Source organism: Rhizobium hidalgonense (assembly GCF_005862185.2).
In the GTDB taxonomy this organism is placed as follows: Bacteria; Pseudomonadota; Alphaproteobacteria; order Rhizobiales; family Rhizobiaceae; genus Rhizobium; species Rhizobium hidalgonense.
The window spans coordinates 793,683-835,000 of sequence record NZ_CP054027.1 but is presented as its reverse complement, the minus strand read 5'-3'; the positions used below and the strand labels follow the sequence as shown (position 1 = coordinate 835,000).

General features: G+C 62.4%; 36 protein-coding genes and 1 pseudogene (2 of these 37 cut by a window edge). 26 read left to right on the top strand and 11 right to left on the bottom strand.

Annotated features, from left to right (window positions below):
* From FFM81_RS03900 to FFM81_RS03830, 15 genes and pseudogenes are all read left to right on the top strand, one after another.
* Nucleotides 1-620 carry the 3' portion of a pseudouridine synthase gene (locus FFM81_RS03900; protein ID WP_003566198.1) on the top strand. The gene continues 187 nt to the left of window position 1, outside the view, so 620 of the gene's 807 nt are visible here — the last part of the coding sequence; its start codon lies off the left edge, out of view; it ends in the stop codon at nt 618-620.
* Between the two features lie 14 nt (nt 621-634).
* On the top strand, nt 635-1,321 hold the full coding sequence (locus tag FFM81_RS03895) for a phosphoribosyltransferase (protein ID WP_097533217.1): 687 nt from the start codon (nt 635-637) through the stop codon (nt 1,319-1,321).
* Between the two features lie 102 nt (nt 1,322-1,423).
* Nucleotides 1,424-3,166: an SLC13 family permease gene (locus FFM81_RS03890; RefSeq protein ID WP_097533208.1), complete on the top strand. Its 1,743-nt coding sequence runs from the start codon at nt 1,424-1,426 to the stop codon at nt 3,164-3,166.
* Between the two features lie 98 nt (nt 3,167-3,264).
* Nucleotides 3,265-4,209: a phosphoribosylaminoimidazolesuccinocarboxamide synthase gene (locus tag FFM81_RS03885; protein WP_138385369.1), complete on the top strand. Its 945-nt coding sequence runs from the start codon at nt 3,265-3,267 to the stop codon at nt 4,207-4,209.
* A 103-nt stretch (nt 4,210-4,312) separates the two neighbouring features.
* Complete coding sequence (locus FFM81_RS03880) at nt 4,313-4,915, top strand: TetR family transcriptional regulator (protein ID WP_097533206.1); 603 nt, start codon at nt 4,313-4,315, stop codon at nt 4,913-4,915.
* A gap of 153 nt (nt 4,916-5,068) precedes the next feature.
* Nucleotides 5,069-6,280 carry an efflux RND transporter periplasmic adaptor subunit gene (locus FFM81_RS03875; protein WP_138385366.1) on the top strand — a complete coding sequence of 404 codons (1,212 nt, stop codon included), beginning with the start codon at nt 5,069-5,071 and terminating at the stop codon, nt 6,278-6,280.
* Nucleotides 6,281-6,328: 48 nt separating this feature from the next.
* Nucleotides 6,329-9,439 (top strand): efflux RND transporter permease subunit, encoded by a 3,111-nt coding sequence (locus FFM81_RS03870; protein WP_003566211.1) that lies wholly within the window; start codon nt 6,329-6,331, stop codon nt 9,437-9,439.
* Nucleotides 9,440-9,589: 150 nt separating this feature from the next.
* Nucleotides 9,590-11,032 carry an efflux transporter outer membrane subunit gene (locus tag FFM81_RS03865; protein WP_003566213.1) on the top strand — a complete coding sequence of 481 codons (1,443 nt, stop codon included), beginning with the start codon at nt 9,590-9,592 and terminating at the stop codon, nt 11,030-11,032.
* Nucleotides 11,033-11,203: 171 nt separating this feature from the next.
* Nucleotides 11,204-12,248 (top strand): annotated as a pseudogene (locus FFM81_RS03860) (LacI family DNA-binding transcriptional regulator).
* A gap of 1 nt (nt 12,249) precedes the next feature.
* Entirely contained in the window at nt 12,250-13,272 is a 1,023-nt protein-coding gene (locus tag FFM81_RS03855; RefSeq protein ID WP_138385364.1) for an ABC transporter substrate-binding protein, read from the top strand.
* A gap of 66 nt (nt 13,273-13,338) precedes the next feature.
* Nucleotides 13,339-14,166, top strand: a complete 828-nt coding sequence (locus tag FFM81_RS03850) for an ABC transporter permease (protein ID WP_003566221.1) — start codon at nt 13,339-13,341, stop codon at nt 14,164-14,166.
* Nucleotides 14,163-14,942, top strand: a complete 780-nt coding sequence (locus FFM81_RS03845) for an ABC transporter permease (protein ID WP_025416970.1) — start codon at nt 14,163-14,165, stop codon at nt 14,940-14,942. Before FFM81_RS03850 ends, FFM81_RS03845 begins: the two co-directional genes overlap by 4 nt.
* On the top strand, nt 14,935-15,960 hold the full coding sequence (locus tag FFM81_RS03840; RefSeq protein ID WP_097533203.1) for an ABC transporter ATP-binding protein: 1,026 nt from the start codon (nt 14,935-14,937) through the stop codon (nt 15,958-15,960). Before FFM81_RS03845 ends, FFM81_RS03840 begins: the two co-directional genes overlap by 8 nt.
* A 4-nt stretch (nt 15,961-15,964) precedes the next feature.
* Nucleotides 15,965-16,885 carry a nucleoside hydrolase gene (locus FFM81_RS03835; RefSeq protein WP_138385363.1) on the top strand — a complete coding sequence of 307 codons (921 nt, stop codon included), beginning with the start codon at nt 15,965-15,967 and terminating at the stop codon, nt 16,883-16,885.
* Nucleotides 16,882-18,669, top strand: a complete 1,788-nt coding sequence (locus FFM81_RS03830; RefSeq protein ID WP_138385362.1) for an adenine deaminase — start codon at nt 16,882-16,884, stop codon at nt 18,667-18,669. The genes FFM81_RS03835 and FFM81_RS03830 overlap by 4 nt, the downstream gene beginning before the upstream one ends.
* Before the next feature lie 48 nt (nt 18,670-18,717).
* On the opposite strand, the gene FFM81_RS03825 is transcribed toward FFM81_RS03830, so the two are convergent.
* The 6 genes from FFM81_RS03825 to FFM81_RS03800 all read right to left on the bottom strand — a co-directional run bounded on the left by FFM81_RS03825 (nt 18,718) and on the right by FFM81_RS03800 (nt 26,477).
* Nucleotides 18,718-19,887: a M20 aminoacylase family protein gene (locus FFM81_RS03825; protein ID WP_097533200.1), complete on the bottom strand. Its 1,170-nt coding sequence runs from the start codon at nt 19,885-19,887 to the stop codon at nt 18,718-18,720.
* Between the two features lie 92 nt (nt 19,888-19,979).
* The gene (locus FFM81_RS03820; RefSeq protein ID WP_097533199.1) at nt 19,980-21,485 is read right to left on the bottom strand and encodes a tripartite tricarboxylate transporter permease; all 1,506 of its coding nucleotides are present in this window, start codon (nt 21,483-21,485) and stop codon (nt 19,980-19,982) included.
* Nucleotides 21,486-21,494: 9 nt separating this feature from the next.
* Nucleotides 21,495-21,956, bottom strand: a complete 462-nt coding sequence (locus FFM81_RS03815; RefSeq protein WP_097533198.1) for a tripartite tricarboxylate transporter TctB family protein — start codon at nt 21,954-21,956, stop codon at nt 21,495-21,497.
* Nucleotides 21,957-22,154: 198 nt separating this feature from the next.
* Nucleotides 22,155-23,138, bottom strand: a complete 984-nt coding sequence (locus tag FFM81_RS03810; protein ID WP_025416976.1) for a tripartite tricarboxylate transporter substrate-binding protein — start codon at nt 23,136-23,138, stop codon at nt 22,155-22,157.
* 211 nt (nt 23,139-23,349) lie between these two features.
* Nucleotides 23,350-24,684 (bottom strand): sigma-54-dependent transcriptional regulator, encoded by a 1,335-nt coding sequence (locus tag FFM81_RS03805; protein WP_097533196.1) that lies wholly within the window; start codon nt 24,682-24,684, stop codon nt 23,350-23,352.
* Complete coding sequence (locus FFM81_RS03800) at nt 24,681-26,477, bottom strand: sensor histidine kinase (RefSeq protein WP_425375493.1); 1,797 nt, start codon at nt 26,475-26,477, stop codon at nt 24,681-24,683. Before FFM81_RS03800 ends, FFM81_RS03805 begins: the two co-directional genes overlap by 4 nt.
* Nucleotides 26,478-26,664: 187 nt before the next feature.
* Here FFM81_RS03800 and FFM81_RS03795 point away from each other — a divergent pair, with 187 nt between their 5' ends.
* Nucleotides 26,665-27,327 carry a sulfite oxidase-like oxidoreductase gene (locus FFM81_RS03795; RefSeq protein ID WP_003566241.1) on the top strand — a complete coding sequence of 221 codons (663 nt, stop codon included), beginning with the start codon at nt 26,665-26,667 and terminating at the stop codon, nt 27,325-27,327.
* Here FFM81_RS03795 and FFM81_RS03790 read toward each other — a convergent pair.
* From FFM81_RS03790 to FFM81_RS03780, 3 genes are read right to left on the bottom strand one after another with little or no spacing between them, the layout of a single operon-like run.
* Nucleotides 27,312-27,941, bottom strand: a complete 630-nt coding sequence (locus FFM81_RS03790) for a hypothetical protein (RefSeq protein WP_138385361.1) — start codon at nt 27,939-27,941, stop codon at nt 27,312-27,314. The two genes, FFM81_RS03795 and FFM81_RS03790, sit on opposite strands and share 16 nt — an antisense overlap.
* 52 nt (nt 27,942-27,993) lie before the next feature.
* Entirely contained in the window at nt 27,994-28,740 is a 747-nt protein-coding gene (locus FFM81_RS03785; protein ID WP_138385360.1) for a CbtA family protein, read from the bottom strand.
* Between the two features lie 12 nt (nt 28,741-28,752).
* Nucleotides 28,753-28,962 carry a CbtB domain-containing protein gene (locus FFM81_RS03780; protein WP_128399485.1) on the bottom strand — a complete coding sequence of 70 codons (210 nt, stop codon included), beginning with the start codon at nt 28,960-28,962 and terminating at the stop codon, nt 28,753-28,755.
* Nucleotides 28,963-29,194: 232 nt separating this feature from the next.
* On the opposite strand from FFM81_RS03780, the gene FFM81_RS03775 reads away from it, so the two are divergent.
* The gene (locus tag FFM81_RS03775; protein WP_128399486.1) at nt 29,195-29,749 is read left to right on the top strand and encodes a histidine phosphatase family protein; all 555 of its coding nucleotides are present in this window, start codon (nt 29,195-29,197) and stop codon (nt 29,747-29,749) included.
* Between the two features lie 410 nt (nt 29,750-30,159).
* On the top strand, nt 30,160-31,731 hold the full coding sequence (locus FFM81_RS03770) for a putative bifunctional diguanylate cyclase/phosphodiesterase (protein WP_097533190.1): 1,572 nt from the start codon (nt 30,160-30,162) through the stop codon (nt 31,729-31,731).
* Between the two features lie 9 nt (nt 31,732-31,740).
* On the opposite strand, the gene FFM81_RS33120 is transcribed toward FFM81_RS03770, so the two are convergent.
* Nucleotides 31,741-31,869 carry a hypothetical protein gene (locus FFM81_RS33120; protein ID WP_281389035.1) on the bottom strand — a complete coding sequence of 43 codons (129 nt, stop codon included), beginning with the start codon at nt 31,867-31,869 and terminating at the stop codon, nt 31,741-31,743.
* A gap of 427 nt (nt 31,870-32,296) precedes the next feature.
* On the opposite strand from FFM81_RS33120, the gene FFM81_RS03765 reads away from it, so the two are divergent.
* Nucleotides 32,297-33,475, top strand: a complete 1,179-nt coding sequence (locus FFM81_RS03765; RefSeq protein ID WP_025416984.1) for an acetate/propionate family kinase — start codon at nt 32,297-32,299, stop codon at nt 33,473-33,475.
* Nucleotides 33,476-33,545: 70 nt separating this feature from the next.
* Here FFM81_RS03765 and FFM81_RS03760 read toward each other — a convergent pair whose 3' ends face one another.
* Nucleotides 33,546-34,436: a helix-turn-helix domain-containing protein gene (locus FFM81_RS03760; RefSeq protein WP_003566257.1), complete on the bottom strand. Its 891-nt coding sequence runs from the start codon at nt 34,434-34,436 to the stop codon at nt 33,546-33,548.
* Between the two features lie 118 nt (nt 34,437-34,554).
* Here FFM81_RS03760 and pobA point away from each other — a divergent pair, with 118 nt between their 5' ends.
* The 7 genes from pobA to FFM81_RS03725 form a co-directional block, all read left to right on the top strand.
* Nucleotides 34,555-35,727, top strand: a complete 1,173-nt coding sequence (gene pobA, locus FFM81_RS03755; protein ID WP_138385359.1) for a 4-hydroxybenzoate 3-monooxygenase — start codon at nt 34,555-34,557, stop codon at nt 35,725-35,727.
* A 64-nt stretch (nt 35,728-35,791) separates the two neighbouring features.
* Nucleotides 35,792-36,964 (top strand): ABC transporter substrate-binding protein, encoded by a 1,173-nt coding sequence (locus FFM81_RS03750; RefSeq protein WP_003566261.1) that lies wholly within the window; start codon nt 35,792-35,794, stop codon nt 36,962-36,964.
* Nucleotides 36,965-37,030: 66 nt separating this feature from the next.
* A complete protein-coding gene (locus tag FFM81_RS03745) occupies nt 37,031-37,894 on the top strand; it encodes a branched-chain amino acid ABC transporter permease (RefSeq protein ID WP_003566263.1) in 864 nt (287 codons plus the stop codon).
* A 1-nt stretch (nt 37,895) separates the two neighbouring features.
* Nucleotides 37,896-38,903, top strand: a complete 1,008-nt coding sequence (locus FFM81_RS03740; RefSeq protein WP_003566265.1) for a branched-chain amino acid ABC transporter permease — start codon at nt 37,896-37,898, stop codon at nt 38,901-38,903.
* Nucleotides 38,900-39,664, top strand: coding sequence for an ABC transporter ATP-binding protein (locus FFM81_RS03735; RefSeq protein ID WP_003566267.1), 765 nt, complete (start codon nt 38,900-38,902; stop codon nt 39,662-39,664). The genes FFM81_RS03740 and FFM81_RS03735 overlap by 4 nt, the downstream gene beginning before the upstream one ends.
* On the top strand, nt 39,645-40,361 hold the full coding sequence (locus FFM81_RS03730; protein WP_025416987.1) for an ABC transporter ATP-binding protein: 717 nt from the start codon (nt 39,645-39,647) through the stop codon (nt 40,359-40,361). The genes FFM81_RS03735 and FFM81_RS03730 overlap by 20 nt, the downstream gene beginning before the upstream one ends.
* 345 nt (nt 40,362-40,706) lie before the next feature.
* Nucleotides 40,707-41,318: the 5' portion of a VCBS domain-containing protein gene (locus tag FFM81_RS03725; protein WP_003566271.1), read on the top strand. Its footprint extends 222 nt past the window's final position; the window shows 612 of its 834 coding nt (coding positions 1-612); it begins with the start codon at nt 40,707-40,709; the stop codon falls past the right edge of the window.

The following is a 41,318-nucleotide window of genomic DNA, read 5'->3' as shown; positions in this document are numbered from 1 at the left end:
CATGGGTCGATCTTGCAACGGCGAAGATCAGCGTCGACGGCCTGGTTATCGCCGCCGAGGCGAAAATCTATCTGATGCTCAATAAGCCTCGCGGGCTCGTCACCACCCGCCATGATCCCGAAGGCCGGCCGACGGTCTATGATTGCCTCAGGGATTTCGACATTCCGCATCTCTCCCCCGTCGGCCGGCTCGACAAGGCAAGCGAGGGCCTGCTGCTTTTCACCAACGATACCGAATTTGCCCAGATACTGCTCGATCCAGTTACGCATGTAACCAAGACCTATCATGTCCAGATCGATCGCATCATGGATGACGAAGCGATCGACGCCATGACATCCGGAATTCGCCATGACGGCGAGTTGCTGACGGCAACCGCCGCGCGCCGGCTTCGCCAGGGCGACAGGAACTCCTGGATCGAGGTCGAGCTCGACGAGGGCCGCAACCGCCAGATCCGCCGCATGCTGGAGGCGCTCGGGACCGAATGCCTTCGCCTCGTGCGCGTCGCAATCGGCGAGCTCGAGCTCGGCGAATTGCCGAAAGGCGCGGTGCGTGCGCTGACCGAGGCGGAATTGCAGTCGCTGCGGCGGAAAACCGGCATCGAAAAGGCAAGACGCAATTGACTAATGCGATGGAAATGGCGCCGCACGATTTCTGGCAGGAGATTGATCCGCCCGGCACCTTTGCCGTCGGCGGCGAATTCGCCTCCTTCTATGTCGCCGTGCTGGAAGACGGCCGCCAGCTTCGCCTGCCGATCCGCGTTTTGGCGGATGGCAGTCACGCCCTCGCCTCGCTGATCGTCAACCAGACAAGCTTCGCCGTGCTCGACACACTCGCCGAAGGCCTCGCCGAAAAGATCAGGCCCATGCGCATCGATGTCGTCGCTGGTCTGCCGACACTCGGCCTGACGCTTGCCGCCGCCGTGGCGCAGAAGCTCGGCCATAACAGGTATGTTCCGCTCGGTACCTCACGCAAATTTTGGTACCGCGACGAACTCTCCGTTGCGCTGTCCTCGATCACCACACCGACGCAACAGAAACGCCTCTATATCGATCCGCGCATGCTGCCGCTGCTTGAGGGACGGCGCGTCGCCCTCATCGACGACGTCATTTCCAGCGGCGCCTCGATCGTTGCCGGGCTCGATCTGCTGGCGGCCTGCGGCATCGAACCCGTCGTCATCGGTGCCGCTATGCTGCAATCGGACCGATGGCGCGAAAGGCTGGAAGCCGCCGGGCCGCAGTGGATTGCACGCACCGTCGGCGTTTTCTCAACGCCCATTCTGGAGCGAACCGCAGCTGGCCGGTGGAAGGCTCCGCCGGCTTGACGCGAGATATGCGAATTGTCCAATCTTTGCCTGAAGGCGCCTCTGTACAGCGCATGAAGAACGATTACAGTCCGCCCCGTCGATGAAACACCGGATCTGCCTATGTCATTCGAGCAAGCATCCCTGCTGATCCTTCTGCTGGCGATGCTCGTTCTCTTCTCACTCGATCGCTTCCGCATCGAGGTGGTCTCGATCGCCGGCCTGCTTGCCGGCTACGCGCTCGGCCTCTATCCGGCCGACCAGATCTTCGTGGGCTTCGGCAGTCCTGTCGTCGTCACCGTCGTCGAGGTCCTGCTGATCGTCCAGGTGCTGGCGCGCGCCAAGCTCTTCGACAGTCTCGCCGCCCGTTTCGCCGCCGCAGGACCCTCGAATTTCCAGGTCATATCAGGCACATCTTCGCTTGCCGGCTTCATCTCCATCTTTATGAACAATATCGGTGCCTTTGCGATCACTCTGCCGGTGGCGCTGCGGCTCGGCACGGCTCTGGCGATCCCCCGCCGGCAGTTCGTCATGCCGGTCTCGTTCGCAGCCCTGCTCGGCGGTCTCGTTTCGCTGATCGGCACGCCGGCCAACCTGCTCGTCAGCGATGCGCTCGGCAAGGCGACCGGAGCCGGCTTTCACTTCTTCGATTTCGCCTATGTCGGCCTGCCCGTCGCAATCGCCGGCATTCTGCTCATCGCCTTTCGCGTGCAACGGCTGTTTCCGGAGCCCGACGAAGATCCCGCGACAATCTCCCCGACCACGCGCCGCATCGTCGTCGAACGTTGCGTCCCTGAGGTTTCGCCGCTGGTCGGTGTAACGCTGTCCGATTGTCCAATGCGCTTCGGCATCAAGCCGCACGCGCTGATCCGCGGCGACAATTTCGTCTTTGGACCGCTCGATCAGTCGGTGATCGAAGCCGGCGACGTGCTGCTTGCCGAGGGGGCCGATGCGGTCTTTGCCGGTCTTGCCGCTACACAGGCGCTGATCGCCGACATCAGTCCGCACGGCCTGCAACCGGATTTTTCCCGTGTCGAAAGCGTCGTCATGCCGGAAAGCACGCTGGTCGGTTCGCGGATCCGCTCGCTCGAAATCTTTCACAGCCGCGGCGTCGCGGTCACCGCGCTTTCCATGCGCGCGCCGCGCATCGAGGGCCGTTTCATCGACCTGCAACTGTCGATCGGCGATATATTGACACTGGAGGGGCCGCGAACGGCAATCGCCGAAGCGCTCGAAGAAAGCGAGTGCCTGCCGCTCGCCCCGACTGCCTCGAGCGAACCAGCCTCGCACCCCTGGCGGCCCCTGGCGCTGTTTGCCTGTGGCATCGCCGCGTGTGTGGCCGGCTTGCGCCCCGACGTCGCCTTTGCCGGCGTCGTGCTCGTGCTCGCCTTGCTCAATCATCTGAATATCCGCCACGCAATGGCCGATCTCAACTGGCCGATCATTATCATGCTGGCGGCGATGATCCCGATCGGTCAGGCGGTGGCGACCACCGGGGCGGCCGAAACCATCGCCTTCTGGCTGCGCCTCGTCGTGCCGATCGCCCATCCACTCATCGGCGTCGCGCTCATCCTCTTCCTCGCCATGGCGCTGACGCCTTTCGTGAACAACGCGACGGTCGCCATCGTTCTGAGCCCGGTCGCCCTGGAATTTGCGAGAGACGGCCAGCATGCGCCGCACGCCTATCTGATCGCGGTCGCCGCCGGCGCCTCGCTCGATTTCCTGACGCCCTTCGGCCATCACAACAACACGCTGGCCATGGGCATCGGTGGCTACCGCTTTAGTGACTTCCTGCGCGCCGGCTGGCCGCTTGCCGTTACGAGTTACGGCCTCGCCTTGTTTCTCCTGGCTCTGTTCTGGCTCTGATGCGATACTCTGTGATGCCATACTTTGGGGGTCGCCTTGACTTCCCGGTAATGAAAAGACAGGAAGCCTTCACCCAATCACAAGGACAGTCGAGCGCCGTGCGAATCCTCTCCGAAGCCCCTTTTCCGGAACTGCCGAACTATTATCGCGGTAAGGTGCGCGAGAATTACGACCTTCCGGACGGACGCCGGATTATCATCAGCACCGACCGGCTGAGCGCTTTCGACCGCATCCTCACCTGCATTCCCTATAAGGGCCAGGTGCTGACGCAGACGGCGCGCTACTGGTTCGAGGCGACGAAGGACATCTGCCCCAACCACGTTCTCGATTATCCGGATGCCAATGTCGTCATCGGCAAGCGGCTCGATATCCTGCCGGTCGAGATCGTCGTGCGCGGTTATCTTGCCGGCACCACCGGCACCTCGATCCTGACACTCTATAAGAAGGGTGAGCGCGAGATGTACGGCATGCGCCTGCCTGACGGCATGCGCGACAACCAGATCTTGCCCGAACCCGTCATCACCCCGACCAGCAAGGAATTCGACGGCGGCCATGACGAACCGCTGACGCCTGAGGAAATCGTCACCCGCGGCCTTCTGACCAGGCAGCAGTGGGAGACCCTGTCGGGATATGCGCTCGCCCTCTTTGCACGCGGCCAGGAGATGGCGGCCAGACGCGGCCTGATCCTCGTCGACACCAAATATGAATTCGGCACCGACGGCGACGGCAACATCATCCTCGCCGACGAGATTCATACGCCCGACAGCAGCCGCTACTGGCTTGCCGAAAGCTATCCGGCGAGTTTTGCCGCCGGGAAACGCCCGGAAAGTTTCGACAAGGATTTTGTCCGCGCATGGGTGGCCGAGCGCTGCGATCCCTATAAGGATGAGATCCCCGAAATCCCCGTCGAACTGATCGAGCAGACCTCGGCCGTCTATATCAAGGCTTACGAGGCCATCACCGGCGAGCGTTTTGTCCCCGACGACAGCGATGAGACGCCGCTTGCCCGTGTCCGAAACAACCTCGCCCCCTATTTCCCCTGAAGAGATGACGGGCAAGCCGACAGGCCAAGCATCGGCTTGCGGATTTTCGCCCAAACGCGCTAGCATTAGCAAGGGGTATCGGGCTCGGCCCGACGGGGGACGGATGACGAGAAGGCCGCGACGCAAGGCCGAGGAAACGCGGGAGGACATTCTCTCCATGGCTGAGACGCTTTTTCGCGACCGTGGCTACGTCGCGGTGTCGATCGCCGATATATCAGGCGCATTGCATATGTCGCCCGCCAATGTCTTCAAGCATTTCCGTTCCAAGGTCGCGCTGGTCGATGCGATCGCCGGACGCCATCTCGACCATGCCACCGAGCGTTTCGCCGCCTTCGAGCAGGACCTGCCGCCGAAGGAGCAATTGCTCCGCTTTGTCCTGCGCCTGCTGGAGGGCCATCTGCAGGACATCCAGAAGAACCCTTACATCTTCGAAATGGTGCTTTCGACGATCGAGGCCAAACTCGAGGCCGGCAACCGCTATCGCGCCCGGATAGAACAGAAGCTCGGCGAAATCATCCGCCAGGGGATAGTGGAGGGACGGTATCATTGCTGCGATCCCGAGAGCGCGGCACGCACCGTCGCAGACGTGCTGACCTGCGTATTGCATCCGATCCTGATTGCCCGCGACGATAAGGAAACCCTCGTCCACCGTGCCGAGGACATCGTCGGCTTCGTCGATGCCGCATTGCAAAATAACTCTTGCTAAGTGACGGTTGCTGACTTACGTCACTTCGTAAAGCATTTGTTAAATCCGGATGGCATTTGAAGCCAAATCAATCCTGACGCTTATATAAGCCTGCGCTCGGCTGAGACGAGCCCGTGGATCGAACGGCAATTGCCATCGCACAGGGAATTCAGAATGATACGGCGCGCCCTCCTCATCTCCTCGGCTCTGGCGTTCGGCACGTTGCTCGCCGGCTGCAGCGACAATGCCGGCAAACCCGCCGGCAACGCCGGCGCAGGTACCGCACAGCAGGCCTCGCCGGTCGGCGCGGTCACGATGACGAAAGGCACGTTCCCGATCACGACGATCCTTCCCGGCCGCGCCGAGACCTTCCAGACGGCCGATATCCGGCCGCAGGTAAGCGGCCTCATCCGCGAGATCGCCTTCAAGGAAGGCGGCGAGATCAAGAAGGGCGACCTTCTTTACCAGATCGAAGATGCCCCCTATATCGCCGCCGTCGAGCAGGCCAAGGCGGCAATCTCCAAGGCGCAAGCCAGCGTGCCGAGCGCCGAAAGCAATCTCGACCGCTACCAGCGCCTCGTCGGCAGCGGCGCCACCCAGATCGAATTCGAAACGGCCAAGACGACGCTGCTCCAGGCCAAGGCCGAAGTGGAGTCGGCAAAGGCAGCACTTTCCGCCTCGCAGATCGATCTCGACCATACCAGGATCGTCGCCCCCTTCGACGGCGTCATCGACCAGACGGCCTATAATGTCGGCAACGTCGTCTCTGCCAACCAGACAACGGCGCTGACGACGATCCGCCAGCTCGATCCGATCTACATCTCGCTGACGGAATCGAGCACCAACCTCTTGAAGCTGCGCGATGCGATGGCCGCCGGCGACATCAAGGGCGCAGACAACGTCGCCTTCCACCTGATCCTCGAAGACGGCAAGGAATATAACCAGCAAGGCAAGCTCGACATGTCGAAGCAGGTGGTCAGCGAGACCACAGGCACCTTCATCATCCGCGTGCTCTTTCCCAATCCGGACCGTATCGTCCTGCCCGGCATGTATGTCCGGGCAACCGTCGAGCTCGGCGCCGAGGCCGGTTATGCGCTGCCGCAGCTGGCAACGAGCCGCGATGCCAATGGCCGGCTGACGGCGCAGTTTGTTTCCGCCGACGGCAAGGTCGAAACCCGCGCCTTCGAAAACAGCTCGCCTTCCAACAATTCCTGGCTGGTGACCGAAGGCATCAAGGATGGCGATCAGCTGATCGTCAGCGGCCTGCAGTCGATCACCGCAGGCATGCCGGTGAAGCCGGTCCCGATGAAGATCAATGACAATGGCGTGGTCGTGGCTGCCGAGCAGCCCTTGGCCGGTGATACGCAGAAGCCCGCAGCGAATTAGTCGCTGCAGCCCGGCATCGTCACCGTCTCAGTCGCACAGGAACAATCGATGGCCAAGTTTTTCATCCGACGTCCGATTTTCGCCTGGGTCATTGCGATCACCATCATGCTCGCCGGCCTGCTGGCGATCTTCACGCTGTCGATCTCGCAATATCCCGACATCGCCCCGACGACGGTCCGCATCAATGCCACCTATCGGGGCGCCAGCGCCGAGACAGTCGAGAAATCGGTAACGACGATCATCGAGGATGGCATGACCGGCCTCGACGATCTGACCTACATGACCTCGACCTCGTCGACCGGTTCGGCCAGCATCCAGCTGACCTTCGGAACGAGCGCCGACCCCGACATCGCGCAGGTGCAGGTGCAGAACAAGCTGCAACTGGTTCAGTCGCAGCTCCCGGGCGACGTCATCGATGCCGGCATCAGCGTCACCCGCTCGACTTCGAGCATTCTTCTCGTCGGATCGCTTGTTTCGACCGACGGCAAGCGCAACTCGGTCGACCTCGGCAACATCATGTCGACCTCGATCGAGGATCAGATCCAGCGCCTGGAAGGCGTCGGCAGCATCAACGTCTTCGGTTCGGGTTACGCCATGCGCGTCTGGCTCGATCCGTTCAAGCTGTTGAAATACCAGTTGACGCCGAGCGACGTCACGTCGGCCATCCAGGCGCAGAACACCCAGGTCTCCGTCGGTTCGCTCGGCGCCCAACCGGCGACCCCGGGCCAGCAGCTCAACGTCACCATCACCGCCCAAAGCCAGCTGACCACCGTCGCCGATTTCGAGCACATCATCCTGAAGGTCGAAAAGGACGGCGCGACGGTCCGCCTGAGCGACGTCTCGCGCATCGAGATCGGTCAGGAAAGCTACGGCGGCGGTTCGCGGTATAATGGCCAGCCGTCGACCGGTTTTGCCGTCAATCTGGCGATCGGCGCCAATGCCATCGATACCGCTGCCCGCGTCCGATCCGCCCTCGAGGTCATCGGCCGTGGCCTGCCGGCAGGCGTGGAGATCACCTATCCCTATGACACGACGCCCTTCGTGGAACTGTCGATCGAGAAGGTCGTGCACACGCTGATCGAAGCGATCGTGCTCGTCTTTGTCGTATTGCTCGTGTTCCTGCAGAACCTGCGGGCAACGCTGATCCCGACGATTGCCGTTCCCGTCGTGCTGCTCGGCACCTTCGGGGTGCTGGCGGTCACCGGCTACTCGATCAATACCTTGACGATGTTTGCCATGGTGCTGGCGATCGGCCTTCTCGTCGACGACGCGATCGTCGTGGTCGAAAACGTCGAACGCATCATGTCTGAGGAGAAGCTGTCGCCGCTGGAGGCGACGGAAAAATCGATGGGCGAGATCACCGGCGCCATTGTCGGCATCGCGCTCGTTCTCACCGCCGTCTTTATCCCGATGGCCTTCTTCGGCGGCTCCACAGGCATCATCTATCGGCAGTTCTCGATCACCATCGTCTCGGCCATGCTGCTGTCGGCCCTCGTCGCCCTCGTGCTGACGCCCGCCCTTTGCGCCACGATGCTGAAGCCGGTCGGCGAGCACAGAAGACACCGTGTCGGCGACTGGTTCAACCGCATTTTCACGCGCTCGACCAATGGTTATGTCAGGACCATCGGCTATCTCCTGAAGCGGCCGATCCGCGTCATGCTGGTCTTCCTGCTTGTCGGCGCCGGCTGCGCCTATCTCTTCACTCGCCTGCCGAGCTCCTTCCTGCCGCAGGAAGACCAGGGCGTGCTGCTGACCATCGTCACCACGCCGCCGGGTTCGACCACACAGCAGACCCAGGCTGTCGTCGAGAAGGTCGAAAACTACTACCGTGAGAACGAGAAGGATGCGGTCGAGTCCGTCTTCGGTGCGTTGGGCTTCGGCTTCAACGGCTCCGGCCAGAACAGCGCCATCGTCTTCACCAAGCTCAAGGATTTCTCCAAGCGCACCGATCCTAATCTAAGCGCTCAGTCGGTCGTCAACCGCGCGCTGCGCAGCTTCTTTGCCATCCGCGAGGCGCAGGTCTTCGCGCTCCTGCCCCCGGCGATCCAGGGTCTCGGTGTATCGAGCGGCTTCTCCATGTATCTCGTCGATACCGGCGGCCACGGCAACGACGCGCTGACGGCCGCCTCCAAGCGGCTGATCCAGATGGGCAACACCTCGGGCAAGATCGTGGCGCTGCGCAGTAGCAGCAAGGAAGTCGAGCCACAGATGCGCATCGTGCTCGATCAGGAGAAGATCGGCGCCATGGGCGTCGACATCGCCTCGGTCAATTCGATGCTGTCGATCATCTTCACCGGCCGCGACGTCAACGACTTCACGTTGAACGGCGAGATCAAGCCCGTCTATGTCCAGGGCGATGCGCCCTTCCGCATGCAGCCGGATGATCTCGACCATTGGTACGCCCGCAACACTGCCGGTGAAATGGTGCCGTTCTCTGCCTTTACCAAGACGGAATGGGTGAAGGGTGCGCCCTCGCTTGCCCGCTTCAACGCCGTCAGCGCCATTCCGCTCGACGGTGCGTCTGCACCCGGCGTTTCCTCCGGCGACGCGATGAACGAAATGGAAGCCCTGACCGAACAGCTCGGCGGCGGTTATACGGTCGCCTGGCAAGGCATCTCCTATCAGGAGCGCCTTTCCGGTTCGCAGGCGCCGATGCTCTATGCGATCTCGGTTCTTGTGGTCTTCCTCTGCCTGGCGGCACTTTACGAAAGCTGGTCGATCCCCTTCTCGGTGATCATGGCGGTGCCGGTCGGCATTCTCGGAGCGCTGACGGCCGCCACACTTTTCGGCCAGGCGAACGACGTTTATTTCAAGGTCGGCTTGCTCACCACCATCGGGTTGGCGGCAAAAAACGCGATCCTGATCGTCGAATTCGCCAAGGACCGCATGGAAAACGGCATGGGCCTCTACGAAGCGACGCTGGAGGCGGCGAGATTGCGCCTGCGGCCGATCATCATGACCTCGCTTGCCTTCATTCTCGGCGTCGTGCCGCTGGCGATCGCGACAGGCGCGGGCTCGGCGGCACAGAACGCCATCGGCATCGGCGTCCTCGGCGGCATGCTGGCGGCGACAATGCTCGGAATCTTCTTCGTTCCGTCATTCTTCGTCGTCATTCGACGCATCTTTGCCACACGCAGCAAAAATGCGGCAGGACTGTGATAAAAATGCACTGTGATAATGCTGTTCTCGTTGCTACATTGCGCCCGACTGCTTCGGTGTGTGTGTTTTTGGCAGAACGAGGCGCGGCCGCGTTAATGAAGCATGAAGCTTCGGACAAGAATTGACTTGCTCGAGTACAGGATGAAATGAATGGTATCTCTTCGTTTTGCCACCCCGGCATTATTGTTATTACTGTCGGGCTGCGTTGTTGGCCCGGATCATGTTCCTCCTGAAATGCCGCTGCCCGCCAAATTCGGAGAAGGCGGAACGAAGAGTGATGGTGATGTTGCTACCGCAGCCTGGTGGACCGCCTTCAACGATTCGAGACTGAACGGCTACGTCAACGCCGGCCTCGAGCAGAACCTGACAGTCCAGCAGGCGATCGAACGCATCAATGCGGCCTCCGCCGCCGTCACCACCGCCGGAGCCGGCGCCCTGCCGAACCTCACCGTCGGCGGCTCGCACACGGTGAGCGGCCAGAGGGGCGAACTGCGCACGCAGTTCGACACGCGCAATACCAGCGCCGGCGACGTTCAGTTGAGCTGGCTGCTCGATCTCTTCGGCCTCTACAAGCGCAGCACCGAAAGCGCTCTCGCCTCGCTCGATTCCGCTTACTCATCGGCCGATGTTGCCAGGCTGACGCTGATCCAGGATCTCGTCTCGAGCTATATCGACGTTCGCTACTACCAGCAGCGCCTGTCTCTTTCGAAGGCTAACCTGAAGTCCCGCCAGGAAACCTACGAACTGACCAAGTTCCAGCTCGAAGCTGGTGCCGCTTCGCGTCTCGACGTTGTTCAGGCCGAAGGCCTGGTGCAGTCGACGCTCGCCGAAATTCCCGGCCTCGAAACCAACATCCGCATATCAGCTCATCACATCGCTACACTGCTCGGCCTGCCGGCCTCGGCCCTCGTCGATGAACTGCTGAAGGGCTACGGTCAGCCGGTATTCCGCGGCGGCATCACCTCCGGCATCCCGGCGGACCTGATCCGCAATCGTCCCGACATTCGTGTGGCGGAACGTGATCTCGCTGCCGCAACCGCCAATATCGGCGTCGCCCAGGCGCAACTCTATCCGAGCATCTCGCTCAGCGGTTCGATCTCACCGTCCTACATCAACCAGCGTGGTATCCATGGCGGCCTGACGCCTTGGTCCTTCGGCCCCACCCTCAACCTGCCGATCTTCGACGGTGGCCGCCTGCGCGCCAACGTCAAGTCGGCGCAGTCCGATGCCGCCACGGCCTACCTCAACTGGAAGTCGACGGTGCTGACCGCGGTCGAACAGGTCGAAAACGCGCTTGCGGCTGTCCGGCGCGACGCCCGCACGGTCGCCGCACTTCAGGCCCAGGTCAAGACAACCCAGGAAACGCTCGAACTTTCCACCGCATCCTACAAGGATGGCGCCTCTTCGCTGCTCGACGTTCTCGACGCGCAGCGTCAGGTTTCGCTGGCTCAGGCAAGCCTTGCCCAGTCCGTCCAGCAGATGGCCAAGGACTACGTCTCGCTGAATATTGCAGTCGGCGGCGGCTATGCACCCGGCGGCAAGACCACGGCACCGGTGAAGCCGGTGCCGACGGCGAAGCCGGCCAAGAGCTGATTGGCGGTCTGCCTGTCGGAAATTCGGAACCCCGCGATCGCCTCGCGGGGTTTTTTCATATCTGACGAATTCGCTTCGCGGATAATTGGGCATAAGGTGAGTTTGGATTCGACAAGCAAAAAAAGCTGAGGTAAAGCTCTGATTAAACGATTAACCAGAACGCTTTAGATCATGGCTCAATCGCGCCCGGGACCAAACCTCAGCAGGATAGCGACGTCACTCGGCGTCTCTGTCGCCACCGTCTCCAATGCGCTTTCCGGCAAGGGCCGGGTCTCCGGCCAGTTGATCGAAAAAATCCGCGAGCATGCAGCCGAACTTGGCTATATCCCGAGCCAGGCCGGCCGGGCGTTGCGCACCGGACGCAGCGGCGTTCTCGGCCTGGTCCTGCCCGATATCGCCAATCCGCTGTTTCCGAAGATCGCCCAGGCGATCGAATTTGCCGCCTCCACCGCGGGCTACGGTGTGCTGATCGCCGATTCCCGGGGCGTTGTCACCGCACAGACCGAGGCAATCAATCGGCTGGTCGAGCGCGGCGTCGACGGTATGGTCGTCATTCCCCGCCGCGCCACCCGCATCTCTTCCGCTGCCTGCCCCGTCGCCGTCATCGATACCCCATCGACTTCAGGCAACACCGTTGCTGCCGACCATTGGCAAGGCGGCTGCGAAATCGCCGGCCATCTTGCCGGCCTCGGCCATCGCCGCATCCTCATCATCGGCAACAATCAGGAATCCAGCGTCCAGAACGACCGCGCCGATGGCATCCGCTCCGGCATGCGCCCGGACATGCATGCGGACACGTTGTGGATCGACAGACTCGAGCAGGATCGCGGCAGCGGCTGCTCGCTTGGCCTTGCCGAAAAAGTCAGGCAGGGCTTCACCGCCTTCGCAGCCCTGTCCGACCTGCAGGCCCTGCGAGCGCTGACGGAGTTGCAGCAAGCCGGCGTCAACATTCCCGCCGATGTCAGCGTCACCGGCTTCGACGACCTCATCTGGTCGCCTGTCGTGACGCCGTCGCTGACAACCGTGCGGATGGACATGGATAGGATTGCCGAGATTGCCGTGTCGGCACTGACGGATGCCATAAAAACAAGCAGCACCCGGGAGGGCATGCTCGTTACCGCGGATGTCGACCGTGTCGCCATGCAGCTGATCGTCCGCCAATCATCCGGGCCTTGCGGACCCGGCACCAAAAACCTCAGAGATGGAGAAAATGTAGGATGAAAAAAGCTCTCATTGCTTCGGTGGCGCTCTCCGCCCTGTCGCCGCTTGCCGCATCTGCGGCGGAACGGACGCTGACCATTTCCGTCTATGCCTTTGCCCAGGACGATTTCAAGACGCTGGTCTACGATCCATTCGAAGCCAAATGCGGCTGCAAGCTCGTTGTCGAAACCGGCAACAGCGTCGAACGACTGGCCAAGATGGAAGCCAACAAGGCCAATCCCGTCGTCGATCTCGCCGCCGTTTCGATGGCCGATGCGCTCGCCGCCGCCCGCGCCGGGCTGATCGACAAGGTCGATACCGCGAAACTTTCGAATTTCGCCAAGCTGTACGACATCGCCAAGGATCCGAACGACGACGGCATGAGCGTTGGTTATACCTTCTACGCCACCTCGATCGCCTATCGACCCGACAAGATGAAGATCGACTCCTGGGCCGATCTCTTGAAGCCGGAATATGTCGGCCACGTCGCCTTTCCGAACGTGACCACCAATCAGGGGCCACCGGCGCTTTACATGCTCGGCCAAGCGCTCGGCAAGGACACGCCCGATTTGAAGGGACCGATCGAGGCGCTGGGCGTGAAGAAGGACGAGATCGTTACCTTCTACGAAAAGTCCTCCCAGCTCGTCCAGTTGATGCAGCAGGAGGAAATCTGGGCAGCGCCGATCGGCCGCTTCTCCTGGGCAGGCTTTACCAAACTCGACGTCCCGGTCGCCTGGGCGACGCCGAAAGAGGGCCAGACCGGTGGCATGAATGTGCTGGTGCTGACCAAGGGTTCAAAAAACCAGGATCTCGCCTTGCAGTTCATGGATTTCTGGCTCTCGACCGACACCCAAACCAAGCTCGCCGAAAAGCTGGTCGACAGCCCGGCAAACAACGAGGTCAAACTGTCCGAGGCTGCGGCCAACAACCTCACCTATGGCGAGGCGACAGCCAAGAGCCTCAAGTTGATTCCTTCCGCCGTCGCCCTCGACAATCGCGCCGGCTGGCTGAAGACCTGGAACGAGAAGGTCGGCCAGTAAGGTCCGTATCAAAACTGGTCCCGGCGCCACTGTCGGGACCGCCCTCCTGTCCTGGAAAGGCGCCTCATGTTCCAGAACCGCGCAGAAGCCCTGGCGCTTGCCTTGCCGGCGGCCATCTTTGCGACCGTGGTCTTCCTGCTGCCCGTCGCGATCCTGCTGTCGGAGGGCTTCCGTGCCGGCGGCGGCTGGACACTGTCGGCCTATGCCGGTTTCTTCTCCGAGACGCTGAACCGCACAGTTTTCCTGCGCAGCTTCCGTCTCGGCCTCGAAGTCACCGCCGTCTCGGCGGTTATCGGCTATGCCGCAGCCTTTGCCATCGTCAACCTGCCGCCGAAGGGCAAGGGCCGGATGATCGGCCTCATCACCCTACCGCTGATGATCTCGCCGGTGGCGCGCACCTATGCCTGGATCGTCATTCTCGGCCGCACCGGCATCGTCAACCAGGCGATAACCGGTATGGGTCTCAGCGCCGAGCCGCTACGGCTGCTGTTTACCGAGACCGCCGTCTTCATCGGCCTCCTGCAGCTCTTCCTGCCGCTGATGATCCTGTCGCTGATCAGCGCCCTCGAAAACATGCCGAAGGACGCGATCCCGGCTGCCCGTGTGCTCGGCGCCAACTGGTTCCAGGTCTTCTGGAAGGTCATCCTGCCGCTGACCAGGGAAGGCCTCGTCGTCGGCGGCACGCTTGTCTTCACCGGTTCGCTGACCGCCTATATCACCCCTGCCGTGCTTGGCGGCTCCAAGGTGCTGATGCTGGAAACGCTGCTGTATCAGCAGGTTTCCGTCGCCAATAATTTCGTCTCGGCCAGCGTCATCGCCTTCATCCTGATCGTCATGAGCTTTGCCGCCAACATCCTGCTGAAACGTCTTGCAACGGCGAGGAACCGCCGATGACCCTGCGCCTGTTTTCGCCCATTGTGCTCTTGCTGCTGCTGGTCTTCCTGATCGGCCCGTTCCTGATCATCATCGCCGCTTCGTTATCATCAGGCGATACGCTGGCCTTTCCGCCGCAGGGACTATCGCTGCGCTGGGTCATGAAGGTCTTCACCATCGACAGCTTCCGCGACAGCTTTGCCATGTCAATATTCCTTGCCGTCTTCGGAACGCTCGCAGCCCTCGTGCTCGGCATCCCAGCCGCCTATGCCTTGTCGCGGTACCGGCTGCCCGCGGCCGAAACTGTTCGCACGATCGTCTCGCTGCCGATCATCGTCCCCGGCATCATCGTCGGTCTGGCTCTGCTGCGCTATCTCGTCGTGCCCTTCGGCTTCAATATCACGCTGGCGCTGTTCTTTGCCCATACAGCCCTGGTGCTGCCCTATGCCGTGCGCGTCGTTTCGGCGAGCCTCGATAATCTGCGCTCGGATATCGAGGAGGCAGCCGTTCTGCTCGGCTCTTCCAGGTTCGGCGCCTTTTTCCGCGTGGTGGTGCCGAATATCCGCGGCGGCATTCTCGCCGCCTTCATCCTCGGCTTCGTCACCAGCTTCAATCAGGTGCCGGTCTCGCTCTTCCTCTCCGGCCCGGGCGTGCGGACCCTGCCGATCGACATGCTGGGTTACATGGAAACCACCTACGATCCCTCCATTGCAGCGCTCTCCGCCCTTCTCGCCTTCCTGTCGATCGGCATCGTCTTCCTCGCCGAACGCTTCCTTGGATTCTCGCGTTATGTCTGACGCCTATCTTCAACTTGACAAGCTGACGCTCGCCTATGGCGATACGGTCGCGGTCGGAAATCTCGACCTCGCAATCGGCAAAGGCGAACTCGTCGCCCTTCTCGGCCCCTCCGGCTGCGGCAAGACGACCACGATGCGCGCCATCGCCGGTCTGCTGACCCCCGCTTCCGGCCGCATCCGGCTCGACGGCGCCGATATCACCCGCGTCTCCGCCAACAAACGCGCCATCGGCCTGGTCTTCCAATCCTATGCACTCTTTCCGCATCTGACGGTCTACGAGAACGTCGCCTTCGGCCTGCGTCTCAAGGGCATCTCGGGCGCCGATCTCGATGCCCGCGTCGGCTGCGGCCTGAAATCCGTCGGGCTCACCACTTTCGCCGGCCGCAAACCCGCCGAACTCTCCGGCGGCCAGCAGCAACGCGTGGCCCTTGCCCGCTCGATGGTGATGGAGCCGAAACTGCTGCTGCTCGACGAGCCGCTCTCCAATCTCGACGCCCGCCTGCGCCTCGAGATGCGCGCAGAGCTGCAGCGTGTCCAGAAGGAGACTGGCGTCACCATGATCTTCGTCACCCACGACCAGGTCGAGGCCCTGGCGCTCGCCGACCGCATCGTCGTCATGCTGAATGGCGGCATCGAACAGATCGGCACGCCGGAAGAGATCTACAACAACCCCACCTCCGCCTTCGTCGCCGATTTCGTCGGCTTCGAGAATGTCTTTGCGCTGAGTGATGGAAAGCTCGCGACGCCGAATGGCCCGGTAGCACTTTCCGGCCCGGCGCCGAAAGCTGCGGCCGGCCTCGCCTGGCGCCCGCGCATGGTGACCCTCGGTTCCGGTCCTTTTCAGGGCACCGTGCGCGGCACATCTTTCGCCGGCAACACCCGCGAATATCTTCTCGATACGCCGCTTGGGCCCATCAAGGCCGAAATCGACGCAAGCCTGCCGCCGCACGAGATCGGCAGCGCGCTTGCCTTCGACCTGCCGGTTGCCGGCGCGGCCAACCTCAAACGGTTCGGGTGAAATCATGGGCGTCTGGATCGACACCGACATGGGCTTCGACGACATCGCTGCCATTCTGGTGGTGGCGCAGTCGGAATTCGAAATCGACGGCGTCTCGCTGGTCTTCGGCAATGCGCCGCTGCCGCAGGTGAGAAAAAACGCCGCCGGCGCCGCCAGCGCCTTCGGCTGGACATTCCCCATCCAAACCGGCCGCGCCCTGCCGGTTCTCGGCAAGCTCGAAACCGCCCAGGCGATCCTCGGCGCAACCGGAATTCCGACATCTGGCAAGAGCCTGCCGGAGGCGCCCGCCCTTGCCGAGAGCGATGCCTTCACCGCACTCTGCCGCTGGCTGGAGCGTGATGGCCAGCACCGCATCCTGGCGCTCGGGCCGCTCACCAATATCGCCGCCGTGGCGCTCGCCCGTCCCGATCTCGCCGCCCGCATCGGCGAACTCGTCTGGATGGGCGGCGGCGTTACATCAGGCAACCACACGGCCTCTGCCGAGTTCAACGCGCTGGCCGATCCCGAGGCCCTTGCGATCGTCATCGCCCATGGCCTGCCGTTGCGCATGGTCGATCTCGACCTGTGCCGCAAGGTGCTGGCAATGCCCGAGGATGCCGAACCGGTACGCAATGCCGGCGGCGCCAATGCCGAGCTGATCGCCGACATGTTGTCCGGTTATATAAGCATCGGCACCAGCCGCGGCCGCCCTGGCATGGCCATCTACGACCCCTGCGCCGCCGTCGCCTTCGTCGCTCCCGATATCGTCAGCTTCCGCCCGGCGCGCATCGACGTCGAGCTGCAGGGCAGTCTGACCCGTGGCCGCACCGTCGTCGAGACCCGCGCCACGCATGCGACCTTCAATGCAGAATTCGCCGCCGATATCGATGCCGATAAGGCGCGCGCGGTCATTCTCGCCGCCCTGCTCAACGAGGCCCGCAAATGAACGCCATCCCTAGCCGGGAACCCGCCGATCTCAACGATCCCGCCTTGCGTGCCCGCGCCGTCGCGGCTGCGCGTGGCGACGCCCCCTTCGATGTGCTGATTACCGGCGGCCGGCTGCTCGACGTGGTGACCGGCCTAGTCCGGAAAGTCGATATCGGTCTCGTCGGCGCCCTGATATCAAGCGTCCATGCCCCGGAGAGCCGCACGGATGCGGTCGAGATCATCGATGCGGCGGGCGGCATCCTGACGCCCGGCCTGATCGACACCCACATGCATGTCGAAAGTTCCATGGTGACGCCGGCCGAATATGCGAGCGCCGTGTTGCCACGCGGTGTCACGACGGTCGTCTGGGACCCGCATGAATTCGGCAACGTCCACGGGCTAGACGGCGTGCACTGGGCGATCGAGGCGGCGCGCTCACTGCCGTTGCGCATGATCCTGCTTGCCCCTTCCTGCGTGCCATCGGCACCGGGCCTGGAACGTGCCGGCGCCGATTTCGATGCCGCCGTGATTGCCGAGATGCTGCGCTCCTCCGCCGTCGGCGGCGTCGCCGAAGTCATGAACATGCGCGGCGTCATCGACGGCGATCCGCGTATGACTGCTGTCGTCAATGCCGGCCTCGCCTCCGGCAAACTCGTCTGCGGCCATGCCCGCGGCCTTGAAGGCGCCGATCTCAATGCCTTCTTGGCAGCAGGCGTTACCTCCGACCACGAACTCACCTCCGGCACCGACCTCGCCGCCAAGCTTTCCGCCGGTCTGACGATCGAGCTGCGCGGCTCCCACGACCATCTGCTCAAGGAATTCGTCGAGGTGCTGAATGGTCTCGGCCACCTGCCCCCGACCGTGACACTCTGCACCGACGATGTCTTTCCCGATGAACTCTATCAAAGCGGCGGCCTCGACGACGTCATCCGCCGTCTGGTGCGCTACGGCCTGAAACCGGAATGGGCGCTGCGTGCCGCGACCTTCAACGCCACGCAGCGGCTGAAGCGCTCCGATCTCGGCCTCCTCGCCGCTGGCCGCCGCGCCGACATCGTGCTCTTCGAGGACCTCACGGAATTCCGGGCGCGGCTGGTCATATCGGGCGGCCGCATCGCCGCCCGCAACGGCAGCATGCAGGTTGGCGTCCGGCAGCTCGATCCGGCCCCGTTGGAAAATTCGGTGAAGCTTCCGCAATTCGGCGAGAATGATTTCCGCATTCCCTCGAGAGGCGAACGCGTCCGCGTCGCCACCATCGACCGCCCGCGTTTCACGCAATGGGGCGAGGTGGAGACAGAGGTCAAAGACGGCTTCGTCGTGCCGCCGGCCGGAAGCGCGATGATCGCCGTCGCTCACCGCCACGGCAAAGCCGACGCCACCCAGCGCATCGGCTTCCTCACCGGCTGGGGCGAATGGCGCGGCGCCTTCTGCACGACCGTCTCGCATGACAGCCACAACCTCACCGTCTTCGGCGGCAATGCATGCGACATGGCGCTCGCCGCCAACGTCGTCATATCGGCCGGCGGCGGCATGGCAGTCGCCAAGGACGGAAAGATCGAAGCGATCCTGCCGCTGCCGCTCTCCGGCCTGGTAACCGATGCATCGCTGAAGGACACCGCCTCGGCCTTCGCCGGCATCCGCAAGGCGATGGAAAAAATCGTCGATTGGAAGCCGCCCTATCGGGTCTTCAAGGCCTGCTTCGGCGCAACGCTCGCCTGCAACGCCGGCCCGCACCAGACGGACCGGGGAATTGCCGACGTGGTGACGGGCAAGGTGCTGGAAAGTCCGGTGCTGGAGGTTTTGTAAGTCGGGACGCACAAAGCACAAACCAGGGAAGGGGCCGCAAACGCGACCTCAAACCTTCAACTCCCGCTCCACCAACGCCACCCAATAGGCCGCGCCATAGTCAAGCGCGTCATCGTTGAAATCATAGGCGGTGTTGTGGTGCAGCGCTCCATCAACCGCCGGCCCGTTGCCAAGCCAGACATAACAACCCGGCGCATTCTGCGCGAAAAAGGCGAAATCATCGCCGGCCGTCGACGGCGGGAAGCTTGTCCGCACCTTCTCGCCGAAGACCGTCGCCGCGGCAGCAAGCGCTCGAGCGCTGACATCCGCGTCGTTGACGACAGGCGGAATCCGGCGCTCGAAGTCGTAATCGGCCTCAATGCCGTACATCGCTGCCGTTCCCTTAGCCAACCGACCGATCTCGGTCTCCAGCTGATCGCGCACCTCAGGTGAATAGGCCCGCGCCGTGCCGCCGATCTCGACAGTATCAGGAATGACGTTCAGCGCCTTGGGATTACCCGCCTGCAGGAAACAGGCGCTGACGACGGCCGGCTGCAGCGGGTCGACCACCCGCCCGACGATCGTCTGCAGCGATGACAGGAAGGTGGCGCCGGCCGTGATCGGATCGCGGCCGAGATGTGGCTTGGCGCCATGCGTGCCGATGCCGCGAAAGGTGATGCGCCAACTGTCGGACGATGCAAGCTGCGGCCCCTCGACCACGGCGATTTCGTCGACCGCAAGTCCAGGCATGTTGTGCAGCCCGTAGACGGCGTCGCAGGGGAAAAGCTTGAACAGCCCCTCCTCCACCATGCGCTTCGCCCCGCCGCGGCCCTCTTCGGCCGGTTGGAAGATGAAATGCACCGTGCCGGAAAAATCCCGCGTCGCCGCAAGATATCGTGCGGCGCCGAGAAGCATTGTGGTATGGCCGTCATGGCCGCAGGCATGCATCTTCCCCGGCACAGTCGATTTATAGGGGCGATCCGCCGTTTCAGGCATGGCGAGCGCATCCATATCGGCGCGCAGCCCAATGCTGCGCGTGCCATTGCCGACCTGCAGCGTGGCGACCACGCCGGTGCCGCCGAGGCCGCGATGCACCGTAATGCCTGCCTCTTCGAGAAGTCTCGCGACGATGCCGCTGGTCCGCTCCTCCTCGAAGCCGAGCTCGGGATGGGCATGCAGATCACGGCGCAAGGAAGTAAGAAACGGCAGATCGTCCTTGATCCGGGCAGGAATGCTCATGGGCCTGGATATCCTGTCAAGCGAAACGGGCGCCCAGCCGGCGCCCGCCTCAGATCATTCCTTGTTGATCAAACAAGTGACGAGTTCAACCCCTACGCCTCTTCGACAAACACCTCTTCGCGCTTCTTCTTTACGCTCGGCAGGAAGACGACGATGAGCACGGCGACCGCGATCGCCAGAAGCGTGGCGCTGATCGGCCGGGTGACGAAGGTGGTCGGATCGCCGCGCGACAGGATCATCGCGCGCCTCAGGTTTTCTTCGAGCAGTGGCCCGAGCACGAAACCGAGCAGCAGCGGCGCCGGCTCACAGCGAAGTTTTGCCAGCACGTAGCCGATGAGCCCGAAGAAGGCGACGGCATAGAGGTCGTAGACGTTGGCGTTGACGCTGTAGACCCCGATCGAGCAGAAGGCCATGATAACCGGGAAGAGCACGTAGTAGGGCACGGTCAGGAGCTTCACCCAGAGCCCGATCAGCGGCAGGTTGAGGATGACCAGCATCAGGTTGCCGATCCACATCGAGGCGATGATGCCCCAGAACAGCGCTGGCTGCTCGGTGGCGACGTTCGGTCCCGGCACGATGCCCTGGATGATCATCGCGCCGACCATCAGCGCCATGACCGGATTGGCCGGAATGCCGAGCGTCAGGAGCGGGATGAACGAGGTCTGCGCGCCGGCATTGTTGGCCGATTCCGGACCGGCGACGCCTGCGACGGCACCCTTGCCGAATTCCCCCGGTGTCTTCGACAGGCGTTTCTCCACCGTATAGGAGGCGAAGGAGGCAAGGATCGCGCCGCCGCCGGGCAGGATGCCGAGCGCCGAACCGATCGCCGTGCCGCGAATGACGGGCGCGATCATCTCCTTGAATTCCTGGCGCGAGGGCAAAAGGCCGGACACCTTGGCCATCAGCACCGTGCGGGTCGACTCGCCTTCGAGGTTGCGCAGGATTTCCGCCACCCCGAAGACGCCGACCGCCAGCGCCACGAAATTCAGCCCATCGGCATATTCGCGGATGCCGAGCGTGAAGCGCGGCGTGCCGGTGTAGATATCCGTGCCGACGAGACCGAGCAGCAACCCGAGCGCCACCATCGCCAGCGCCTTGACGACGGAGCCGTGCGCGAGGGCAATCGACGAGACAAGGCCGACGATCATCAGCGAGAAATATTCGGCCGAACCGAATTGCAGCGCGATGGCGGTGAGCGGCGGCGCGAAGATCGCAACGAGAAAGGTCGAGACCGTGCCGGCGAAGAATGAGCCGAGCGCGGCGATCGCCAGAGCTGCCCCAGCCCTGCCCTTGCGCGCCATCTGGTAGCCGTCGATCGCGGTGACGGCGGACGAGGATTCGCCCGGCATGTTGATGAGGATCGCCGTCGTCGAACCGCCATATTGCGCGCCGTAATAGATGCCGGCGAGCATGATCAGCGAGGAGACCGGTTCGAGCTGGAAGGTGATCGGCAGGAGCATGGCGATCGTCGCCGTGGCGCCGATGCCTGGCAGCACGCCGATCAGCGTGCCGAGCAGCACGCCGATCAGGCAGAAGAGCAGGTTGTCAAGTGTGCCGGCTGTCGCAAAACCGAGCGCGAGATTGCTGAAAAGATCCATCATCGCCTCCTAGAACCGGACCCAGGGGCCGAAGCGCTCGAACGGCAGGCCGAGCCCATAACTGAAGACCGCCACGGAAAAGACCGTCAGCAGCAGCGAAAGAATGATCGCGAAGAACAGGTTCATCTTTTGCGATGCGAAGCAGGCGATGAAGGCGGTGAAGAACAGCGCCGGCGCAAATCCGAGCCCGCGCACCGTCAGCCCGAAAAAGACGGGCGCCGGCAGGATGAACAGCATGCCGCGCCAGGCGAAGGGACCGATCGGCTCCCCCTCGACGCGCAGCGCCTGAATGAAGATGATCGCACCGAGAAGCACGAGCACACAGGCCAGCACCAGCGGAAAATAACCGGGCCCCATGCGCACCGCCGTGCCGAGGTCGAGCCCCAGCGACTGGATGGCAAAGAATGCGCCGGTCGCGACGAAAAGCCCGCCGCAGATCGCATTGGTGGTATCGAAACTGATGGATTTCATGATGTCTCCTGGAGTTGGAGATGGAGCGTCGTTACTGAAGCGATTGCCCCTCATCCGGCTTAGCCACCTTCTCCCCGCCTGCGGGGCGAAGGCATATGCCGCCGGCCTCTGTCTCTGCCGCTGGCCCTAGGGCAAGTCCCCTCTCCCCGTTTACGGGGAGAGGGTTCGGGTGAAGGGCTGTTCCTGGCACCACCTTCACTAGTCCGCATATTCGCCGGCAGCCTCGATCACCGGCTTCCAGCGGGCGATCTCGCTTTCGAGCTTGGCCTTCAATGCGGCGGGCGTCGCATCGGCGTCGGAGGATGGCGCCGTGCCGAGCTCGGCGAAGCGGGCGCCGACGTTCGGATCCTTGAGCGCGACCTGCAGCGACTTCGACAGCCGTTCGTTGATCGCAGCCGGCGTGCCCTTCGGCGTGTAGATGCCGTGCCAGATGCCGACTTCGAAGCCCGGCAGGCCGGCTTCGACAGCCGTCGGAATGTCCTTCATCACGTCGAGGCGCTTGGGCGAGGTCACGGCATAGGCCTTGATCGTGCCGCCCTGGATCTGCTTCGTCGTGTTGGTCGTCTGGTCGCACATGACATCGACCTGGCCGCCGAGCAGATCGGTCATGGCAGGGCCGGTCCCCTTGTAGGGAACGGTGGTGAGCGGCGTCTGGATGGCGCTCATGAACATCATGCCGCAAAGATGCGAGGCCGCGCCGATGCCGGCATTGGCAACCGTCACCTTGTCCTTGTTGGCCTTGATATAGTCGATCAACCCCTTGAGGTCGGTCGGCTCCATGTCCTTGCGTGCGACGATCGTCATCGGCACCTCGGTGACGAGGCCGACATAATCGAAGGCGCCGAGCGTGTCATAGGCGAGTTTGCGGTAGAGCGTGGCGCTGGTCGCCATGCCGATATGGTGCAGCAGGATCGTGTAGCCGTCGGGATCGGAGCTCGCCACGCGGCCGGCGCCGAGCGTGCCGCCGGCGCCGCCGACATTTTCGACGACGATCTGCTGACCGAGATCCTTCGACATGGATTCGGCGACGAGGCGCGCGACGGTGTCGGTCGGGCCGCCGGCTGCAAAGGGCACCACCATGGTGATGGTGCGTTCGGGATAGGTCTGCGCCGAAGCGGCGCCGGCGAGAAGAGAGACTGCGGCAGCCGCGGTCAGGCCGAGCATGGCCTTCAGAATTTTCATCGTTTCCTCCCTGATGAAACAAGCAAGTCCGCCGACACATCCTCCGCGCCGGGCATGACCTATTTGCCGCCGGGAAAAACCGACCGGCAATCACTGCAGCCACTTTCGAGAGACGATTTTGCGACAGTGCAATGCAGCATGGGTCGATTTGGAAACAAACGGCTTTCGCGTTGGGTGGATTTCCACCCAACGCGAACTCGATGGCCGGCAATTAGCCTTCGGTGGTCAGCATCCGCTTGTCGAGGCCGTATTTCTGCATCTTTTCGTAGAGGGTCTTGCGGGAAATGCCGAGCGTCTCATAAACCGGCTTGAGGCTGCCGCCATGCGCTACCAGAGCACTGGCAATGACGCCCCGTTCGAATTCGGCGACACGCTCCGCAAGCCCGGTCGCTTCCTCGGCCTGTGGCCCGCCATCATCGAGACCGAGGACCAGACGGTCGGCGGCATTCCGGAGTTCGCGCACGTTGCCCGGCCAGTCGCGCTGGGCGATGTCAGAGATCACCTCGGGCGCCACGACGACCTCGTCGCGGCCGTAGCGGGCCGCCGCTTCCCGCACCAGCTGCAGAAAGAGCAGCGGAACATCCGCCCGGCGCTGCGACAGCGACGGCACATGAAGTGTCGCGACGTTCAGCCGATAGAAGAGATCGGCGCGGAAGCGCCCCGCCGCCACCTCCGCCTCCAGATCCACCTTGCTCGTGGCGATAAAGCGCACGTCGAGCGCCACCGTCTCATTCGATCCCAACCGGGAGATCACCCGCTCCTGCAGCACCCGCAGGAACTTCGCCTGCAGGTCGAAGGGCATGGAGCCAATTTCGTCGAGCAGGATGGTGCCGCCGCGCCCGTGCTCAAACTTTCCGTAGCGCGGCCGCACCGCGCCAGGAAAGGCGCCCACCTCATGGCCGAAGAGCTCGCTCTCGATCAGGTTTGCCGGAAGTGCTGCGCAATTGATCGCGATGAACGGCCGGCTCGCCCGGGCGCTGATATCGTGCAGCGCCCGCGCCACCACTTCCTTACCGGCCCCGGTCTCGCCGACAATCAGCGTATCGGCATCGCTCGCGCCGATCGCCCGGATACGGTAGCGCAGATCCACCATCACCTGTGTGCGCCCCGGCAGCCGCGCTTCGATATCGTCGCGTTTGCCGGCGACCGCCTTCAGCAGCCGGTTTTCGAGCACGAGGCCGCGCCGCTCCATCGCCCGGCGGATGACGCCGGCAAGCATCTCCGGCGTGAACGGCTTCTCGATGAAATCATAGGCGCCTTCGCGCATCGCCTTCACCGCAAGCTGAACGTCGCCGTGGCCGGTGACGAGAATGACCGGCACCTCCGGGTCGAGTTCGCGGATCTTCTGCATCAGCGTCATGCCGTCCATGCCGGGCATGCGGATATCGCTGACGACGACGCCAGGAAAACTGTAGCCGATCAGCTCCAGCACGTGGTCGCCGTTCGAATAGGTCTCGACACTGAAGCCGGAAAGCTCCAACGCCTGCGCCGTCGAGCGGCGCAGTTCCTCCTCGTCGTCAACCAGCAGGATCTTCGCATCGTTCATTCCGCTGCCTCCGGCATCAGCCCTGCCGCCGATTGCAGCTCGATGCGGAACACCGCGCCCCCTTCGGAATGATTGGCAGTAGTAAGGCTGCCGCCGAAATCCTTGATGATATTGTAGGAGATCGACAGGCCGAGACCGAGCCCCTTGCCGACACCCTTGGTCGTGAAGAAGGGATCAAAGATACGCTCGGCGATCGCGGCAGGCACACCCGGCCCATGGTCGCGCACTGTCAGCACCGCCTTGCCGGCCTCCTCGAAGGCCGAAATCTCAATGCGTCTGTCGTCCAGCCCTTCCACCGCATCGGCGGCATTGGAAATCACATTGACCAGCACCTGCTGCAGACGCACCGAACCGGCGCGCACCACCGGCGGCCGTGTGCCGAGGTCGAGCCGGAGCTCGGCGTCTGCCGCCTTCAGCCGCCAGGCGATGATTTCGAGCGTGTCATGCATCGCTTCATCGAGAGAAACAGACCCCAGCTTCTCGTTCGGTTTACGGGCGAAGTTGCGCAGGTGCCGGCTAATCGCGGCCATGCGGTCGATCAGCCCGCCGATACGCCTTATATTGTCCCGCGCCTCCTCCGTCCGGCCGCGATCGATGAGAACGGAGGCGCTATCCGTATAGGTCTTGGCGGCGGCGAGCGGCTGATTGAACTCATGCGAAAGAGCAGCCGACATCTGCCCGAGGCCGGCAAGTTTGCCCGCCTGGATGAGATCGGCCTGCGTCTGACGGAGCTGCTGCTCGGTCAAACGCCGTTCCGATATCTCCTCCTCGATCCGGCTGTTGACGCGGGCAAGATCGGCCGTGCGTTCGTCGACGCGCCGCTCCAGCTCGTTGCGAGCTTCCGTTTGCAGTTGCATGCGCTCGGCAAGCCGCGCCCGCCGCTGGCGCAGAACCGCAACCGCGAGCCCCGCAATGCAGAGGATGAGAAAGATGGCCGCAAGCGCCGTGCGCGCCTGGGCGCGAATGGAACTTGTCTCCATCAGCACGTTCACCGTCCAGTCCTCGGCCGGCATGTAGTGCGAAAGCACCAGATATTCGCTGGAACCGCGCTCGCCGGCGAGCGTCATCAACTCGTGCGGCTCAAAGCGCTGGCGGGTCACCGGCAACGCCGTCAGCCTGGCATTGGCATAACGCCGCGAAGCTTGCGTGCGCGCGATGCGATCGGCCGTCAGCGGCAGGATTGCGCCGTAAAGCCATTCCGGGCTGCCGGACATGAAGATGATGCCCTCCGGATCGGAGACGAAGATTTTGTATTCGCCGCCACCCCAGGAGGATTCGATCATGTCGATATCGACCTTGAAGACAATGACGCCGCCAATATCCGTGCCGGTCCGGATCGGAGCTGCGAAGTAATAGCCGCGCTTCAGCGAGGTGGTGCCGAGCGCATAGAACCGCGCCTGCCGGCCTTCGATCGCGTCCTGGAAATAGGGCCGGTAGCTGAAATTCTGTCCGACGAAGCTTCCCGGTCCGTCGTAATTGCTGGCCGCGATCGTCTCGCCGTCCGGCTTGACCACATAAATATCGGAGGATTTCAGCAGCCCGTTGATCTCTTTGAGATAGAGATTGGCTGCATCGCGCAAGGCTGAGTCGTCGGGCGCGCTCACCAGTTCCTTGATATTCTCGTGATCGGCAATCAGCGCCGGCAGCGCCTCGTAGCGATTGAGGTGACCGCTGAGCGCCGAGACGGCAAGGCGCAGCGCCGTTCCCGCCTGGGCCGAGGCCTCCCCCATATAGGCGCGCGTCGCGATCGCGCTTCCATAGGTGAAGAAGGCGAAGATGATCAGCGGTACCACCAGCAACGCAGCTATCGCACGATATCGCAAAGACAGATCCGGCTCCTCCCCTTTCCGCCTCCACTCCCCAGCGAGGCATACCCGACGGTCCAAGTCTAATAACACCGACAGTGATTTCCAAGGGCCGTCGAAACTTGACACCCGTCAAGGGCCGATATCCTATTGCGGCATCGCAAGGGAACCCATCATGAGCGACGACAACACGCCCGCCGACAGCAAGCTCACCAGCTCCAAGCGTCGCTGGGCGGCGGAGGGCAAGTTCCTGACCGGCCGTATCAGCCGTCCTGAAGCCGAGCGCCTGCCGCCCGGCCAGCACCTCGTCAAGAATTGGCCGGTGCTCGATCTTGGCCAGCAGCCGGTCATCGCCACCGAAAGCTGGCGACTCGAAGTGCGCGGACTGATCGAAACGACACTCACCCTCACCTGGGGCGATTTCCAGGCGATCGAGCAGAGCACTGGGGTCAGCGACATTCACTGCGTCACCACATGGTCTCGCTACGATAACAAATGGAGCGGCGTTTCGACGCGCGATCTGCTTGACCGCGTCATGCCGAAACCGGAGGCAGCTTACGTCATGCTGACGAGCTACGACGGCTACACGACCAATCTGCCGCTTGCCGATTTCGCCGCCGAGGACGCGATCCTTGCGACCTCCTGGGAAGGCCTGCCCCTGACGCCGGACCATGGCGGCCCGATGCGCCTCGTCGTGCCGCATCTCTATTTCTGGAAAAGCGCCAAATGGCTGCGCCGCATCGAGTTGATGCCGGACGACGAAGCCGGCTTCTGGGAAAAGAACGGCTACCACATGCTTGGTGATCCGTGGCGCGAGCAGCGCTATTCCGACGACTGAGCCTTCGGCCGCAGGAAGCGGCAAAGCCCGAAGACTGCAAATCCGAGCAAAGAGGCAAACGCCGTCAGCGACGCCATGCTGGCGGCATGAAACGGTATCCCGCTCCATTGCGGCTTGACGACATCGGCAGTGTTGAAGGCCTGGCCGCTGAATTGGCAGGTGACGAGCGCAAGCCCGCGCCGCACCATATCGGCATCGACGGCGGAAAAGATTTCACCCGCAGCAACAGCCTCGCGCGGCATCTCCCGCATCGCCATCAGCACGGCTTTCGCCGCCGCAAGATAAGCATGAGCGCATTCGTTGAACGGACTTTCCTCGTCCATCACGCTGCCCGGCACCCTGCCCCAAAGGCAGTAGGAATACTGGATTTCGGCATAGTTCAGCACCCGCCGGAACGGTTCGTTCGTATCGACTGCGCGGGATGCAAGCTCGATGATACGACTGCGATAGTCGGATATGACAGCCATCTCGCCATGAGAAATTTCCGGGATATCGAGGCCGGCACGGCTGCCGCCGGCGCTGCTGCCATGGGCAAAGGCGTTCCCGGCAAGGACACAGAATGCGGCGACGGCAAATGCCGCCAGCGGAAATGGTCTGGTTCTATCGCTTTTCATGATCGCCCGAAAAGTTCAGGGCGCCCACAAAAGAGCGGCGCCCTCGATGCTTTCAGTGAAATGCCTTTGCCGGCCGACCTCGTCGCCCACCCTTCACGGCAAGCCGCCGTTCGGCCAGCGCTCCGAAAACAAGACCGATCGCGGCCCAAAGGATCGCATGCATTCCGAGCGTGGTCGTGCGGAACCGCCAGAGCACCATCGCCGAAAAATTCTCCGGCACCTCGTTGATCGGCGGCAGCAGATAGAGGACGGCGCCGATGAAGACGAGATAGGCGAAGCCGGCGATGATCGCGCCGTTCCAGAGGCCGAAGCGGCCGGCAAGGCGGCGAGAAAGCGCAACCGCCGCAATCAGCGAGGCAAGCGAAACGACGATCATCAGGAAGAACAGTTCCGTCCTGACGCCGATCGTATCGGGATTGCCGACCGCCGGCGGGTTGGCCGGATACTTGATGCCGGGAACGAGAACGATCGCCACGAAGGCGGCAATGGCGATGACGGCAGAGGTGCCGCGCGGCGAAAGGCTGCCGAGGCGACCGTGCAGGAAAGCGAAGGCGAGCGAAAAAAGCCCGCCGACGGCGACGCTATAGGCCATGACGCCGATGAAAAGGCCGGGACCGGCCTGCGTGGCGCGGCTGACGATTTCAGGTTCGGCAGCTTCGCCGGCAACCTTTGCGCTCGCCTCCTCGAAGGCGATCGCCGCATCGACCAGCGGCTCGCCGAAGGTATGGGCGAAGGCAAAAACCAGGATGCCAGCAATCAGGCCCGCGAGCATGCCGCGAAGCAGAAGGTTTCCAACCATGTCGGTATCCCCTTAGTGGCAGGGAAAGCCAAGGAGATGGCGGGCGTCATGCACGAATTCGTGCACGTACATGCCGTTGAACAGCGCCATCGCGCCTTCCTCGGTGCCGACGAAATAGAGGACGATGAGCATCAGCAGGCCGCCGAAGATCGCCCAGGGCAGGATTTCTCCTACGGGGATCGGGGCCGGTACTGCGACGGGCGTGAAAGTGGTGTCAGACATGTATTCCTCCGGAATGACGCGTTCAGTCGAAAGAGTGTTTGTGCGGTAAGGTCTGACTTCCAGCGCGAAGAACCTTCGACACGCTGGTCACAGTGGCGCGACCGCGCCGGATTTCCACCGGCTTCCAAACCCGCAACAGCCCGGTTATATCTGCACGCCGAAGAGACTGTCAACGAAACTTCACGTGCCGGCAGAGGGCTGTCCCACTGTATTCCCAGGAGATCAGAAGACCGTGAACACGCGCCTTACCTGGATCTGCCATGGTGCAACGGCGGCGAGCCGCAAGGCCCTGTTTCCGGTCGACGAACCGCTGGAAGCCAAGGCAAGGGAGGAAGCCGGCAGGATGGCCGCCCTGCCTCGCGCCGACCATATCGCCACGAGCCCCGCTTTGCGCGCGCGCCAGACGGCCGACGCGCTTCGCCTTCAAGCCCGGATAGATCCGGCACTTGGCGACTGCGATCATGGCCGCTGGGCCGGCAAGTCGATTGCGGCGCTAGAGGACGAGGAACCGGAGAACCTCCTGGCCTGGATGACGAAGCCGGAAGCGGCCCCGCACGGCGGCGAGAGCCTTCTTGATCTCGGGAAACGCGTCGCCGGCTGGATGGAGAGCCAATCGACCTTCGACGGCCATGTGATCGCCATCACCCACGCCGCGATCATCCGGGCGGCGATCACGCATGCGCTTCAGGCGCCCCCCTCCTCCTTCTGGCTCGTCGATGTCGAACCGCTCGCCGTCATTCGCATGACCCGCAACGGCCGGCGCTGGTCCCTGCGTTTTCAGCATTAGCGATCCCTCATCTTATCCAGCCTTACACAAGCAAATCGCGTCATCTCTATTGAACCCGGTTTCGCCGGGACTACTTCCTTGTCCCAAGGAGATGGAAGACATGACATATGACTGGAGTGGGGAGCGCACGCGTCGCTTGCGTTTGATGCGTTTCGCCACAATCACGGTTCTGGTCGGCCTCATCGTCAGCGTTCCGCTGCTGATCGTTACCGCCTGAAACACGAGAAAGGGCGAGCGATGCACCAGCACGCTCGCCTTCGTTGTTTCCCGTCTCCGCTTCACGACAAGCGCCGTCCGTCTCTCGACGGTGCAGCAAAAAGCTGTCGTCTCCAATAATTCGCCTTCTGGTTTCAACGAACATTTCAGACTTTCATGATAGTTCGGCACAGGGTGGAGATGGAGAAGGCCATATGCCGGTGTTTTTCCAGAGCAGGGCCGGAAGGCAATGCGTGTCGATCGTCGGGCTCGGGATAACTCTCTGGCTCCTCGGCGTGCTGTTGCAGCTTGACGACAGCCTTGTCTTCTTCATGACCGGTTTCGGCGAATACGGCGCCGACAAACTCGTTCTGGCGCTCGGCATCGCCGGCGCCATGAGTTTCATCTATTCGGTGCTGCGCATCGCCGACCTGCGCAAGGAAATGGACTTGCGCGACGCCGCTCAGGCGAAGGCCGATTGGACCGCAACCCACGACCATCTGACCAAACTGCCGAACCGCTATGCCTTCGAGCGCAAGATTCTCTCACGGCCGACCAGGAGCGACGAGGCCGAGATCGAGGAGTGGGAGCGAAACGTCACCATCTTCTCCGTCGACCTCGACGGCTTCAAGAAAGTCAACGATCTCGTCGGCCACAAGGGCGGGGACATTCTGTTGATCGACGTTGCCAGACGGATCTGCGCGCTCGGCGATGCCGATTGCGTCTATCGCTTCGGCGGCGACGAATTCATCATTGTCGCCTTTGCCCTGACGGCGCAGCGCGAGGAGCGTTTTGCCAGGCTGCTGATCCAGGCTGTCACCCGGCCTATCCATATCGATGGTTTTGCCGTCGAAGTCGGTGCCAGCGTCGGTTACGACCGCTGGGCGGAGGGCGTCGAGCCGCTGGAAGATGCCGCTCATCGTGCCGACCTCGCCATGTACGAAGCGAAATCACGCGGCCCCAACCATTATTTCGTTTTCGAACCGGCCATGCAGGACAAGGTAGCGGAACGCGCGGCGCTGGAAACCAGGCTGCGCGCCGCTATCGCCAACAAGGCGATCAAACCCTTCTATCAGCCGCTGATCGACCTGAAGACCGGTCAGCTCTGCGGCTTCGAGGCGCTGGCGCGCTGGATCGGCGAGGACGGCGTCAACATTCCGCCGCCTGTTTTCATCGATATCGCCGAGGAAAACGGGATGATCACCGCCTTGTTCGAGGATCTTCTCGCCCAGGCCTGCAGCGACGCACTCACCTGGCCGGACCATGTGATGCTGTCCTTCAACGTCTCACCGGTACAGATGGAAGACAGGCTGCTGACATCACGCATTCTCAAGGTTCTTTCGGCAAGCCGGCTGCCGCCGCAACGCCTGGAAGTGGAGATCACCGAAAACGCCTTGATCCAGGATCCCGCCATCGCCGCCGTCATCCTTGATGAACTGCACGCGGCCGGCATCCAGATCGCCCTCGACGATTTCGGCACGGGTTATTCAAGTCTGGCCCAGCTCGCCCGCTATCGTTTCGACAAGATCAAGATCGACAAAAGCTTCATCGCCACCTATCGCGGCGATGAGCGTCAGGAAAAGATCGTCCGCGCCATGCTCGGCCTCGGCCGGAGCCTCAACATCAAAACGACAGCGGAGGGCGTCGAGGAGCACGGGCAGCTCGCCTTCCTCCTGCAGCTCGGCTGCGACATCGGCCAGGGCTATCTTTTCGGCAAGGCGATGCCCGCCGCCGAAGCGGGTATCTTCATCAGCGATCGCAATGCCAGTCTGGCTTCCACGGCCTGACGGAACCCTTTAAAACACCTGGCGCAGGATCACGAAGAGCAAGAAGGCGATCGCGATCGAGGCCGGCGGCGTCAGCACCCAGGCCATCAGCATGTTACGCACGGTCGACCATTGCAGGCCGGAACCGTTCGCCGCCATGGTGGATCAGTTCTACCGGCAGCAGCGCCAGAATGCCGAAGGCCACCGGCATGGAACGGATGTAGATGACGGTGGCGACGGCAGTGGCCGATCGTGGAAACCGTTGACGAATTCGAAGCCGTGCGCGATCAGCAGCGCAAGGCCAGTCGCGTCCGAGTGCATAGGCGACAAATCCAAGGCAAATTTGCCTTTTTTGTCAATAATTCCGCGCGTGAACTCTCATGACGCCTGCCTGGTCCGTCCCCTAAAACACTGACATCAGGCGATTTTGGCTGTCACAGGCCTCGCGGCGAATCGCGGCGGCCCTCTCCGATCGAGATGATTGGATGCGCAGGAACATAATGCGCAGCGAGCCGATAGACGCCTTTCCGTCCGCAGCGCCGACACTAAGTTCGATCATCATATCTGCGCGGAGCCTCTGAAGATCATGTCATCGACCGACCTCCTGCTGACTTTCAACGCCGGCTCCTCGACCGTCAAGATCGGCATCTTCGCCATCGATGGCGGCAAGGCGCGGCGCATCGGCAAGGGCGTGATCGATTTGCGCGCCGAACCGCTCTCGCTCTGTCTGAGCCGGGGATCGCAGGCATTCGACGTACCTTTGAAAACCAGCATAACGGAAGATCTGCGCAGCGTGATCGACGAGAGCTTAGCGCTTCTTGCCGATCATTTCGACGTCGCCGCCACGCGCGCAGCCGGTCACCGCGTCGTCCATGGCGGCGATCGTTTCACCAGCGCGATCGCCCTCGACGATGCCGCGATCGATGCCGTCGACGCGCTGACGCCACTTGCGCCCCTGCATCAGCCGCAGGCGTTGCGTTTCATCCGCGCGCTGCGCCATCTGAAACCGCGTCTTGCCCAGACCGCCTCCTTCGACACAGCCTTCCATGCCACCCAGGACGATCTCGTTCGCCGCTTCGCCATTCCCCGTGCACTGCATGAGGAAGGCGTCAAGCGCTACGGCTTTCATGGCCTTTCCTATAAATTCATCGCCGGTGAGCTCGCCCGCAAGGCGCCGCGCGCGGCAAAGGCGGTGGTTGCCCACCTCGGCAGCGGCGCCAGCCTCTGCGCGCTCGACCAAGGCGTCAGCCGCGATTGCAGCATGGGCTTTTCGACGCTCGACGGCATCCCGATGGCGACGCGCCCGGGCTGGCTCGATCCCGGCGTCATTCTGCATCTGGCGGGAGAGAGGAAGCAATCCTTCACGGAAATCGAAGACCTGCTCTATCACCGCTCCGGCCTGCTCGGCCTATCGGGCATCAGTGCCGATACACGCGACCTTTTGAAGGACGGACGGCCGGAGGCGCGCCAGGCGATCGATTTCTTCACACTGCGCATTGCCGGCGAAATCGGCCGTATGGCGGTAACGCTTCGCGGCCTTGACGCCGTCGTCTTCACTGCCGGCATCGGCGAGCATCAATCGGAGATCCGTGCCGGCGTGGCCAAGCGGCTCTCCTGGCTTGGCCTTGCGATCGACGAAAAGGCCAATTCCGCCAATGAGTTCATGATCAGTACAGGGGAAAGCCGCATCGCCGCCCATGTCATCGCCACCGATGAGGAGCAGATCATCGCCGACGAGGCGCTGTCCCTTCTTGGCAGTGGCTGATCCAGATCAACAGCGTCCCGGCATCGGCGGCTCGCGCCTGCGAATGCGCCGCCGCTGGACGTCGGAAAAGTTACGCACCCTCCAGCCGAATCTTCTCCTTCATGCGCCAGACCCGCGGCGTTTCTCCGGTATATTTGAGGAAGAAGCGCGAGAAATAGGCGGGGTCGGCAAAACCAAGCCGAAATCCGATCTCCTGAACGCTGCCGAGCGTAAAAACGAGCTGGCGTTTTGCCTCTTCGATGAGTTTACCGGCGATCAATTCGTGCGGCGTGCTGCCGGTCATCGTCCGGACGATGCGGGTGAGATGTGTCGGCGAAATCCCAAGTTCCCTAGCGTAAAAGGAAGCGGGCTTGTGTGATCGGAAATGCTGCTGCAGTAGCTCGTCCAGCATTTCCAAGCGCCGGTCGTTCTCGTTCGACGCAAGCTCATCGCTGTTTCCCTGATGGGAAATCCTCGCCGTCAGCCGCAGCGCCAGCGCAACGTAAGCGCCCAGCATCTCATTGCGGCCGCTGCGGCGATTTTCGAATTCGTCGCCCAGCCGCCGCAACGTCTGCATGACGTAGGCAGCCGCGGCATTGCCAGGATCGAGTGACGTCAGATGCGGCGTCGTCAGCCATTCGCCCAACTGGCTTCGGTCGCCCAGCGGATGGCTGAGATGGGACCTCAATATGGTGATGACGAGGCCGTCGATATCGCGCGAAAATCGAAAGCCGTGATTGAGGCCCGGCGGCACGGTGATGATGGCCGGCGGACGAATGGCATGGCTCTCATCGCCGAAAATCGCATCGCCCGAACCGCTTTCGATGTACAATATCTGAAAGAAACTCTCGTGCCGATGCAGACGGATCTCCCATTGATGCAAGCTGCTGCGGGAGCGAATTGTTTCGCAATGCAACCAAAAATCCGGTCCTCGCCCGGTATTCTCGCCGTAGAGCTCGTAGGTCGGCACATGTCTGCGCATCGGTCTGCTCCCGCACCAATGTTCGATTAGTGCAATTTTTTGGCCGGGATGTCCATTGCTGCGACCGGGGCGACACGGCAGAATCCGGCAAAATGCAAAAATGTGAGGGAGGACGCATTTGCGAACCCAGGTCGCCATCATCGGTTCGGGGCCATCCGGCCTGCTGCTCGGTCAGCTTCTGACCGAGGCGGGCATCGACAATGTCGTTCTCGACCGCGTCAACAAGGATTACATCCTCGGACGGGTGCGCGCCGGCGTTCTGGAGGAAGGCACCGTCGGGCTGCTGGATCAGGCCAAATCGGCAGCGCGGCTGCATGCCGAAGGCCTGCCGCATGACGGTTTCTCGCTGGCCTTCGACGGACGCGATCATCGCATCGACCTGCATGATCTGACCGGCGGCAGGCGCGTCACCGTTTACGGCCAGACGGAGGTGACGCGCGACCTGATGGAGCGGCGCGAAGCACGCGGCGCCCTGTCGATCTACGATGCCGCCGATGCCACACCGCATGACTTCGATGGGCATTCGCCTTTTGTCACCTATATGAAAGACCACGTCCCCCAGCGCATCGATTGCGATTTCATCGCCGGCTGCGACGGCTTTCATGGAGCAAGCCGCAAAGCCATCCCCGAAAAGGCGATCAGGCATTTCGAAAAGATCTATCCCTTTGGCTGGCTGGGCCTGCTTGCTGACGTGGCGCCGGTCAGCCATGAACTGATCTACGCCAACCATCCGAGGGGTTTTGCACTCTGTTCGATGCGCTCGGCGACGCGCAGCCGCTATTACATCCAGTGTGCGCTTGACGAAAAGGTCGAGGCCTGGAGCGACGATCGCTTCTGGGACGAGTTGAGACGGCGCCTGCCGACGCATCATGCCGAGGCATTGGTGACCGCACCGTCCTTCGAGAAATCAATCGCGCCGCTACGCTCCTTCGTCGCCGAGTCGATGCGTTTCGGCCGGCTTTTCCTGGTCGGCGACGCCGCCCATATCGTGCCGCCGACCGGCGCCAAGGGGCTCAACCTGGCAGCCAGCGACGTCCATTACCTTTTCTCCGGGCTGATTGAGCATTACCGCGAACGCTCAGACCGCGGCCTCGATGCCTATTCGCAGACAGCACTCGCCCGCGTGTGGAAGGCCGTACGGTTTTCCTGGTGGATGACGACGATGATGCATCGTTTTCCAGATACGGGTGATTTCGACCAGAAGATCCAGGAGGCGGAACTCGATTATCTCACCCATTCCCGCGCGGCCTCGACGGTGCTCGCGGAAAACTATGTGGGATTGCCATTCTGACAGGATGATTTGAGACTGGTGCGAACCATCGAGGTCCGCATTTTGAAAGGGAGGAACCAAAACCATGAAGAAGTTCGTTTTCGCCGCCGTTGCGGCAATCGTGCTCGGCAGCGCTGCCTATGCCGACACGATCAAGGTCGGCGTCATCGGGCCGTTCTCCGGTCCGTTCGCCCTTCAGGGCAAGAACTTCAAGGCCGGCATCGATGCCTATATGGCGGTCAATGGCAGCAAGGTCGGCAACGACACGGTCGAAATCGTCTATCGCGACGTGCCGCAGGCCGATCCGGCCCAATCCAAGGCGCTGGCGCAGGAACTGATCGTCAAGGAAAAGGTCCAGTATCTCGCCGGATTCTATTTCACCCCGGATGCCATGGCGGTGACCCCGATCCTGAAGCAGGGCAACGTGCCGATGGTCATCATGAACGCCGCGACCTCGGCGATCGTCACCAAGAGCCCGCTTGTCGTGCGTACCTCGTTTACCACCTGGCAGACCTCGACGCCGATCGCCAAGGTCGCCTTCGACGCCGGCGTCAAGAAGGTGATTTCGGTCGTCAGCGATTACGGCCCCGGCATCGACGCCGAGAACGCCTTCAAGACCGGCTTCGAGAAGGCCGGCGGCCAGGTGGTCGAGGCGATCCGCATGCCGCTTGCGACCAACGACTTCAGCCCGATCATGCAGCGCATCAAGGATTCCGGCGCTGAGGGTGTCTTCGCCTTCCTGCCATCCGGTCCGACGACGCTCGGCTTCGTCAAGGCCTATAATGAAAACGGCCTGAAGGCGGCCGGCATCAAGTTCTTCGCGCCGGGTGATCTGACGCAGGAATCCGACCTGCCGGCGCTTGGCGACGCCGCGCTCGGCATCCAGACGACCTTCCACTATGCCGTGTCGCACGACTCGCCCGAGAACAAGGCTTTCGTCGAGGCGGCGACCAAGGCGATCGGCAACAAGGCCGAGCTCTCCTTCCCTGCGGTCAGCGCCTATGACGGCATGTATGTCATCTACAAAATGATCGAGGCGACGGGCGGCAAGCAGGATGCCGAGAAGGCTGTCGATGCGGTAAAAGGCCTTGCCTGGGTGAGCCCACGCGGCCCGGTTTCGATCGACCCGGAAAGCCGGCACATCACCCAGAATATCTATCTGCGCGAAGTCGCCAAAGCCGATGACGGGACCTACATCAACAAGGAGATCCAGACCTTCGAGAAGCAGGGCGATCCGGGCCTGGCCGCCACCAAGTAAGGTCCGGCATCCCGACAGGCGACGGGCTTACACATCAAGCCCGTCGCATCGAAGCAGGGTATTTCCATGCAGACAGTCTTCAGCATCGCCGTCGACGCCTTTGCCTATGGCATGGTGCTCTTCGTCATATCGATCGGCCTTTCAGTGACCATGGGGCTGATGCGCGTCGTCAACCTGGCGCACGGCGCCTTCGCCATGATCGGCGGCTATATCGCCTCCTATGCCGCCCGTGATCTCGGCCTCGGTTATGCAGCGGCGGTCGTGGCCGCCGTTGCCATCACCATCGTCGTCGCCATCCCGCTCGAGCGTTTTCTCTATCGCCGGATCTACGGTGCTCCGGAGCTGACCCAGGTGCTGATGACCATCGGCATCACCTTCTGCGTTATCGGCCTCGCGAACTACGCGATGGGGCCGACGCTGAAAACCATTCCGCTTCCCGCTACGCTGCAGGGATCGGCCGATCTCGGCTTCCGCACGATTCCCGTTCATCGGCTTTTCGTCATCTTTTGCGGTCTCGTGGTTGCCCTTGCGCTCTGGTTTGCGATCGACAGGACCAGCTTCGGTGTGAAGCTGCGCGCCTCCGTCGACGATGCGGCGATGGCGGCAGCGCTCGGCGTGCGCACCGAGATCATCTATGCCGTGAGCTTTGCCGTTGCGGTCGGACTTGCCGCTTTCGGCGGCGTGGTCGGCGCCGAACTCCTGCCGGTCGAACCCTATTATGCGCTGCGCTACATGGTCACCTTCCTGGTCGTCGTCTCCGTCGGCGGTGCCGGCTCCATTCCGGGAGCGCTGATCGCCTGCCTGCTGCTCGGAGCGATCGATACGACGGGACGCTATTTGATGCCTGAATTCGGCGAATTCTTCTTCTATCTCGCCGTGATCGCCATCATCTGCGTCTTCCCGCGCGGCCTTGCCGGAAGGGCGAAATAGAATGGCGCTTGTCATAAACAACGAAAACGAACGCGTTCAGCATCGGCGGCGCGGAACCATCGGCCGCGATCTCGCCGGAATAGGCGTGATCATCGCTGTCGCGACGATCGGTTATTTCGCCTTCCCAGACAATCTGGCGCTCCTGACCCGCATGGCGACGATCGCGCTGTTCGTCCTCTCGCTCGATCTCGTCACCGGTTATTGCGGCGTCGCCACGCTCGGCCATGCCGCGCTGTTCGGCTCCGGCGCCTATGCCGCCGGCATAGTGTCGGCGCATTACGGCATCAATGATCCGTTGCTGATGATGCTGGCCGGCATTGCAGGCGGCGCTGTCGCCGGGCTGCTCTGCGGCATCGTCATCCTGCGGGCGCACGGATTGCCGCAGCTCGTGCTGTCGATCGCCCTGATCAATCTCTTCCATGAATTCGCCAACAAGGCATCGTCATGGACAGGCGGCAGCGACGGGCTTTCCGGCATCGCGCCGGACCCGATCTTCGGCATTTTCGAATTTGATCTCTACGGTCAAACCGCTTTCTTCTTCGGAATGGCGCTGCTGCTTGTTGTCTTCGTGCTGCTGCGATTGCTGGTCCGCTCTCCCTTCGGCATGCTCTGCCGCGCCATCAAGCAAGACCCGCTGCGTGTCCGCGCCATGGGTGCTTCGCCGAAGGCGGCTCTCATCAGGATGTATGGGATATCGGGCGCCGTGGCCGGTGTCGGCGGCGCCTTGAATGCGATCTCGACGCAGGTCGTCGGCCTCGACAGCCTGTCTTTCACGCAATCGGCCGAGGCGCTTGTCATGCTGGTGCTCGGCGGCACCGGCTCCCTCTTCGGCGCGCTCTCCGGCACCGTCATCTTCATGCTCTTTGAAGATTATGTCTCGGCAGCCAATCCCTTCCATTGGCTGACCATGGTCGGTGCGCTGCTGATCGCCGTCGTGCTTTTCGCGCCGAAGGGTCTCTACGGAACCGCTGCGGCCTTCATTGACCGCCGCAGGGAGCAGCGCTCATGAGCCCGGTTTTTCAGGTCGCCAATCTCAGGAAAGCTTTCGGCGGCCTTACCGTTACCAATGATGTCTCGCTTATGATGTCACCGGGCGATCGTGTGGCGCTGATCGGCCCGAACGGCGCCGGCAAGACCACCTTCGTCAACCTGGTGACCGGCAATCTCTCGCCCGATTCCGGCGAGGTGCGGCTCGGCGGCGAGGTGGTCACGAAAGTCGGTGCCATCGGCAGGGTCAAACGCGGTCTCGTCAGATCCTTTCAGGTGACACGGCTTTTCCAGGATATGACACCGGCCGAACATGTCGGCCTCGCCGTGCTTCAGCGGGACGGGAGGACCGGACGCATGTTCGGGAGTTTCCTGCATATGCCCGATGTCATGGCGGAGGTCGACGATCTCCTTGGAAAGCTCGGACTGGCGCCGCTGATGCATCGCAAGGTCAGCGAGATCGCCTATGGCCAGCAGCGGCTTCTTGAGATCGCCGTGGCGCTGGCGCTGAAGCCGAAAGTGCTGTTGCTCGACGAGCCGGCAGCCGGCGTGCCCCAAAGCGATACCGGCCGCATCGAACAGGCGCTCGCCGATCTGCCCGCCGGTCTCGCCGTCCTGATGATCGAACACGATATGGACCTTGTCTTCCGTTTTGCCAAACGCGTCATCGTACTGGCCGCTGGCACAATCATCTTCGACGGCCGGCCTGAAGACGTCACCCAGGATGCGCGTGTGCGCGAGGCCTATCTCGGGAGCTATGCCAATGCCAGCCATATCGCTTGAGGTCGAAAATCTGTCGGCCGGATATGGACCGACGCGCGTGCTCGAAGACATTTCCTTCGCCGTGCCGGCAGGCGCCCGGCTTGCCGTGCTCGGCCGCAACGGCATGGGCAAAACCACCTTGCTGGCGACCCTTGCCGGCCAGACCAGGCGATATCAGGGCCATATCCGCCTTGGCGGTGCGGATGTCACCACCGCACCGAGCGCGACACGGGCACATAAGGGGCTCGGATATGTGCCGCAGACGCGCTGTGTCTTCCCGACTCTGACGGTCGAGGAAAATCTCTTCGTCGGCCTGAAGGCACGGCCGAAAACAGCGCTGGAGGAAGCCTATGCCATGTTCCCGCGCCTGAAGGAGCGCCGCCGCAACCTCGGCAGCCAGCTCTCCGGCGGCGAGCAGCAGATGCTCTCAACCGCCCGCACCATTCTCGGCCGCCCCTCCGTCCTGCTGCTCGACGAACCGCTGGAAGGCCTGGCACCTGTCATCTGCGAGGAACTGATGGCCGCCTTCGCCGCACTCGCCCAGTCAGGCGATATGACCATCCTGCTCGTCGAACAGCGCATCCAGAGTGCACTCGATTTCGCCGATCAGGTGGTCATCCTGGAGCGAGGCCGACTGGCCTGGACGGGAACGCCGGAGAGCCTCGCCCGGGATCACCAGACGGTCGAGAGCCTGCTCGGGGTCGGTGGCCTGCATTGACAGCTGGATGCCGTCGAGTCGTCCTGCATTCTGCCGCGCTCGGCACGGACAGCAATATAACCGGTATATCGTCATGACGACGTCATCGTCGGCCAGCCATTATCATGCTGCCTGGAACGTCTTTCCACGCACGATGGAACGGCAGCGGCACGGTAACAGAGCATAGAAGCTCTGAATCACAAGCAGATTCGGCTCAAACGCCGCCCTCTACTTGGAGGTCGGTGCACGACCATTCGAAATCCGTCGGCCAGCGCAGACGAATTAGTCCGAAGCATCGTCAATTTCCGTTGCCAGATTACCCGATAGGATTGCATAGTCGGAACGAAAATCACACGGGAGGTAGAAATGGCAAATCACAAGCCAGTCGCAGGCGACGTATACTTGCCTGTTTTCAGCATCGACGACGCGATTACCGGCGACATTCTCGAAAATACCAGTTCTACGGATGTCGATGGAGATACGGTACGCCTCAACTTCGTCAACGGACAACGCATTCCGCAACCGGCCAATGCAGGCTCGCCGCCCACGAGCACGGCAATCCAGGGGGAGTACGGCACGCTCACCGTTTATTCCGACGGCAGCTACACCTACGCACTCGATCACTCGAAGCCGGAGGTCGCAGCACTCGGACCGGGGGATGCGCTGGTCGAAAAATTCACCTTCAAAATATCAGACGGCAAAGGCGCCACCGACGTCGGCGCGCTCAGCATCGCAATTGACCTGCCGGAACGTGGCGATGTGTTCGTCAATTTTGAAGACGTCGGCCATAGCGACTTCCCCACAGGCTATAAAGGCTTCGACTGGGGCGCCTGGCGGGACGGAGACGATGCGACGGTGCGGGAGGAGGCCGACGGCAACCACTATCTGGGAGGCGGCGTCTTCTGGACACCCATCTATTCAGCGGATGGCGGCCCATTTCAGATCAAGCAATTCGAAGTGGCCAACGGAACGTCGAAC

Excerpts from the sequence above, each read along its gene's own strand:
- FFM81_RS03805 (WP_097533196.1), bottom strand. The coding sequence starts at position 24,684 with ATGAACGATGCGAAGATCCTGCTGGTTGACGACGAGGAGGAACTGCGC.
- FFM81_RS03835 (WP_138385363.1), top strand. The coding sequence starts at position 15,965 with ATGGGCGTCTGGATCGACACCGACATGGGCTTCGACGACATCGCTGCC.
- FFM81_RS03865 (WP_003566213.1), top strand. The coding sequence starts at position 9,590 with ATGGTATCTCTTCGTTTTGCCACCCCGGCATTATTGTTATTACTGTCG.
- FFM81_RS03870 (WP_003566211.1), top strand. The coding sequence starts at position 6,329 with ATGGCCAAGTTTTTCATCCGACGTCCGATTTTCGCCTGGGTCATTGCG.
- FFM81_RS03730 (WP_025416987.1), top strand. The coding sequence starts at position 39,645 with ATGCCAGCCATATCGCTTGAGGTCGAAAATCTGTCGGCCGGATATGGA.
- FFM81_RS03830 (WP_138385362.1), top strand. The coding sequence starts at position 16,882 with ATGAACGCCATCCCTAGCCGGGAACCCGCCGATCTCAACGATCCCGCC.
- FFM81_RS03875 (WP_138385366.1), top strand. The coding sequence starts at position 5,069 with ATGATACGGCGCGCCCTCCTCATCTCCTCGGCTCTGGCGTTCGGCACG.
- FFM81_RS03760 (WP_003566257.1), bottom strand. The coding sequence starts at position 34,436 with ATGCGCAGACATGTGCCGACCTACGAGCTCTACGGCGAGAATACCGGG.
- FFM81_RS03740 (WP_003566265.1), top strand. The coding sequence starts at position 37,896 with ATGGCGCTTGTCATAAACAACGAAAACGAACGCGTTCAGCATCGGCGG.
- FFM81_RS03880 (WP_097533206.1), top strand. The coding sequence starts at position 4,313 with ATGACGAGAAGGCCGCGACGCAAGGCCGAGGAAACGCGGGAGGACATT.
- FFM81_RS03750 (WP_003566261.1), top strand. The coding sequence starts at position 35,792 with ATGAAGAAGTTCGTTTTCGCCGCCGTTGCGGCAATCGTGCTCGGCAGC.
- FFM81_RS03825 (WP_097533200.1), bottom strand. The coding sequence starts at position 19,887 with ATGAGCATTCCTGCCCGGATCAAGGACGATCTGCCGTTTCTTACTTCC.
- FFM81_RS03820 (WP_097533199.1), bottom strand. The coding sequence starts at position 21,485 with ATGGATCTTTTCAGCAATCTCGCGCTCGGTTTTGCGACAGCCGGCACA.
- FFM81_RS03845 (WP_025416970.1), top strand. The coding sequence starts at position 14,163 with ATGACCCTGCGCCTGTTTTCGCCCATTGTGCTCTTGCTGCTGCTGGTC.
- FFM81_RS03770 (WP_097533190.1), top strand. The coding sequence starts at position 30,160 with ATGCCGGTGTTTTTCCAGAGCAGGGCCGGAAGGCAATGCGTGTCGATC.
- FFM81_RS03815 (WP_097533198.1), bottom strand. The coding sequence starts at position 21,956 with ATGAAATCCATCAGTTTCGATACCACCAATGCGATCTGCGGCGGGCTT.
- FFM81_RS03745 (WP_003566263.1), top strand. The coding sequence starts at position 37,031 with ATGCAGACAGTCTTCAGCATCGCCGTCGACGCCTTTGCCTATGGCATG.
- FFM81_RS03790 (WP_138385361.1), bottom strand. The coding sequence starts at position 27,941 with ATGAAAAGCGATAGAACCAGACCATTTCCGCTGGCGGCATTTGCCGTC.
- FFM81_RS03735 (WP_003566267.1), top strand. The coding sequence starts at position 38,900 with ATGAGCCCGGTTTTTCAGGTCGCCAATCTCAGGAAAGCTTTCGGCGGC.
- FFM81_RS03895 (WP_097533217.1), top strand. The coding sequence starts at position 635 with ATGGCGCCGCACGATTTCTGGCAGGAGATTGATCCGCCCGGCACCTTT.
- FFM81_RS03850 (WP_003566221.1), top strand. The coding sequence starts at position 13,339 with ATGTTCCAGAACCGCGCAGAAGCCCTGGCGCTTGCCTTGCCGGCGGCC.
- FFM81_RS03840 (WP_097533203.1), top strand. The coding sequence starts at position 14,935 with ATGTCTGACGCCTATCTTCAACTTGACAAGCTGACGCTCGCCTATGGC.
- FFM81_RS03855 (WP_138385364.1), top strand. The coding sequence starts at position 12,250 with ATGAAAAAAGCTCTCATTGCTTCGGTGGCGCTCTCCGCCCTGTCGCCG.
- FFM81_RS33120 (WP_281389035.1), bottom strand. The coding sequence starts at position 31,869 with ATGGCGGCGAACGGTTCCGGCCTGCAATGGTCGACCGTGCGTAACATG.
- FFM81_RS03765 (WP_025416984.1), top strand. The coding sequence starts at position 32,297 with ATGTCATCGACCGACCTCCTGCTGACTTTCAACGCCGGCTCCTCGACC.
- FFM81_RS03785 (WP_138385360.1), bottom strand. The coding sequence starts at position 28,740 with ATGGTTGGAAACCTTCTGCTTCGCGGCATGCTCGCGGGCCTGATTGCT.
- FFM81_RS03795 (WP_003566241.1), top strand. The coding sequence starts at position 26,665 with ATGAGCGACGACAACACGCCCGCCGACAGCAAGCTCACCAGCTCCAAG.
- FFM81_RS03810 (WP_025416976.1), bottom strand. The coding sequence starts at position 23,138 with ATGAAAATTCTGAAGGCCATGCTCGGCCTGACCGCGGCTGCCGCAGTC.
- FFM81_RS03890 (WP_097533208.1), top strand. The coding sequence starts at position 1,424 with ATGTCATTCGAGCAAGCATCCCTGCTGATCCTTCTGCTGGCGATGCTC.
- FFM81_RS03780 (WP_128399485.1), bottom strand. The coding sequence starts at position 28,962 with ATGTCTGACACCACTTTCACGCCCGTCGCAGTACCGGCCCCGATCCCC.